Source organism: Paenibacillus sinopodophylli (assembly GCF_005930355.1).
GTDB lineage: Bacteria > Bacillota > Bacilli > Paenibacillales > Paenibacillaceae > Pristimantibacillus > Pristimantibacillus sinopodophylli.
In genome coordinates, this window is the sequence record NZ_VDBO01000016.1 from 57672 (window position 1) to 103101 (window position 45430).

Consider the following 45430-nt stretch of genomic DNA (forward strand, 5'->3'; position numbering starts at 1 on the left):
AAGCCCGTCTCTGCCAACGACTTCGTTACCGCGCTAAGCCGAAACGTCTTGATTTCGAATGCATTGAAATGTATATCTTGCTCTATCCCGAATAAAGGAATCTGGAGCACCGTAGTCCGGCTCCTCCCCGTAGGCTCGAACAAACGGATGATATAATCGTCGCCAAACTCTACTTTTTTGAAAGCCGCCAATTGAATGGCTTGGTCGCCTAGAATAACAAGAGGTTGTGCGGGTACTCCGGCCCCGGAGGGAAATACCGAGAGCGCAACCGGTTTTTCATTATGGATCAATGCTTCTCTATCCACACGATCAAGAGACTCATCGTATCGTCCACCATCAAACCAGAAATTGAAATTACGCTCGCCAATGTCTATCCGAGGAGAATAGCGATCCTGAAGCATAATGGTTTTGCTTCTATCAAACCCAGAATCATCGAAGGCGGAATGCCCCGTGTAACCTGGCGATCGCAGCAAGGAAATTCTGACTTCCCCATTCTGGTAGTCCGATCCATATACCCCGTCATTAATACATGTAAACATCGCATCGTCCTCTTGCGAGGCAACTGCCGACCACTTCTGCGACACAGCCTCTGAGCCGTCATCAGGCAGTGTGTCTATGCCATATGCGGTTTGACCCAAATAATGGGCTTCTGGAAATGGAGTGGGGATGGACAGCTTCAGCATCTTGCTCTTCTCATTCCAATGCACGACCATTTGAACCTGAATCTTAGTTCCACGCTTGGGCAGCTTGTACGTTTGGCATATCGCTGAGCTGCCATATTGCAAGAGCACTTCGACGACAGTCCGAACTTCGCCGTCCTCAATGACTCTTACCGATGAAACAGCGGTTTCAGTCGTACCGGAGAACTTCGCTCCAGCTTCCGGCGTCATCAGCTCAAATTGCCCTAACACGTCTGAAAAACGATATACCGCCATTCCCCAAGCATCGTCGTCATCGTCTATGACCAGAGGCAGGAAAGCGTTGCTTTTCAGAAAATCTCTTCCATTCACACAATACTTATCCATCAGTCCGGTGCTAGCATTGATTACAACTTCCAGCTCTTCCGTAACAAACGTAAATTTCCCATCCTGCTCCTGAAGCTGCACCTTGGGCTTCTCCGGTATGAATTGTGTGCTGCAATCAAACCTATTCATTTGCGAGGGCTCTAGAACTGCATAGAAGGATACTCTTTTTCTCCAATCGAAAAAGTTTAAATTGCTCAGTTGCTTTTCAACCTGGCTGGCAATGAGATTTCCGTTCTGGCGAATAACAGGCCAAGCAAAATCGGGTCCCCAGTTCTGATCAGCAAGAACAAATTCGCATTCAAAAATACCTGCAACGCGGAATGGATGCGGATTGTATACCATGATCGGTATTTCCCCCTCCAGAGCAGCGGACTGACCGTTCATGAGTGCAAAGAAGGCTCTCGCTCTCAGTCTGGAGACGATTTCTAAACCATGATCCATAATTCGCAGGGATGATTGTTCAACGGGCTCAACGGAGGAGCCTGGCAATATATCGTGAAATTGTGCCGTTGCCAAATCAAGGTGGACTTCGTGTATTTCCGACGCCGGATATGTCATGTAGCCCTGAATAGAAGCGCTTGATAACATTTTCTCAAGCAAGTAGGTTTCGTTCTCCAGCAATCGGTGCTTCTGCTTAATTCTGATCTGGGACGTATAGCAACCTACCTGGTTGGGATTTAGACTCCTCTCAAACTTAGGAAGGACCGTATTGTGTTCCCTTAGTTCTTGGAAATACGCCTCCGGGTTAGAATGAATGAGCACATCTTCCTTCAAGCTGCTCATCATTTCGCCAATCCTGTCGAGATCTAGTCTAGATGGCCCTCCACCATGATTGCCGACTCCCCATGCAATTAATCCAACCTGCTTGTCCTTATGGGCATCCATCCACTTGTCGATTTTCTCTGCCGCTTTGCCCATGGCTGAATTGTATCCTGGATAGATGCGATGAACAGCAATTTCTGATCCGTCGAATCCTACCCAAGTAAAATCCTCTGCCGGCAAGCTTAGCTCACGACTATCCGGTCTCATGAAAATATAAGAATCAAATCCGCTTTTTTTAAGAATTTGTACCAAGCCGCGACTATGTCCGAACGTATCGAAATTAACAGCCGTTGTCGGTTCCGCATCGAATTTTTGTTTAAAATAACTTCTGCCGAGCAGAATCTGTCTGACGATCGACTCTCCTGATGGCATATTGCAGTCCGGCTGTAAATACCAACCACCAATGATATTCCATTTCCCTTGCTTTACAAGCTTCTGAATTCGAACAAACAGCTCTGGCTCGTACTCTTCAATCCATTTATATAAGATAACCTCATTATGGTTGAAGACGAAGCCCTCGTACTCTTCGCACAGCTGCGCTGCCGAACGGAAAGTAGATACGGCAGCGGCAGCGCCCTCCTCCCACTCCCATTGCCATACGGGATCAAGGTGTGCATTGCAAAGTAAGTGTATGTGTCTCAAATGACCCAATCCTTCCTTTTTCCTGATTTAACTTTTGACTGCGCCGGCGGTTAGCCCCGAAATAATGTACCTCTGCATGAATAAATAAAGAATAATGACCGGAAACGAGACGATAACAATATTGGCAAAGACCAGATTCCAGTCGCTTGAATGCTGCCCCATGAAAAAATAGATCGTAACGCTGAGCGTATACCTGCTCGCTGTATTCAGGAAATAAAACGGAGTAAAGAAGTCGTTCCAGATGGACATGAAAGCCACGATTACCGCGGTAGCCGTAGCCGGCTTAAGCAATGGAAAAATGATTTTGAAGAACAGGCTGATTCGACCAATCCCATCAATCATGGCCGCTTCATCTAGTTCTCTGGGAATGCCTTTAATAAAAGAAATGTACAGGTAAGTTGTGAAAGCAAAATTTCCAGATACATATAAGAGAATGACACCCATGTAGGTTCGGACAAGTCCAAGAGAATCCATTAAATAAAACGTGGTTATCACTGTAATCGGCAAAATAATTCCCGTAATAATAAGCATCTCTGTGATTCTGGTTGTTGCACTATTTCGTCTCTGAATAATAAAGGCAGTCAATGAACATAGAATAATGAGCACAATGATTGAGCCTACTGTCACAACGGAGGTGTTCCAAAATGCTTGCGGGATTTTGGCCGCCTTCAGCACTTCCTCATAGTTCTTCAACACGTTCCAAACTTTGGGTAAGGATAGGCTCATCTCTGCAGCATCAGCTTTTGTCTTGAAAGAATTTATGACGACCAGATACAACGGTATCGCTACAAAACCGCTTATGAGGATCGCAATAAACTCGGCGATGTATCTCTTCCATTTCTTCAATAGAATCACCTTTCAGTAGGTCTGTTTAAAATTCGGTTAACCAGCAGAACGACAACAAGCACGATGACGAACAGCAATAGATTCGCAGCTGTCGCCTCTCCATTGCGGCCATTGGAGAATGCCCGGTAGACCAGCGTGTTCAATACACTCGAAGCACTTCCCGGCCCGCCTCCTGTCAAAGCGTACACAATATCAAATACTTTCAATCCCCCAATTAAATTGAGGATAACGGTCGTATTCAAGACAGGCATAATCATTGGGACCGTTATGTCCTTAATCATGCGCCACGAGGAAGCTCCATCAATTCGTGCTGATTCAATCACATCCTGCGATATGGTCTGCAATGCGGCAAGGAACAACATCATCGAAAAACCGGTCCATTTCCATATCTCTACAAGGCTAATCGAATAAATAACGATTGAAGGATCGGTTAGCCAAGAGCGCTTAAGCGCATCAAGGTGAACAAACTCTAAAAAACCATTAAGCAATCCATTACTCGGGTGCATGAACGAAACAAAAGCTGTTGCTACGCCTACCGTACTCAATATGGCAGGAAAAAAGATTACGGAGCGAAGAAACAAAACCGATTTCAGCTTTTGATTGGCGAAGATGGCCAGAAAGAAACCAAGCAATACTTTAAACACCGTAGTTATCGCTGCAAATATAAAGGTATTCTTGAAAGCAAGAATCGCATCATCATCTTCGAACAGAATCCTGAAGTTGTCGAATCCAACCCATCGCGTAACTTGAAAGGCAGCATCCATATTCGTAAAGGCAAAATAGAAAGCCGCCAACGAGGGTACAATGAAAAACACACCAAACAGAATGAGACCCGGGACTAGCAGCAAATGAGAGTAGTAATATCGTTGAAGCATAGGACACCTCGAGAGAAAGAAGGGGGCGTCTGCTTACGCAGAATCCAGCCCCTTCTCCGCTTTATTTGAAATTCGGATCTTCTTTGGCTTTTGCATTTTTCTCAAAATCTTTCTGTATGCCTTCCATAACTTGAGCCGGAGTTCTTCTATCCTTCACAAGAACTTCTTGCAGGTAGCTTGGGAAATTAGAATCATAAGCATATTTCATCTTGTACGGATCTCCAGCGAAAACTTTGCCTGCATCGGAGAACGCCTTGGCCTCTATCTCAGCAGGTGTTAATGTGAGTTTCGTTACACCTTTAATCGTTGGAATGCCGCCTTCATTGCTAAAGTAGACATCTTGCGTCGCGACAGATTCAAAATAATTGATGAATTTTTGCGCTGCCTCCTGATTTTTCCCTTTTGGAACAAATATGGCATTAGGAGCGAATGCCGTGGCATATGAAGCATCGCCGTCGAACGGCATAATAAAGGAACCAATATCGTTAACTTGATCCGGGAACTTGGTGACGATATCGTTCATTACCCAAGTAGCCATGAAATACATAGCGGCATCCCCATTAGTCAATGCTTGCTGCGCGTTGTCATACGTGTCGGAGAGAACATCCTTATTCGTATACCCTTTCTCGAATATATCCTTAAGGAATGTGATGCCCGTCTCTTTATTTTTCCAATCTGTCAGTTTTGCCTCGTTCTTCTCTATTTTCTTCAACAAATCCGCATCCGCTGGACGTGCGCCGGATTGGAGCGGAGCAAGCTGCAATGTCCATGAATCCTTGCCGGATAAATAGACGGGAATTTTCCCTGCATCTTTGATAACGTCCGCCGTCGCCCAGAATTCATCCATAGTAGTAGGAATTTCCAAATCTAAGCTCTCAAACACCTGCTTATTGTAGAGCACTACCCCGATATTAGCTCCACCGTAAGGAGCAGCATACACATGCTGATCACTGGTTAAGTAGTTCCATGCACTGCTGTCGAAATTCGCGATCCATTCTTGATCATCCTGTGGCACGAACACATCCGACAGCTTGCCGAGACCTGAATTATCGTTCGTATCCGGGTAGTAGAATAGGAGATCCGGAACGTCCTTGGTCGCGAATTTCGTCTTGATCAGATTATCGCCATCCGTACCTTCCGGAACCTTCTCAATTTCTAACGATATTCCCACCTTATCCGCTGCGTCCTTCAGAACAGCATCAATGCCTGTTTTGAACCAGCTCGCATGACCGATAGCCTTCAAGGTGATTTTCTCAGCAGGCTGCTCAGAAGGAGCCTGTTCCGTGCTGTTGCTTGCCTGAGGCGTTTGATTGTTCGGAGCAGCGTTATTGTTGTTTCCGCAACCCGCTACGATTAAAATGCTTGCGAGCAAAAGCAATGGTGAATACTTTCTCTTTTTCGATGAATTCAACATTTTTTGACCTCCGTTTTTGTGGGTAATGTTGCTTACACTCTTATCTTAAGGACATATCCCTTTATAATAAATAGAGATTCCTACACGTGGTATGTGGATTATTGTTCATGAGAAAGTGAATGTTATGAAGCTAAGTTTCCAGCATGTATAACGTGGGGGACGAAACACTCCATCGAAATTTTAGCTGCATACAAAACGGCAGATACCGTTTGACCAGTATCTGCCGAATTCCAGAGGCTCTATTCTTATATTCTAATACTAGCGAATGATTAAAACTGGCGGAATTGTCCCCAATTAAGATGATGCCTTTGTAGGGGCTAACCGCCGCTATTCCGCCGGTTAGCCCTCATCTTGCGCTGGCGGAATAAGCCGCCAGCGCTGCAACCGGGCGGCCAATACGCCGCCGCCCGGCAACGCGCGCAATTCGCGCGCGCTTACAGCGCCGCCGCGCAAAGCCGCGGCGCCGAAGGCGCAAGCGCCGACGGCAACGCACGTCAGCGCAAGCGCAGCTGCTGCCGCCCTAGGCGGCAGTCCGCCAAGCGCGGCGCTAAGCGCTCGCTCGGCGACAACAAGCGCCGCGGCCATGACCGCGAGCGCAAAGCCCGTGCCTGCGGCCGCGCTGCCGAGCAGCGGCCTCCGCCCTTCACCCGCGCCGCGCCGCTTCCCCCAGCTGCCGGCGAGCGAAGCTCCCGCTTCAGCTGCCTTGAAGCGGACCGCAAGCGTACCAAGCAGCGCCGCGGCTGTCAGCGCTGCAATGCCTGCCGCGGCGGCGCCTTCCATGCCGAAGCGCGGTACCAGCGCCGCGTTCAGCACGCCTTTGAGCAGCGCTGCAATAAGCAGCAGCACGGCCGGAACGCGTACCGCTCCAAGCCCCTGCAGCACGGACGCCGTAATCGCGTTCACGCAGCCGGCAAGCGCTGTGCAACCGATAAGCGCGAAAGTGCGCGTACCTGCCGAATCCTGATACAGCATGACATTAAGCGGCTCCGCAAGCATGACAAGTCCAATCGTCGCTGCCGCGCCGAGCGCCCATGCCGCCCTTTCCGTGAACGAGAGCTGTGTCCGCAGCTGGCTGTAAGAGCCGCGCATTCTAGCGAGTGCAATTGCCGGTACAAGCGCTGCCGCCGCAGCTCCAGCAACCATGACAACTAGCTGCACAAGCGGCTGCGCACGGCTGTATATGCCAAACAGCGACATCGATTCCGCTGGCGACGAACCTCCAGCTTGAAGCAAGCGTGGTACCATGAAAGCATCTACGACGCCAAGCACCGGCACAACCACCGCTCCCAGCGCGACAGGCAGTGCAAGCACTGCAAGCTTCTTCATCTCAGCGCGCAGCATCCCTGGCTGAGAAGCCAGCCGCTCCCGTCTGCGTCCGCGCCAAGATTGCAAAGCAAGCACCACAAGCGCGGCGCATGCTCCGAATGCCGACCCACTCATAACGCCAGAAGCCACTGTAGACTCCGGCCAGCCCGCAGACCAGCTTAACGTAAGCACAAGCAGCATAACCGCTACTCGAATCAGTTGTTCTACTACTTGTGACGCAGCTGATAATCCCATTCTTCCCAAGCCCTGCGCATATCCCCTGAGGGCAGCGACAAAGGGAGTCAAAAGCAGCGCGAAGGATACCGCCCTTATAGCACCTGCCGTCTCCGTATCACCAATCCAGCGAGCTGCTGTCTCCGCACCCGACCACATGAAGCCGAATGCCAAAATGCCCGTTACGCCAAGCAGCAGCAAGGCCGCATACAGCGTTCGCCTGACCCCTTCCGGATCATTTCCTTTGCGCAGCCTCTCCGCAATCAACAGCGACACAGCTGTTGGTAAGCCTGCTGTAGCAAGAACCGCTACAAGCTGATAGAAAGGATATACCGCGTTATAAATGCCGAACACGCGGTCGCCGGCCAAATTTTGCAGCGGAATTTTCTGAAAAACACCAATTAGCTTAGACAGCAGTGCAGCGCCCGCCATCAGTACAACCCCGCTTGTCAGGAGCCGCCTTGCTCCATGGGCTGTTCTAACCGCTCCTTCAGCCAGCAAGCCTTCCGCGTCTCCTTCTTCATGCCCCGCTGCCGACTGCTTATGACTGGCGGACGCTTGTATGTCTCCCAGCTGTACCACTACCTTGTCGTCTTCAACCGCTGATTGCCTATTTGCAGGCTCGAGCGTATCCCTCACTCGCCCTATTTGATCTTGCCTGCGTTTCATTTCCCACACCCCTGCCATCCGGCGATTGATATTGGTATCTATTATACCTCACAATTCCAAACGTTGAAAAAGCTTCCCCAATCGAAATTTCTCTCGATTAAAGAAGCTGTCATTTGCTGAGGCTTTGCGGTTTTCTTGTCCTTCTTCCTTCAGACAATGCTGTCTACTGTTCCATCTGCTTCGCCAAAAAGCCTGCAGCTGTCTCGGCCATTTTCGTTTCCATGTTCGCCATTTTGACCGATTCATCCTTGCTGAGCAGTACAACCGTTCCAATCGGATCGCCGCCTGCGATAATTGGAGCAATCACGAATGAAGTATAGTTCTCCTGAATATCCTTCACAATTTCGAAAGCTCCGCCATTCGTTTCAGCCAGCGTTTTACGGTTCTCCATGCAGTTCTCCAGCACAGCGCCTACCTGCTTATCAAGCAGCTCTTTCTTGGAAGCTCCTGCAACAGCGATTATGGTATCCCGGTCCGTAATTAATGTAATGTGGTTCGTGCCCTCGAATAACGACTCCGCGTACTCCTTTGCGAAATCGCCAAGCTCGCCGATAGGAGAATATTTTTTTAGAATAACTTCGCCATCACGATCTACAAATATTTCTAGAGGGTCACCCTCGCGAATACGCAGTGTACGGCGGATCTCCTTCGGAATCACCACACGCCCGAGATCATCGATGCGACGTACAATTCCAGTTGCTTTCATTTCTTGTTGCCCCGCTTTCCTAGAGGATTTTGAATCGACTGGACTCATTCAATATATAAGGATTTATATGTTTTAGCATATAAATGTGCTTATATATCTCCGCGAAACGACTGCTTTTGCCTCAGAGGATGGCGACAGCCGTTTACGCTTGACTTGTTTATAACGAAGAAGAAACATCCTTCAAAGATTTTGAATCTGACCATAGTATTCATCCGCTCCCAAATTCTTATGCACGGATTAAAGTTCCAGCCAAACGTTCCATCTCTTTTTGATAAGGGGATCAACGATCACGCCAGCCCCGCGTTTCCGCTTCCTTATTATCCTTTCTCAGCATTCCCCACTTCTCCCTTTTGCTTGCATGCAATCATGAATCATTTGGAGATTCAATCACCCGCGGCATTTGCCCCATCAAAGTGAAGCGGCTGTCGCCGTGCTTTGACGGCGCGTTTACTTCAGAGAAATAAAGAGAAAGAATGGCGAAATTATACCCTTTCCTATGTTTTGAACAAAAAACATCCTGCCGCTCCGGAGAGAGCTGCAGGATGTCTGAAGAACATGGCAATCACAATGATGCCCAGTACCTTAAGGAGGCGCGGCCGCGCCTTTGGCCCAGGAGATAACAAAACTTCTTGATCTCGATTTACACTTTCTACACTATCTGTTCCAGACGCTTTCGCCATCCTCATACCTCCTATGATTAACCGCTGAATATTCGAATGATCGAGATGAGCTAATGCTTCAACAATTGCCCAAGCTCTCGCTTCAAAGCAAGGAAATCAGGATGCTCGCGCACCTCCGGCGTACGAGCCTCTGGCAGCTCTACACGGAATTCCTTTAGAATTCGACCAGGTCCCGCAGCCATTACCACAATTCGCTGAGATAGGAATATAGCCTCATCAATATCATGCGTAATGAACAGCACTGTCGTCTTTTCCTTCTCCCACACTTCGAGCAGCATTTCCTGCATTTCCAGCTTCGTCTGAGCGTCGAGCGCTCCGAACGGTTCATCCATCAGCAGTACCTTCGGCCGATTCGCAAGCGCACGCGCTATGGCCACTCGCTGCTTCATGCCGCCTGACAACTGCTTCGGGTACGCTTTGTCGAAGGATTCAAGGCGTATCACCTTCAAGAAGTAATTGGATATGCTGCGGCGCTCCATAATGGATACCCCTTTAAGCTTCAGCCCGTATTCAATATTTTCGCGTACAGTCAGCCACGGGAATAGCGTATACCCTTGAAATACCATCCCGCGGTCGGAGCCCGGCCCGATAATTTCCTCTCCATCTACCTGAAGTGATCCGCCGCTTGGCTCATCAAGACCAGCCACCATGCGAAGCAGCGTCGACTTTCCGCAGCCGGATGGTCCCAAAATAGTCAAAAATTCATTTTCTCCGATTGTCAGATCAATGTCTCGCAGCGCTTCGAACCGACTTTTTTTCGACTCGTATACTTTCTGCAATCCCTTCATTTCAATCGTGCCGTTACTCGATGCTGCAGCCAGCATAGGATCACTCCTTTATTTATTTAGGAATAAAGAAAAACCCAGGAGTATGTCTCCCAGGCTTTTATCCTTCCGTGTTATACAGCTTGGAGCCTATACGGCAACTTGCTATACGCCGTCTCTCGGACCAGAACTTAAACCATTTCCTTGCCGCTTCATGCGAAGCACAGCAAACGATTCAAACGGAACCCTAGACAACTTATTGCTCCCACACTAACTTGCTTATGAAAGCCTTTATTTAATTGTAATAAAACTTAACGTTAATTCGTAGTATAGAGCGAAACATACGGAATTGTCAATTAATATGTTAGGTTTTATTACATTATGCTGAGTTACACTCTTTTTTGCATCCAAAAAGCGGTCATCAGTCAAACCCTGATAACCGCTCTTCATACTCTCACAAGCGAAGCTTATTTACTCTTCCTCTTTGACCGGCCGCTTCAGCCTGCCAGCCTTGCCCAGCGCTTCTCTCAGCAAAAACTCAATGTGCCCATTGACGCTCCGGAATTCATCGGCAGCCCACTGCTCAAGCGCACGATGAATATCCGGATCCAATCGAAGCGGAAATGCTTTCTTTTCTTTTGCCATATCGTTCGCCTCTAGCCGTACAACGTTCCTGTATTGATAACCGGAGTCGCGGCACGATCGGACACGATCGCCACCATTAAGTTGTTCACCATTGCAGCCCGTCGTTCATCATCGAGCTTAATGCCGTTCTCTTCAAGCTGGCGCAGCGCCATATCCACCATGCCGACTGCTCCCTCCACAATCTTCGAGCGAGCCGATACAATCGCAATCGCCTGCTGTCTCTGAAGCATTGCACTTGCGATTTCCTGAGCATATGCCAGGTGGGTAAGCCGAGTTTCTATCACTTTCACACCTGCTGCCGATAGTCGGATTTGCAATTCACGGTTAAGCTCTGCTGCCACTTCATCTGCATTCCCTCTAAGCGACACTGCTGCATCATCAGAAAACACATCGTACGGATATTGCGCCGCAATATGACGAACAGCCGTCTCGCTTTGAATCTCGACAAATCGCTCATAATTGTCTACATCAAAGCTCGCTCTTGCCGTATCCATCACTTTAAACACGACGACGGCGCCAATTTCAACCGGATTTCCTTCCGCATCATTCACTTTAAGCGTCTGGCTGTTGAAATTGCGTACCTTCAACGAAATATTCGTTTTGCTCGTAAGAGGGAGCACCATCCACAAGCCGCTCTCCAGCACCGAGCCCATATACGTACCGAAGAAGGTGACAACCTTCGCTTCATTCGGCTGGACGATCATAAGTGATGACAAACAGATTGCTGCAAGCAGAAGCAGTACGATGCCAACAACAATAAACAATGGCGACACATTATCCTTAGAAGCCTCATTAATGATTAAGAATGCACCGCCCGCTATTGTCACAACCGATAGTAGCAGCGCCAAATATCCACTTACGTACCATGCTTTTTTTTCATTCATAGATTCTCGCCCCTTCGTTTTCTTTATATTGTTTTGATATAAAAATGATATCACTTTTTACATAAATAAGCAATTACTAAAAAGGCCTACATTTATTTTTCTTTCGTTCAAAAGAAACAGTTGACCCTGACACTGATGTCAACGTTTATACTAAATTTAAACCATTTCACAACCTCGGGGGCCCCGCTATGAGAATCGGTGAATTATCGCAATTAACAGGTATTAGCGTACGATCTTTGCGCCATTACGAGAAACAAGGACTAATCACCTCTATCCGTTTGCCTAATGGTTACCGCAACTATTCTCCGCTCGCGGTGGATACCGCCGCAACCATTAAGCTTTATTTGAATCTCGGTTTAACAACGGAGCAAATTTCTAGTTTCCTTACCTGCGTGCTAAAAAATAAAGAAGCGTTCTGCACCGAGGTCATGCCTGTTTATGAGCAAAAACTTGCCGAAATCGAAAGACAGCTCGCTCAACTTACTCAAATTAAAGCTAATTTAGTCGATCGAATGACCTCGTTGCAGCAAGGTGCTTCCACTAAAAAATGAGGAGGACTACGGTGACAATTAGGAATGCAGAATCAGATCAAATGCTCGTATCGATAGTAAGCAGCGGTGTCGTGCTTGTGGACTACGGAACGCCTTGGTGCCCGCCCTGCAAGACGCTGTTTGGCATTTTGGATGAGCTGGATCATGATTTGAATGGAAGACTTGATATCGTAAAGGTCAACTGTGAGAACCTACCGGCTTCCGCCTCAGCAGCAGGCGTGCTGGGCATGCCCACGGTTATCGTCTATCAGGACGGAATACCAATGGATAAGCTTGTTGGACTACGCCCTAAGGCGGTTTATCAAGCAATCGTCGAGAAATATTTATACTAAAAAGAAGCGCATCTGCTCATTCGGCAGATGCGCTTCTTTTCACAATACACAAGAAATGACTTCATTTCTCTACACCGTCAAATATTTGCGGATAACCTCATCATCGAGTGATTCCAGACCACCCTCCCAAGCAATCGCACCTTTCTCAAGCACGTAGAAATAATCGCCCACGCTTTTAACAAATTCAAGACTCTGCTCGACAAGCAGAACCGCCGTCTGCCCATCCGCCTTAATGGAGCGGATAACATCGCGAATATCATCAACAATCGAGGGCTGTATACCTTCGCATGGCTCATCGAGCAGCAGCACCTCCGGCTTGGAGGCAAGCGCCCTCGCGAACGCAAGCTGCTGCTGCTGTCCGCCGCTTAGATCACCGCCGCGCCGCTCATACATGGTTGGCAGCACAGGAAACTTCGCGAGTGCTTCTTCCGGCACAGCGGAAACCTTTACCTTCGACGCTTCCAAGCCAAGCAGCAAATTTTCATAAACGGATAGCTGTGCGAATATTTCTCGTCCCTGCGGCACATAGCCAATACCACTTCTCGCTCTCAGCCCTGGCGCTTTCTTCGTCAGATCCGATCCATTATAAGAAACAGAGCCCACGCGCGCTTTCAGCAGCCCCATGATACTCTTCATAAGTGTTGTCTTGCCTACGCCATTGCGTCCTAACAGGCATACGACCTGCCCCTTCTCCACCTTCAAAGACACATCACGCAGAATGACACTCTCACCATAACCTGCCTCAAGCTGTTGAACGGCTAACATCAGCATCCCGCCTTTTCCCCAAATACACTTCAGCCACGCGATCGTCTCGCTGAACCTCATCCATCGAGCCTTCTTTCAGCAATTTCCCCTCATGCATGACCGTAACCTTGCTCGCAAAGTTTCGCACAAATTCCATGTCATGCTCTACAACGACAATAGACCGCTTGCGGGCAATCTCATGAAGGAGCTCGCCCGTTTTATCCGTCTCCTTGTCCGTCATCCCTGCTACGGGCTCATCGAGCAGCAAAATTTCTGGTTCCTGAAGCAGCATCATGCCAATCTCCAGCCACTGCTTCTCCCCATGCGACAAGCCCCCTGCCCGCCATTCCGCCTTCTTCTGCAAACCGATCATCGTAAGCTGTCCATCAATACGCGAACGTTCCTCCTCCGCCATTCTAGCAAACAGAGTAGCAAACACAGTACGCTTCTGACGCATTGCAATTTCCAAGTTTTCAAATACGGTCATGGATGGAAAAATCGAAGGAGCCTGAAACTTTCGTCCGATGCCAAGCTCCGCGATCTGATGCTCCTTCTTCCTCGTTATATCGACTTTGCCGAAGGTTACACGCCCCGTGGTAGGCCTTACCTTGCCGCAGATCACGTCTAGAATGGTCGTTTTGCCCGCTCCATTCGGTCCGATAAGAAAACGAAGCTCTCCCTTATCCAGCTTCAAGTTCATCCCTTGAACAGCCTTGAAGCCATCGAATTCAACCGTTACATCATCACACAGCAGGATTGCGGATTCCTTCATGATTCGGCTCTCTCCTTTTTTTGCGAAACTTGATTTGGCTGACCAGACCTGCAACGCCCTTAGGCAGGAACACCACAACAACCACGAACAGTAATCCCATAAAAAATAACCAGCCCTGCGGATACGCTGTACTGAACTCACTTTTAGCCCAGTTCATTAATATCGCACCAAGCGCAGCTCCAACCAACGTCCCGCGTCCTCCGATAGCGACCCACAATACCATTTCAATTGATGGCACGATGCCTAGCATAGACGGTGAAATAATGCCGACATGGAGCACAAACAGCATACCTGCAACGCCTGCAATCCCTGCGGAAATGGTGAACACGACCATTTGATAAATCGCAGGGTTGTAGCCGATGAACCTAGCCCTGTTCTCCCCGTCACGAATAGCGCGGAGCACCTTGCCGAACCGACTTCCAATGACATAACGGCAGAAGATAAAAATAGCGATAAGCGCAACAACCGTAATGTAATACAATACACGTTTCGTTTCGGGCGAACCGATTGCATAGCCGAGTACGGTCGAATATCCTGTAATGCCATTCGTGCCGCCAGTGAATGCTTGCTGGCCAATGAGAAGCGTTGTCGTAATAATGACGAGCGCCTGCGTTAATATTGTGAAATACACGCCCCTAATCCGATTGCGGAAAGTGAAATATCCAAGCACCAGCGCGAGCAGAGCCGGTATCGCAATGCCCATAGCCACAGCAAACCAGAAGCTTTGGAACGGCTGCCAGAACAAGGGAAGCTCCTTTAGCCCGCTCCACCCCATGAAATCAGGCGGCTTGCCTCCGCTTGCCTCGAGCTTCAAATACATAGCCATCGCGTACGCACCAAGTCCAAAGAAGATGCCATGCCCTAAGCTCAGAATTCCAGTGTAGCCCCATATGAGGTCAAGCCCGAGCGCCACGATAGCAAAGGCTAGAAATTTCGCAAGCAGATTGAGCCTGAAATCACTTACGAACAGCGGTGCCGAGAATAAAGCTGCCGCTGCTGCTGCATAACCAATCAATATCCAAATACGCTGTGGCGTAAATTTTTGCAATCGCATGAGCATCCACCCTCCTTATCCTAATCCAGCGACCTCGAACGCATGGCAACAAGCCCCATAGGCTTCCATTGCAGGAAGGCAACGATACAAACAAACACGAGCACTTTACCAAGCGACGCATTCGTCCAATACTCGAACAGTGTATTGAACATACCGATTCCTGTTGCACCGAGCACAGTTCCAACTAGCTTCCCAACCCCGCCAAGCACAACCACCATAAAGGCATCAACGATATAATACGTCCCGAGCGAAGGACCAATAGGACCTAATAGCGTCAACGCGCAGCCAGCAATTCCCGCAATACCTGAGCCAATGGCGAAGGTCATCGCATCCACCCGCCTTGTTGACACGCCAAGACATGAGGCCATATCACGATTTTGCATCACTGCTCGCATCCGTCTTCCCTCATGGCTGCGATAAATGTAGAAGTACATCGCTACTAAGCAAGCAATCACAAGAGCGATAATGAATATGCGTTTATAAGGAAGCAGCGTACCATCCATAATTTTCAGACCGCCATTCAGCCATGCCGGGCTCGTTACTGCTACGTTAGGAGCACCGAATATGGACCTAGCCAACTGCTGCAATACTAGGCCTACTCCCCATGTCGCAAGCAAGCTGTCAAGCGGCCGGCCATATAAGAAGCGAATGAGCGACATTTCAAGAATAAGACCAAAAAGAAAAGCGATCACAAAGCTAACTGGCACCGCCAATACGAAATACCAATCAAACATTGATTTGGGCAAATAATCATGAAACAAATTTTGTGTAAGGTACGTCGAGTAAGCACCAATCATAATCAACTCGCCGTGCGCCATATTGATTACCTTCATGAGGCCGAACGTAATCGCTAGACCCAAAGCAACAAGCAACAAGATAGAGCTGATGCTCAATCCATTGAATATCTGCAGCAGAAACACTTCCATATGACCGCTCCCCTCTAACGTAAACCGCCGTTGCTGTTCACCTTTGCCAAACAGAAGGGGGAGCATTCGAAGCTACTCGAATACTCCCCCTTTTATGGCTGCGTATTAGACCATAGCTTGCTTATGAACTATTCTGTCGGTTGAATGCTAGCCGCCCATTCGTAGCCCTTCAAATAAGGATCAGGCTTAACAGCTTCACCCGAATTCCACAATTCCTTGAATTGACCATCAGCCTGCACCTCGCCGATTCGAACCGTTTTGTAGATATGCTGAGTCGCACCATCAATTTTCACTTTACCCTCCGGAGCGTCCCACTCCAGCTCTTTGGCCGCTTCTTTCACCTTATCCACTTCAACCGATCCAGCCTTCTCGACCGCCGCAGCCCATAAATACACTGCCGTATAGCCCGCTTCAATCGGATCGGCCGTTACACGCTCATCTCCGAATTTTTTCTTATAATTCTCAACGAATGTTTTGTTAGCCGGCGTATCTGTCGTTTGATAGTAATTCCACGCTGCAAGGTGACCTTCCAGCACATCGACACCAATGCCGCGAATCTCTTCCTCTGCAACCGATACGGACAAGGTCGTCAAATCTTTAGCTGTAATTCCCGCATCCTTCAACTGCTTGAAGAAGGCAACGTTACTGTCACCATTCAATGTATTGTACACAACATCCGGTTTCGCTTGTTTGATCTTGCTGATCAAAGTACTGTAATCGGTATGGCCGAGCGGTGTATATTCTTCACCAACGAGCTCGCCGCCCTCCGCTTTCAACTGCTCTTTAATAACGAGGTTTGCGGTGCGAGGGAACACATAGTCTGAGCCAAGCAAATAAAATTTCTTACCGCGGTTTTCAAGCAGCCACGAGACCGAAGGAACGATCTGTTGGTTCGTCGTAGCTCCTGTGTAGAAGATATTAGGGGATGATTCCAGTCCTTCGTACTGCACTGGGTACCAGAGTAAGCCGTTTAGCTCCTCGAATACCGGTTTCATTGCTTTCCGGCTAGCAGAGGTCCACCCGCCGAATACGGTAGCTACCTTATCTTCAGAAATGAGCTTACGAGCTTTCTCAGCAAAGGTCGGCCAATCAGAAGCACCATCCTCTAGCACAGGCACGATTTTTTTGCCTAATACCCCGCCTGCTGCATTAATCTCATCAATAGCCATCATCTCAGCATCAATAACTGAAACCTCACTAATTGCCATCGTGCCACTCTGCGAGTGCAGGATGCCTACTTTAATTTCCCCCTCTGTGCTTGCTCCCGAATTCGCTGTGTTTGTTGCTTTATCTGTCTCTCCATTCGTAGATGCCGTTTTGTTGTCATTTGCTCCGCAGCCTGCCAATACGATCGTTACTGCAACTAGCAACACACTGAATTGATAAAACATTCTCTTTTTCATCTTCCCACTCCCCAGTTCTGTATATTTCCCTCTATTTCCGAACGTTCTCTAAGAAACATTTTGTATCGTTCGTGGTTTCATTATAGAATGACCATAATATGTATGTCAATATACTTTACACCAAAATTTTAAATGGATAGAATTTTACTTAAAAATAGACTTTTAGGGGTGTTTTTATTCAATTTTACGTCATTAATTATAACACTGTAATTTCAACACTCTTTGTGATATGCTTTTTCCAATTCATTTATGACATATTTCCTGACATTATAAATAACAAAAAACTCACCCTAGGTAAACCCAAGGTGAGTACTGGCAACCATTTATTTTCTTTAACCCGCCGCTTTACGAGCTTAATCACAATGGCAGGTTGGAGCATCACGATACATTTGTCTTATCCTACCATCCATCCTTAGCGTCATATTGCATGAAAAAGACCCCTTAACCACGGCATGGTTAAAGGGTCCGGTAAGCATTCTGATTATTTTGTTGCAGGCGCTTCGGTTGGAGCATCTGTTGCCGCAGCATCGTCGCCAGCAGGCGCATCGCTTGCAGGCGTCTCTTCTTCAGCCTTAGGAAGCTTGCTTACGATTTCTTGCTTAGGAAGCTCGTCCGTCATGTATTTATTCATCAGCGTATACGCTACTGCGCTTTTCACGTCTTCTTTGGCTGCATCAGCCAATGTATCGAAGGCAGGCGTATCGCGTTTCTCTACAAGAATAACATGGTAGCCGAACTCTGTTTCCACAGGCTCTCCAACAATACCAATTTCTTGTTTGAACGCTGCCTGTTTAAACTCTTCTACCCAATTACCATTTTTTTGGTTCTCGTAAAGGCCGCCTTTTTCCTTAGAGCCTGGATCATCGGAATACTCTTTGGCAAGTACTGCCCAGTCTCCGCCTGCATCAAGCTTCTGTTTCACTTCTTTGGCGCGAGCTAGAGCTTCTTCAGCTGTGCGAAGCTCCTTCTCTTCCTGCGAAGATTGATCCTTAGTAGCTACTAGAATATGACGCACCGTAACCGTAGCATAATTAATTAGATTCGTTTCATATTCCGTTTTCATTTGCTCTTCTGTCACTTGGGAGTTCATGTGTGCAACGACCTTCGAACTGAGCAGCAAATAATTTTCCATATCTTTGTTTTTCAATTTCTTCGCATCTAAAGCAGCTTTTAGCTCCGTATTTGTTTTGAGCTGAGACTTAAACTCCGTCATTTGCTCGGCTACTTCTTTCTCGGCTGTTTTAACAGATTCGTCAGAAGCCTGACTGCCAAGAATTTTGTATGAAATATACTGCTGGAGCAACTGCTCCTTAAATTGCGGTATTTCAACAAGCTGTGCGTAGGTAGGCTGAATCACAGTGAATACATCCAAATACTTGTTAAATTCCTTATCTGTTACGTTGCCGCCTTTGTACGTTGCAACTTCGGTTTCTTTCGCGCCGCATGCCGCCAATGTCATGACGAGCAATGCTGCCACGATAAGCAGCGCGCTCTTGCGCCATGCCAATTTGCGTGAATTGTGTAACATGTTGAATCCCCTTTCATCTATTAAGCTTGATCATATTGTATCAGAAAAGCATCATATAAAGCGAATATTGTCTACGGCATTGCCTTTTGCAATTGTTCCTGATCCAGCAGCGTATCCTTGTACCCTTGCAGAAATTGTTCGATCACATGAATCTTCTGCTCCATGCTCAGACCCTTGCCCCGCAGCAGAATACTTGGATTCGGTTCCTGATCACTTCCTTGCTTGAAGCGGTTCTCATGCTTCAGGCAAAGCTGATCCACTTTTTTACGGTCAATTCGGCGTTTCTCACCTGTAGCAAACCTTAGAAGAATGTCATCGCCCTTGCCGCCAACCTGCTCGATTCCATATAAAGTGCCATATACTTTCATTCTCGCAACCGCTAGTAGATTGCTTACCGCCTGCGGCAAATCTCCAAACCGGTCTACGAGCTCATCGATAACATCATCCGATTCCTCGAAAGTACGTATGGCAGCAACTTTTTTGTAAATTTCGATTTTTTGAATGCTGTCATAAATGTAATCAGAAGGCAGGTACGCATCGATGCTAACATCGATTACTGTGCTAACCGGCTTCTCTACCTTGACTTCCTCGCCGCTCATCTCCGCCTTGCGCTTGGCAATCTCATCCGCAAGCATTTGCGAGTACATATCGAAGCCTACAGAAGCAATGAAGCCATGCTGCTCAGCTCCTAGCAAATTGCCCGCTCCGCGTATCGATAAATCTCGCATAGCGATTTTGAACCCGGAGCCGAGCTCCGTGAACTCCTTGATTGACTGAAGTCGTTTTTCAGCCACCTCTGTAAGTACTTTGTCGCGTTGGTATGTGAAATAGGCATACGCGATACGGTTTGACCTGCCTACTCGTCCACGCAGCTGGTAGAGTTGCGAGAGTCCCATTTTGTCCGCGTCGTGCACGATCAGCGTATTTACGTTCGGAATGTCAACGCCTGTTTCGATAATGCTTGTACTGACCAGTACATCTGATTCGCCGTCTAGGAAGTCGAGAATCGTCTTCTCCAGCTCCTGCTCCGACATTTGACCATGCCCGACTGCAACTCTAGCACCTGGCACCAATGCATTTATCTGCTCGGCCATTTGATAGATGCCTTGTACCCTATTATACAAGTAGTAGACTTGGCCGCCGCGTGCAAGCTCCCGCTCAATGGACTCTCGTACGAGGGACGGGCTGTATTCCACCACATAGGTTTGTACGGGGAAACGATTCTCCGGCGGCGTCTCAATAACCGACAAATCCCTCACGCCAAGCATCGACATATGCAGCGTTCTTGGAATCGGCGTCGCTGTCAACGTAAGCACATCAACGTTTGTTTTCAGCTTCTTCAGCTTCTCCTTATGCGAGACGCCAAAGCGCTGCTCTTCATCGACAATTAGCAGCCCGAGCGATTTGAATATAATATCCTGAGACAACAAGCGGTGAGTGCCGATAACGACGTCAACGGTTCCGGCCTTCAGCCCCTTCATCGTATCATTCTGCTCTTTGCGTGAGCGGAAGCGGCTGAGTACCTGAACATTAATCGGATAACCGGCGAAACGCTCCTTAAAGGTTTCATAATGCTGCTGTGCCAGAATCGTTGTCGGTACAAGAACAGCTACCTGCTTGCTATCCATCGCTGACTTGAATGCCGCACGGATCGCAACCTCTGTTTTCCCATACCCTACGTCACCACATAACAGCCGATCCATAGGCTGTGTTTTCTCCATGTCCTTCTTAATTTCTTCAATTGCCCTAAGCTGATCCCGAGTTTCATCATAAGGGAACATAGCCTCGAATTCATTCTGATAAGAGGTATCTTGTCCGAAGGCATAGCCTGGTGCGGTCTGCCGTTCAGCATAGAGCTTGATCAAATCATCGGCGATATCCTGCACAGATGCTTTCACTTTACTCTTCGCCCGCGTCCATTCACTGCCGCCCAGCTTATTGACCTTAGGCTCTTTCTCCTCATTGCCTACATATTTCTGAATCATATCTACTTGCTCGATAGGAACGGACAACTTGTCGCCGCCCGCGTATAGAATATGCAAATAGTCCTTATGAATGCCTGCGATTTCAAGCGTTCCAATGCCTACGTATTTACCAATGCCGTGATTGTGATGTACGACATAGTCGCCGACTTTCAGCTCCGTATAGCTCTTGATACGCTCTGCATTGTCTACCTTCTTATCCAACCGCCTTGCTTTGCGCTGCTTCTGCGAGAACATCTCGCCTTCCGTAATGATGACGAGATGAGACGAGGGAAGCTCAAACCCCGATTGCAGATTGCCTTCAAGAATCGTCGGTATTTCAATACTGTAATCATCTAGAACTCGGCGCATCCGCTCCATACGCTCGGCGTTGCCGGCAAGCATCATGACCGTTGCACCCGTCTTACGCCAGCGCTCCATTTCGGTTTTTAGTACATTCATTTGCCCGTGGAAGTTCTGCATCGAACGGCTGGTCATGTTTAATATGTTTTGCGGCTGTGAATGTGGAATTTGTCTGAGAAACAGCGAAAGGAACAAGGTTGGAAAAGGACGGCGATGCAGAATCTCCTCTGTTTCGCGCGCCAGTACAAAGCCCGGCAGCGATTTGCCGTTCTGCAGCAGATGCATCGACCACTCCGCCTCATCCCGCTCCAATTGTTTGGAGGTCTCGATCAAACGCGTCGGCTCGTCTAATATAAGCAGCGTATCACTTGGCATATAATCAAGGATCGTCTGCCGCTCTGGGTACAATAAAGAAACATATTTATAAATTTCAGGGAAATACATATGCTCGCGCAATCGTTCAATCTCGCCGCCAAGCTCCGTACGAAGACGATCCTTCGCTGTACGATCTGTCATCTTGTCGAGCTGCTTCTCAAGCAGCTGCTGCGCATGATTTGCCGCAATCTCCATCCGCTGTCCATCAGAGAGAAGCTCCTGACATGGCGGAACGACAAAGGACTCAAGACGGTCCAAGGAACGCTGATCCGCCGGATCGAATGTACGAATAGAATCAACATCGTCTCCAAACCACTCAATGCGGTACGCATTGGCATCGGATATTGGATAAAAGTCGACAATACCACCACGCACGCTCAGCTCGCCACGCAGCTCTACGCGGTCAGCTCTCGTATAGCCGAGCGCCGTCATTTGGCGTAAGAATTGGTCAATCGGCAAAGAGTCTCCTACTTGAATAGCAATATGCGCTTCAGCCATGACGCTGCTGATAGGAAGATAGCGCCTTACGCCAGAGAAAGGCACGACAACAATCCCGCGATAGCCTTTGGACAGCTTGATCAGCACATCCATTCGCTGCGCCAGCGTCTCGGGACTCGAGATCGCCGCTTCGGCAGCAACAAGCTCATTCGCGGGATATAGCAATACGTTATCTGGAGAGAGGCATTCCTGCAAATCCTCTGCGATTTTCTGCGCCGAGAACATATTATGGGTAACCACGAGCATTGGACGCTCTACATCCTCCTGCAATGCTGCAATAAGCACTTGCCTGGAGGAGCCTGCGAGCCCAGATATCATCTGTTCACGCATGCCTTTACGAATACCGGATATGACAGACTGAACGTCCGCATCCGCGGCAAAAGCATTAATTAACGCTTTCAACTGTTGGATCGCCTCGTTTCTATACACAATCGGAGAGTGATATGATCACTCCCTGTACATTGAAAAGAAGCCTCAGCCAAACCGCTAAGGCTCACATTATTCACTTGCCATCATTGAAGTGGATTAGCTACCAAATGAAGCTCCGGATTCGTGTCTATCGCCTCGCGGCAATAATCACAAACCACCTTTACCGTCACATCTCCATTCGGGTCATACGCTATTATATCGCTGCGTTCTTCGGGGGTCAAGAAATGGAAACCGAGCTGCTGCTCCGTAATATCTGACCCGCTAAGCGACCCAATTGACGTTCTGCAATGTCTACAAATATAGTTTACAGCCATATGTATGCCTCCTGAAGAGTCGTTATACCCTTCAGTATGCCCGCATTGTTGTCATTTAACAGATTAACGGTTAAACTTTGCCATCGTTTCCTCAAATGGTGCCTTTAATCTGAATTCAATGGCATCGCAAGCGTCTGAGATCATTGCAGCCAGTTTCTCATGTTCATTCTTTGGAAAAGACGAAAGCACATAATCTGCTATGTTCATTCCCGGCTGCGGACGTGATATGCCCATGCGAACACGGTCGAACGTCTGTGTACCCAGATGCTGAATAAGCGACTTGATGCCGTTATGGCCGCCTGCGCTGCCTTGATAACGAAGCCTAAGCTTGCCAATCTCCGTATCCAAATCATCATACACAATGAGTCCGTCTTCTACATCAGCTTTGAAATAATCAAGAAAGGAACGAACGGACTCCCCAGATAGATTCATATATGTCATCGGTTTAATAAGAATGACCTTCGTGCCCTGCACGTTGCCCTCACCGATTAATGCCTTACATTTGTTTTGCGTCACGCTAATGCCCCAGCGCTTTGCCAGCTCATCAATAACCATAAATCCGACATTATGCCTAGTCCCTTGATAAGCGCCGCCAGGATTACCTAATCCTGCAATCCACCTCATCGCTTGCTCCACTCCTTTACGGACAAATGTAACATAATCTGTTGCAAGCGTAAACATCCAAGACTGGATAATCATGCTGATATTTAACCGCGTTGCCATCCAGCTCACATCACAAACAACGCCGCCCTGTATAAGGACGGCGCCGAGCAGACCATGCTTCTATGCGAAGAAAAGGAACCTCTACAGGCTCTTAACGCCTTCAAGCTGCTCTTCCTTGGAACGCGCTTCTGCCTCTGCAGCCTCCACAGCAGCATTCTCTGCCTCTTCCTCGGTAAGCTCCTTCTGCGGCGCAAGTATCGTAACGACAACCTGCTCTTGATCAGCCAGCGCCTCTATGCCCTTAGGCAGCAACAAATCGCTAACTAATAAGCTTTCGCCGACTTCGAGTGTCGATATATCAACACTTACCGAATCAGGAATGTTTCCTGGCAAGCACTGAACCTCCAGCTCATGCAGAATCATTTGGAGAATTCCACCTTCGCGTACGCCTTGGGAGTCACCTTCGGCATGTATGCGAACATTCGCACGGACATTTTCATTCATATTTATTTGGTGGAAATCAACATGTATCACCTGACGGCTCAATGAATCCCGCTGTATTTCAGAGATCATGACAGACGTCTTGCCATGAGAAGGAATATTCACTTCAAGCACCGCATTCGGTTGCGTGCGCAGCAACGCCTGCAGCTCTTTGCCGTCAACGGCTACTTGTGCAGTATCCTGTAACTGTTTTCCGTAAATAACGCCAGGTATTTTTCCTTGGAGCCGCAATTGGCGCAACTCACCTTTCGTCGTGACTGTTCGTTGATCCGCCTTCATAGCAATACTCATATGGATTACCTCCTAGTGTTTGCTTAGTTTTGAATAACTGAACTAAGCATCATAAATCATGTCCCTATAACTTACCCACTCTCCGCTCAAATTAAACTTTTGACAAAAAATAAACAGGCAGTGGTGAATTCAGTTTTGAATTCGTCCCTGCCTGTTTGATATAGGAGTAATGAAGTTATGGCTGCTTCTTGTCTTTCTTTGCTTTCGCTCGTCCACGGATTTTATCCGCATAACCCGCTTTATTGACCTGGCGCTCGCGCGCGATTGCCAAATCACCGGCAGGTACATCATGTGTAACGGTTGAGCCAGCTACAACATAAGCGCCATCACCAATTTTAACCGGTGCAATCAAGTTGACGTTGCTTCCTACGAATGCATGGTCACCGATTTCAGTTACAAACTTATTAAAGCCATCATAGTTGACTGTGATTGCTCCACAGCCGATATTAACGTCTTTGCCTACCTTAGCATCGCCAACATAGCTTAGATGAGAAACTTTGCTGCCATCATCAAGCGAAGCGTTTTTGAGCTCTACGAAATCCCCGATTTTGCAGCCTTTGCCAAGCTTGGAGCCTGGACGTAGATTTGCATATGGTCCTACGGAGCTTGTATCGCCTACGACAGACTCGGCAACCACTGAGTATTTGATCGTTACGCCATTGCCGATAACACTGTCTGCAATGTCCGCTTGCGGTCCAATCACGCAATCCTCGCCAATAACGGTTGAACCACGCAGCACAGTACCTGGGTAAATAACGGTGTCTGAACCGATTTGCACACCAGCTTCGATATACGTAGATGAAGCATCAATGAGAGTTACACCTGCAAGCAGATGCTTGCGGTTAATTCGCTCACGCATATAGCCTTCTGCCTCAGCAAGTGCTACACGATCATTGACACCAATCGCCTCGGCTAGATCAGTTGTACAGTAGCCCTGCACGGATTCGCCTGATTCACGGAAAATACCAATAACGTCTGGCAAATAGTATTCGCCCTGTGCATTGTTGTTCGTAACCTGTCCGAGCGCTGCGAACAGCTTCTGATTATCGAAGCAGTATGTGCCTGTATTAATCTCCAAGACAGCTGCTTCCTCTGGGGAGCAGTCCTTCTGCTCCACAATTCGCTGAACGGTACCATCTACTCCACGAATAATACGGCCATATCCTGTCGGATCAGCAAAGGCTGCCGTAAGAACGGTCGCTGCCGCCCCGCTGGAATGATGAAGCTCTAGCATCGCGTTAATCGTTGATGCTTGCACAAGCGGCGTATCACCGCAAATAACGATCGTCGTGCCCACTTCTCCTCCAAGCAATGCTTCAGCCTGACGTACGGCGTGGCCTGTACCTAGCTGCTGCTCTTGAAGGATATACTCTGCGCTGTCGCCCAAATACGATTTGACCATTTCTGCACCGTGTCCAACAATAACAACCGAACGCTCCGCAGCTGCCTCCTTCACCACATCGACCACATGACCAACCATCGGTTTGCCGCATACGGGATGAAGCACTTTATATAACTTCGATTTCATTCGCTTGCCCTGTCCAGCAGCAAGCACAATCGCCATTACTTTCAATTAAAAGACCCCCTAGATCATCTATGAATAAGCCTTGCGGCATTTCGCCATTTACTAGCTATATTATATTCCATTATACGAAGATGTTCTTCAATTTCCAAGCGTTAATGGCCTATGTTCCTCTTTACCTGAATGGATAATCACTTTCTCCTTTTTAGTAGCCCTCACACCTGCCCACCTGCTACAACCGCAAAAAAAAGAAAAGAGAGCCATGGCTCTCTTCTCCAATCAACCCCAACCTCGAAAAAAAAACTTTGTTTACGCGCCTTCTTCAATAACAATTTCTTCTGTTTCTGCAGCTCGCTCGTATTCAGCGAGAACAGCAGCCTGGATTTTCTCCCGAGTTGTTGAAGAGATCGGATGAGCGATATCCCGAAATTCTCCATCCGGAGTACGTTTGCTTGGCATTGCAACGAACATACCATTGTTTCCATCGATGACACGAATATCGTGAACAACGAATTCATTATCAATAGTAATGGATGCGATTGCCTTCATACGCCCTTCGGAATTTACGCGGCGGAGTCTGACATCAGTAATTTGCACTTGTGTTCACCACCTTTGTCTATCAGAGACTTGGTGTATACTTCCACGTTTTTGTGCCAATTCCTTCTACATTTTTGGTAAAATCATGCTCTATTTAAAATATTTTTTTTAATTTGAATCTTTTTCGTTTTCATTCGACAATTGTCGATGCAATGACCTCTATTTCGACAAAAACATCCTTTGGCAGTCTTGCGACCTCAACGGTCGAACGAGCTGGTTTATGCTCTCCGAAGTAGGAAGCGTATATGCTGTTTACCGTTGCGAATTGATTCATATCTTTCATAAAAACAGTCGCTTTAACGACATCCTGAAAGCTCGCACCGGCTGCTGCAAGTACAGCCTCCAAGTTGCGGAATACTTGATGAGTCTGCTCCTCGATACCACCCTCAACAAGCTGCCCGGATGCATCAAGAGGAATCTGTCCGGAAGTAAATAATAAACCTCCGATATGAATTGCCTGTGAATAAGGTCCGATTGCTGCAGGCGCTTGGTCTGTTGCAATCACTTGCAATGGTTGTTTTGCCGTCATAATGGTCCCAGCTTTCTATGAAAGATATTGGAAGCATAGCGATTTACACCTCTATGCTTTGAAATAGTTGCCCGGAATTACCGTCGTCTGCTTCGTCTTCATATCAACGGCAGTTAGCTTTGCGAGTGATACATAATCCTCAAGCAGTCTCTCTTCCAGCTCTACCTCACCGGATTCAACAAATACGCCGACACCCGCTACAGTCGCTTTGAATTCAAACAGCAAATCCATCATGCCCTGAATGGTTCCTCCCGCTTTCATGAAATCGTCGATAATAAGGACGCGAGATTGCTCCTTAAGCGCTCTGCGCGCCAAAGACATCGTCTGAATGCGTTTGGTTGACCCTGATACGTAGTTAATACTAACTGCAGAGCCCTCCGTTACCTTATTGTCGCGACGAACCATGACAACGGGGATATTCAAACAGGCAGCCGTCGCATAGGCAAGCGGTATGCCTTTGGTTTCAACTGTCATAATGACATCAATCTTCCGGTCCGCGAATGCAGTTGCGAACATTCTCCCGACATCTGCAAGCAGCTCCGGCTGGCCTAACATATCCGTTATATACAAATAGCCGCCGGGAAGAACCCTCTCAGGCTGCTCTAGCTGGCGGCATATGCTCGTCATAATCGTAAGAGCCGTCGCTTCTTGCATTTTTGGCGTATATTTTACCCCGCCCGCAGCTCCTGCATGGGTGTGAAGCTCGCCAATGCCTTCTTCCTCGAACACTTCTTTAATAATCGCCAGGTCCTCGCTTATCGAAGACTTTGCCGATTGATATCGATCAGCAAATGCTGTCAGTGAAATTAACGTGTGGGGACGACTTAACAGGTATTGAGTCATTTCTACCAACCGCGAGCTCCGTTTCAACTTTTTCAAGCACATCTCCCCCCACTAAATCCGAATAATATAATGTCAATATAACATTTTTATACGGATTTAATCAAGAAGAACGTCAGTCCTATGTCAGCATTCTTACCACATAGACCTCTTTGCAGAAACCGCGGAGACCGTTATAAATGCGAGGAAGCTTAGCTTCCTTAGATACGAGTCCGAATACCGTCGGTCCGCTTCCGGACATCAGTACGCCGTCGGCACCTAGTCGAATCATGCTTTCCTTGAGCTGCATAACCTCTGGGTAGAGACTCAGCGTCACATTCTCGAGCACATTGCCGAGCCCCTCACATATATCTGTGAAGGAGCCTCGCTCAAGCGCACTAACCATATTAGGAATCGATGGATGCTCTTTGAGCTCATTCGCACGGAATCGTCCATACACATCTGCCGTCGATACGTTGATCGGCGGCTTCGCAAGTACGACCCAGCATTGCGGTGGCTTCTCGATATGCTCCAGCTTCTCGCCGCGACCGCGAGCGATTGCCGTTCCGCCAGTCACACAGAATGGCACATCAGAGCCTAGCTCTGCGCCAAGGCGGCACAGCTCGTCCTCTGGAATTTGCAGCTTCCACAGTCGATTAAGACCACGAAGCGCGGCAGCAGCGTCACTGCTGCCTCCTGCAAGACCTGCAGCAACCGGAATCTGTTTGTCCAAATGAATATATACGCCTTGCTTCACATCATATCGCTCTTTAATAAGCCTGGCCGCTTGGAAAGCGAGGTTCTTCTCGTCTAGCGGTATGTAGCCAACTTGGCTTGAAATAATGATCGTATCTCGAGGCAGTTCTTCCATTTCAAGTCGGTCTGCTAAGTCTACCATCGTCATAATCATTTCGACTTCATGGTAGCCGTCATCTCGCTTGCGGAGTACGTCGAGCAATAAGTTAATTTTGGCTGGCGCTTTTTCATAAATTTTCATCTGATGAGTTCACCCGTTCGTCCATAAGCTTTATGCAATATTATATCAAACGAACGCAATAAAAGCTAAGAGATGACAATCCGCAATTTTCCGGATGTCTTCCGCTTAGCTTTTTCATGCTTAATGTACCAATTCCTTTAAGGCTGATTGGACTTCGCTGCGGCTTGTTCTGCAAGCTGTATCGCGCGTTTAACCATATTTCCGGCATCCTTCGCACGTATGCTTCCCCAGCCCTCTTGCTGTACCGTATCGTAGAACCCAAGATCCTTGGCAAGCTCATACTTCAATTGCTCAGACATTACACTACGTCTTCTTCGACCCATTCGCCTAACCTCCGTTTCTGAATGAACAGGACTCCTTGTATACCTTCGTCACAACTGCACAGGTAGTATGTCCATTCAAGGGCGACAATACGCCGAGGCAGGCAGGGTGTACGCGGAGCAGGCTTAATTCAACACAAAAAAAGAGCACAGATACAATCTGTGCTCACATGCCTCACTGGGCGATATATATTCTATTGTTGCAAATGGGCGATACGGACTTGACCTTCATCATTGCATACGGTCACTTCCACCGACTCAGTCAGTATGTCCGCATAACTGTATGAGACACGCTTGAACGCATGTTGTTCTTCATCCAGCTTGACAATGAAAACAGAAGGGTAGGTTTCTTCCAACGTACCGGTACGTTCGATGGTCTTTCGTCGGCCACCGTTCGCTCGAAGACGTATTTTGGAGCCAACATGAGATTCCAAGCTGCGTTTAATATCCAATAGCGCATTTTTAGCCATTGTCCACTACCACCTCTTTCCTTGTTCATTATAACCAAAAAGAGAGGGCTTGTCAAACAAAGCAAAATATTATATCAGTAGGAATATTTACTTGTCAACGGTGATTTCACCCATTTTTTAAAAAATGATGCATAGCTATGCAAAAAAATATACATATTAAGAAGTTGATTGCCCTTCCATATGTATATTTGCGCTTTGCAGCGGCTATTTTGCACCCTGCTCGTATGAAATTGAGTTGGCTAAGTAGCATCTTTACTGACAGCTACTGCTTTAAAACCGAGTTGGAAGCCGTTATTTGAGGCTTAGGCAAGCCTACGCGGAAGCGCCCCATCGTCTCAATACCGCCTACGCCATCGATGCCGCTAATCGTGCCATGAATGACATCCGATAAGTTTATCGTGTCTTTAATTGAGGTGTAGCTCGCCTTGATTGCGATATACACCGGATCTAGCGCGTGTATCAATATGCGGCCAGGTGAGCTTGCGAAGTTGGAGCCCACCTGCAACAACGCCTCGAAATGCGACTGACAGGCTCCAGCGATGACGATCAACCCATCACGGTTCTTCTCATACTCGCGAGCCACCCGCACAGCATTAACGAAATGCTGTGAGTTTTTGTAGCTGCTCAAGCTATACAGATCCATTGGAGCACGGTTTTTCAGAACGCCGTCATGACCTGTAATGACGACAATATCAGGTTGTATTTGCGGCAGTAGTCGGTACAGCACATCAGCCATTTGCGATTCATGTACGTGAAGTCCATGCGAAGGGACATGCATCGTATTATACAATTGCATGCTCTTCTTTAAATAGTTACCGTCGCCGTCGAGATGAAGCACCTTTCCAGGCACCTCAAAAAATGGCTGGCTCTGCTGCATCGCATGCCGGATATGATCCTCATTCTCCATCGTTTGACGCTCTCGTTCGGAATGCATCCGTTTTAAAGAGTCGTTAACTTTAATACGTACTTCTTGAACCGCGCTTGTCGTTTCTGGATCGCGTATGACCGACAAATCAGGAATCGGAGCATCCGCAAGCAATCGGTAATCCGTGCCTTTCAGAACCGCGGTATGTGTACGAACAGCCTCAACTTTGAATAGCACGTCACCGCCATACGATTTGCGGACGACCAGGTCCCCTTGCTTCATGGGTAAATCACCTCTTCGTCTATCCTATGGGCAGACAGGGCGAATGGTGAGTATTTTTATGACGAAACGCTTTGGCTGCCCCAGCCCGCTTCGAGCATGCTCCTGCTAATTCGCGCAAACTCTTCAAGAGACAGTGTCTCTCCGCGCCTAATAGGGTCGATATCATTCTTCAGAAGCATCTCAGTCAATGCTTCACGCCGCTCTTTGCCAACGAACGCGGTCAAATTATTAGCAAGCGTCTTCCGGCGCTGTGCGAAGCTGGCTTGTACAACGCGGAAGAAATGATCCTCATCAGGAACATCGACAGCCGGTTTCTCTCGCAAGGACAGCTTGATGACGGCTGAGTCTACATTAGGCTGCGGTATAAACACCGTATGCGGTACCATACAAACAACCTTAGGTACACAATAGTACTGCACAGCGACGCTCAGACTGCCGTACTCCTTGCCGCCTGGCTTTGCAGCCATGCGCTCCGCTACTTCTTTCTGAATCATAACGACGATATGTTCCAGAGGCAGCTTCTCCTCCAGCAGCTTCATCAGAATGGGTGTTGTGACGTAGTACGGCAAATTCGCTACGACGCTCACACCAGAGACATCCGCGAATTGCTCTGCGAACAGCTGCTTCAAATCAATTTTAAGCACATCGCCATGGATGACGGTCGTATGCGCCTCTTCAGAGAGCACATCCTTCAATATGGGGATTAGTCGATTATCGATCTCTACAGCTGTGACCTTGCCTGCTGCCTGTGCAAGCCGCTGCGTAAGGGCGCCGATTCCCGGTCCGATCTCAAGCGCACCCTTCGTTTCGTCCAGCTCAGCAGCTGCAACAATGTTATTTAAAATATTTTGGTCAATTAGAAAATTTTGCCCTAGGCTTTTCTTGAAGGAGAAGCCGTACTTAGCAATAATCTCCTTAGTCCGCTTAGGCGTGGCTACTTCAATAGAGGCTTGTTTAACCGCCGATTTAACGCTCTCATCATTTTTATCTTGGCCGCTCATTGCATCTACCCCTCCAATTGTTCTTCCATTTTGCGATAGGCTTCAATAAACTCTGTTTTTGTTATTTGGAAGCTTGTACAGCGCTTATAGAACTGTTTGCCGTTTGCATACCCGATGCCAAGCAGCTTCCCGATGATTAGACGCCGATTAGAGGCATCCGGATGCACAATTAATCCCGCTTCCATTAAGTCCTCGAAGGTCACTTCTCCTGCGGAATCTGCCGTCTCTGTACGAAGCTCGGAGAGTGCCATACGAATTGCATCCGGGCTTGCATTCTCTATTCCGATATCTCCCTTGTAATAGGCTTTCTCCTGCGGTAAGAAAGCATGCTTGCAGCCAGGCACTTGCCGCGCAACGATTTTACGAATTCGCTCTCCTGCATGGTCTGGATCAGTGAAGATGATGACTCCACGACGTTCATTCGCAAGTGCGATTCTTCTGAGAACATCCTCGCCAATTGCCGAACCGTTCGTTTCTATTGTATCAGCTTCTACCGCCCGTTTGATGGCTACGGTGTCGCTCTTGCCTTCAACGACAATAATCTCTTTGATCATCAAACACATTCCTCTCCACATCAAAAATCAAATACTCCGAAACATGCAAAAAGAAGAGGCAGTGCCTCTCCTTATGATGGCATATTTAATTAATAATGGCGATAAGATGATGGTAACGCTGCTTATTAGCTTGCAGTAGGTTTATTCGGCCCCAGCACATACACGGTTATGCCTTTCTTTCTGCCGAACTTATTAGCGACCTTCGTACTATCAAAGTATACGTCAATTTTGTTTCCTTTAATCGCGCTGCCCTTATCCTCGGCACGACGGAAACCTATTCCTTCTATATATACCCACCAGCCGATTGGAATGACTTTAGGATCCACGGCAATCGTACGTCCCTCTTGGACGCGCGCTCCTGAAGCCGTAATGCCATATTGCGGGTGGCTAGAGTCCTTGCCTGTGGAAGCTACACCTGCAGAATAAGCTGTAAGCGTAACATTCTTCAACACACTTTTGGCTTTGAACGATACTCCGCTTTTCGTTAGTGAGGCAACGCTTGGGCTCTTGCTTGAGAGAACCGTTACTTTCGGCTCTTCCTTCTTCGTTCCGATCGCGACGACCTGATCAACTGCGGCTGTCTGGACAACCTTGCTGACCATTTTCTTCGAAATCAGAATACCGTCCTCGTACTGCTTCTCGATACTCTCTACAATTAGGCCTTCCTTACCGGTTTGCACAAGCTTTTCTTTGCCTGCAGCAAGTGTAGGATCTGCCTTCTTCACGATAGAGAATGGCATCGAACGCTCCGTCTCAGCCACCTTCGTGTCAATACGAACGACCGTTACCGTCAGCTCTTTATCGAGTGTCGTATGAAGAGGAGGCACTACTTTATCTTGATCACGAACTGGAATATGTAATTCCTCGATCGCTGCCTGCACTGTTCTCTCTGTCGTGTACACAGTAGAGGTCTTGCCATCAGCCTTCACAATTACCGGTATCGCATGAGTTACCTCAATACGATCTCCGTCCTTTATTGCCGCATTAAGCGGTATGGACACCTCATCATGTGGTCCAATTGCGATAGCTTGTTCATCCAGTAGGCGTTGCAGGACCCATTGCTTCGTTTCTACAATGGTTTCTTGTCCGTTCACTACTACGGAGACGCTTTTGACAGCCGTTCCGTACAACAACACCAAAAACATGAAAGTCATAGCGATTGAGATAGTAGCACTCAAAAGAATCAAACGCAAGTTTTCACGCTTCCATCGCAATGCGAAAGACATGCTGGATGATCGTTTCCCATGGGTGTCCTTAACCTGGATTATTCCCACTTCATCGGTCCTCCTTCATAGCCCCGCCGCCAAGTGTTACGCATGATACAACTGACGCGACTATAGTATATTGGCGTGCAAGCACGCAATCCAGTACTGCTATATCGATCTCAGCACCCCCATCTTTTATCCCTATGTCGACAAATTCTCGATTATTCGAAAATAAAAAGAAGCCGTCGACAGAGGATCTGTTTCGTGGCTTCCCGAGTAATTGATTACACTGGGATACAGAAAAATGGATGCACGAGGTTGATCACTCTCTATTAACGCTTACGAGGTTAGCTGACGGATTCGGGCAAGAGAGTCGCCCTATTCGCAAAACAATGCTCATGGCAATGGCTGCAAAATTCACCCCTGAAGAATTCAAAATACGGAACGCTTTCCCGTATCTGGTTCCCCCGCTCTCCAACTTGGAGATTAAGCGCAAACTGGAAATCCAATACAAAATTTTAAAGCTCTGAGATGAATCATACCCTCATACGAGGTCAATTGTAAAGATACGATAAAAGACGATTTAAGCGAAAAAGGTGGGTAAAGACGGAAAAATTAAGCGATATTCGCTATAAAAATTAGTTTTTACGCGATAAAGGTCTCTCATTCTCTTCATTTCTCTCGTTTTTATACAATACCAAAACATTTTTTACCGTTTTGGGTCGTAATTAAGGCTATTTCTTCTACTGATTTGCCCAATAATTCGGCTGCTGTCTCTGCTACTCTCAGCACGTAAGCAGACTCATTTCGCTTCCCTCGGAACGGATGGGGAGACAAATATGGAGCATCGGTTTCGATCAAAATTCGGTCGAGTGGAACCTGCTTGAGCACCTCTTTTGGTACCCTTGCATTTTGGAAAGTAACCGGTCCTCCGAATGAAATATAGAAGTTCATATCCAGACATTGCTTGGCCGTCTCCCAGCTTCCTGAGAAGCAGTGCATGACCCCTCCAACCTCAGCAGCTTTCTCCTCCTGAAGGATTCGAATAACATCCTCATGCGCATCTCGATTATGTATGACAATCGGTTTTCCAATCTTGCGAGCTAGCCTTATTTGCTCACGAAAAATTCGCTCCTGAACATCCTTGGGCGAGGTGTCCCAGTGATAGTCGAGCCCGATTTCACCAATTGCAACCACCTTCTCATGTGAGCAAAGTCGTTCAATCCATTCTAGATCCTCAGGACGCATATCGATACTGTCTACAGGGTGCCAGCCAACCGCTGCATAAATAAAATCATATTTCTCAGCAAGTGCCATCGTTGTCGGTATGGTCTCGCGGTTGAACCCAATATTAACGAGCAGATGCACGCCTGCATCCTTCGCACGCTGTATGACTTCGTCACGATCCTCATCGAATTTACTTGAATCTAAATGGGTATGTGTATCAAATAATAATGTCATGTTTATGTCAGGCTCCTTTAATCTAGTTTAAATAATTTTTTCAGCGAATCAGGTATTGCGCCCTTATTTTTTATGAGCGGCTCCTCTGGATAATACAGATGGTACTCCCCTTGATGAAGCCCCGTAATCGAGCGAACAATGTCGGATTTGGCAGATATTTCACTTAATTCGTCTTCACTATCCAGCAACAAAATCGGCGCTTTTTCTTTCTTTTCTCCTTCTTTCTTATCCGGCCTGTAAACGTCATATGGCAGGTCGAAGGGGAAGTCGATTTCCATATGATAATCCGGATTCATTCCTATAGAAGAGAAGCAATCGCTTATTTCATTTAATAGCGCTTCATCGGGGTTCTCAATGGTTATGTACTTATATAATTGACGGTTCATAAATCGGCAGCAAAGATCGCTTAATAGCGGATCTGGTTCCTCAGACCACTGCATAAAGGACGTTTGTACGAGCGCCTCGTCCAGCTTCAAATAATCCTGCACCGTCATGGTATTCTGAATGAGGCCTTTAATCGGCTTAGGCATCCACTCGAAGGCGTACCCACCCACATAAAGCTCCTTCGCTCTGCGAAATATTTGACGTAATATGATTTCCGAGCTTCTTGTAACGGGATGAAAATAAATTTGCCAGTACATTTGATAACGGGACATCAAATAGTGCTCGACAGCGTGCATGCCGCTTTCTTTCACTACAATTTTCCCTTTATAGGGCCGCAATACACGCAATATCCGCTCCAAATCAAAGGTTCCGTAATTAACGCCGGTGAAATACGCATCTCTAAGCAAATAATCCATTCTATCCGCGTCCATTTGACTGGATATTAAACTGACGACAATGGGCTTAGGATAGTTTTTTTGGATGACAGCCGCTACCTTTTCAGGGAAATCACTCGACACAGCGCGCAAAATCTGGTTAATCTCGGTATCTTCCAATACGATCTTGCAAGTCCATTCTTCATGGTCCGTGTCGAATACCTCTTCTAAGGAGTGTGAGAACGGGCCGTGGCCAACGTCGTGAAGCAGAGCAGCGCATAGAGAAACCAGTCTTTCCTCAGCAGGCCAATCTGGATAACCATTACGTTCAAATTGGGATATGATTTTGCGCGTAATTTCGTATACTCCGAGGGAGTGGGAAAACCGGCTGTGCTCAGCCCCATGGAAGGTCAAATAGGACGTACCTAATTGCCGAATCCGACGCAGCCTTTGGAACTCCTTTGTATTGATTAAATCCCAAATCGTTTGATCCTGAACATAAATATAATTGTGAACCGGATCCTTAAAAACTTTCTCTTCTGTCAACTGTGACTTCATCATCTCTCATCTCCTTTGTTCATATTTTCGACACAATAATTGAATTTCATGTCGAATAGTGTCGTAATTTAGTTTCCAAAATGTCGAAGCTGTTGTATTCTATTACAGAGTAATATGACCTCTATATCTAGTCAAATACTTGCTACAACGGCACTTACAAGCAATATTCCTAGTTGACTATTCTGGTAATCGTTGGTATTATAGTAATCATAAAAGTAAAAACAATGTCGAACGATGGCGAATCGTATTTTGAGAGGGGCAATGATAGATTATGATGAAATCTACTGGTATTGTTCGTAAGGTTGATGAACTTGGACGGGTCGTTATACCAATCGAACTTCGTCGTACACTCGGTATAGGCGAGAAGGATGCACTTGAGATTTATGTAGACGGCGAGCGCATCATGCTTAAGAAATATGAGCCTGCTTGTATCTTCTGTGGCAATGCAGAAAACGTTTCTTACTTCAAAGGAAAAATTGTTTGTCATATTTGTTTGTCAGAGATGCCAACACCTGTGACAAAATAAAAAAAATAGGTTATACTATATCTATCAACTTGTTAATTCTAACCTTTTTAATACTCCTTGATGCCTTCCTGTGCTTGAACCCGGCCAGGAAGGTCTTTTTTTGTCTCTTTTTCTATTTTTTAACTGATTTTCATCTATTTATCTCATTGTATACATCTCGCTTCGGCAATCCACGATCAAGCGCTGTTCTTTTTATCGCTTCCTTGCGGTCATGCTGCTCTTCATAATGAGCGACATGTGCAGCTAGGTCTAGCTCTGACCACCAAATCTCCGAAATAGGCTGTTCATTTGCCCCTACTCCTCCTGCTCCCTCAACTACAACACAGAATTCTCCCTGCGGCGGCTTGGCATCGAACCATTCCATACATTCTGAGATGCTTCCACGTACCGCTTCCTCGTGGCGTTTCGTGAGTTCCCTTACACATGCAATCTGACGATCACCAAGTACCTCACGCAGGATAACGAGCGTTTTACTAATTCGATGCGGAGATTCGTAGAAAAGAAGGGTTCCTGCTTGACCCTGCAGCTCTTGCAGCCACTTGGTCAATGATTTTTTTTCGCGTGGAGGAAAACCTGCGAATAAGAAGCGATCAGTGGGCAAACCGGAGATAATAAGAGCAGACAACGCCGCATTCGCGCCAGGGATAGGTATGACCGGAATGTTATTCTGGGTAGCTTCTTTTACTAGATCAGCTCCAGGATCGGATATGGCCGGCAAGCCCGCATCACTTACAAGTGCAATTGATTGGCCCTCCAGCAGCAGCCGGATCAGCTCTGGTCCACTCGCTCGCTTATTATGCTCATGATAACTTACGATTCTTGTCGGTATTTCGAAATGGGTAAGCAGCTTTCGGGTTTGCCTCGTATCCTCCGCAGCAATAAGCTGTACTTCCTTCAGCGTACGAATCGCACGAAAAGTCATATCTTCTAGGTTACCGATAGGTGTAGCAACAAGATAAAGGCTTCCTATTCCATTTGATTCCGCAAAGCTTTTTTGTACATTCATACGATCTGCACCCCATTCTCATAAACCATAATTGGTGGAAGAAGCTTAATATCAGGCTTCCCGTCACGCATTGCTTCTATTAACACCATATTGGCCTCGGCATTGGCATGTGGGTGAACAAATTGGATGCGCTTAGGCTCAAGTCTCCACTTCCGCATCGTTTCTACAATATCGAGCAATCTAGACGGTCGATGAACCATTGATACTTTTCCCCCTGGGCGAACGAGACGCGAGCAGGCTTCTGCTACATCCTCAAGCGTACAGTGTATCTCATGTCTTGCAATCGCATAATGCTCATTTTCATTCTGTTCACCTGCGGTAATCGGCATATAAGGCGGATTAACGGTTACAGCATCATATACCCCGTTGCCAGCAAGCTTCGGGTATAATCTAAGATCCTGCTCAATAACTGTAATCTGCTCCGTCAACTGATTGAGCTCCACGCTTCTTCTTGCCATATCAGCAAGTCTCGGCTGAATCTCAACCGCATCGATCTTCGCATTGGTTCTCGTTGTTAATAGCATCGGAATAACACCGTTTCCCGTACATAAATCAGCAATTCGACCATGCTTAGGTATACTTGCGAACCGTGATAGAAGTACCGCATCCAGCGAGAAGCTGAATACTTCCCTGCTTTGTATAATTTTCAAGCCTGATTCTGTCATCAGATCATCAAGCCGCTCATTTGCTGCTAATGTTATTTGTTCAGACACGATGTAAGCCGCTCCTCTGCGTTAATGGTTACTATTAATTGTTAGGACTCTATATGAATAAAAATACCGCCCTTTGCGGCAAGGGCGGCATGTCGATACGGATTCCATTATTTATTTAGAAAGGACAGACAGAATAAACAGTCGCCCTCCGTCCGCAAATGCCCGTAATATACGTTACATATGTGGAATCCTTCATGGTACAGCCGGGTCAAATTATCATGGCCTTCGCCAATCGCTACACTCGCTTCAACGAATGCAGGATCATGCTGAGCAAGACTCTCTTGCACCGGTCCTGATTTCTTACCTTTGGCTGGCGGCTTGACTGCTTTATGCTCCAGCTCTGCTTCTCTCTTAAACAACTGACGCAGCTGGTTGTTCTCCTCACTTAGACGCTTATTATCCTCTAGCAGCTCTTTTACTTTCTGCTTCAAATCAGTAAGCTCTTTGTGGAACACGCCAACTTGGCTATCCAGCTCGTCCATTTTCGCAAAAATCTTATTCTTCTCCAAGTTCCCACCCCAGAGCTTCAAGCGTGAGTGTAACCTCACCCGTGAGAATCGCATTCTGCCGCTTATTTGATGACGACATCATCCATGGACAGTTCTTTCGGTTTACCTGGTGTATCAAATAATTGCACATACACGCTTTTGGTGGATGTGTTAATACCTGTTACTTTACCTTCACCATATGAAGTAACTACGAACTTCCCTATAGCAGGAAGCTCCTCGCGGATGCTCTCGTAGTTGTCATGCTCATATTTCAGGCAGCACATAAGCCGTCCGCATAACCCCGATATTTTGGTCGGATTAAGTGATAAATTCTGATCCTTAGCCATCTTTATTGATACGGGCTCGAAGTCACCCAGCCAAGAGGAACAGCATAACACCCGTCCACATGGACCAATCCCACCAAGCATCTTTGCTTCGTCCCGTACCCCAATTTGCCTGAGCTCAATACGAGTACGAAACACGCTGGCCAAATCCTTAACTAACTCACGGAAGTCGACTCTGCCTTCTGCCGTAAAGTAAAAAATAATTTTGTTGCGATCAAACGTAAATTCGACATCAACCAGCTTCATGCGCAGCTGATGACCTTTAATCTTTTCAAGACAAGTAGAAAACGCATTTTTGGCTGCTGTGCGATTTTCTTCAACTACTTTCGCATCCACATCGCTTGCTATGCGTATCACTTTCTTAAGAGGAAGAACAACATCCGATTCACCGACTTGCTTCTGTCCCACCACCACTTTACCGTATTCGATTCCGCGTGCTGTTTCAACAATTACATGTTGCTCCTTATCCACGGGATGCTCAACCGGATCAAAGTAATAGATCTTGCCCGCTTTCTTGAAGCGGACACCGATGACATTATACAAGAATTAGCCCTCCTGTAAGTTTACCAATAGTTGCTCAAATGCGAGCTGAGGCGTAACATTCGCGCGCATACGCTTGCTCGCTTCGAGCGTATGCTCGATGCAGGACACCCAACCTGCGAATGAACGATTGAAGGCATGCTTGCTTATCCAATCCAACTGATCTATAAAAACGATGTTGTCCTGCCTTCCGGCCTGGAACTGTATCAAATCTTTAAACCATATAACTAATAACGACAGCAGCAATTGTGTATGTTCCACTAAATCTGTTTTGAATAGCTGTTGTCCAGCAGTGATCATCGCCGCGGTGAATCGGGTCAAACTCTCCTTGCCTAATTGTATCACTAGGGTTCTAATTTCTGCAAACTGATTCTGCTGGAGAAATTGTCTTGCTCCGTCCAATCCGGCTGTTAAATGTACGGCCGTTCGCGCCAGTATGGACGGGGCACCCTCTGCTATTAACGTTTGCAGCATACTCTCAGGCGACATAGGGAGAAAAGGAACCCATTGTGTACGTGATCGAATGGTAGGCAGGACAGCCTGTCCATTATCCGTTATTAATATGGCAACAACTGGTGATAATGGCTCTTCCAAAAACTTAAGCAAACTGTTGGCAGCCTGTATCGTCATCTTGTCAGCCTGCTCGATCATATAGATCTTGCGCTGCGTACCGCTGTTGCGATAGGAGAAATCACGCTGCAGCTCTCGTATTTGATCGATTTTGATGGATTGCCCGTCAGGCGCAATTGTCGTTAAATCCGTTTGGTTTCCATGCTCAAACTTTCTGCACGCCAGACATTCTCCGCAAGAGTCCGCTCCTTCTGCCGTACAGAACAGCGCCTTTGCGAATTCCCGGGCCATTGCCATTCGTCCAGTACCCGAAGGTCCGTTAAATAAATATGCATGCGATATCTTTCCGCTTTGCAGTGCGTGCGAGAGAATGCGCTGGGCTTTCCATTGCCCTGTAATTTGTTCAAGGCTCATAGCCGTTCCTTACCTTTCCTTGCGAACTTCTTATCAAAATAACAGATTGATAAGAAGACCTCTTATCTCGCCGATTTTACTCAGCAAGTCAATTCTTCCTTGCTCACTGTCGAGCAGATCCTCCGCCATAGCGACAAGGGTCGCATCAATTTCATCAAGCAGCTTGTAGCGCTTAATACGGCCTCTACGATCAAAGCCTTTAACTTCCTTCAGAACGACACCGCGTCTTACCGTGTCCTCCAGAAATTGCTTAATCATTTGGCGGTATAATTTCAGTTCTCGTACCGTCATGATTCGGCTTAGGCGCTCGCCCTGCTTGTGGATATCCTGCAGCTTCATTTGAAGCTGCTCCTGTGTACGATCAGCATCCTGCTGCACCATGACGTCGGCAAAGCTTCTTGGCTGAACCTGCTTCATTGACGCGTCATTACTTGCGCGGTTTTGTCCTAATGGTCTGAAGCCTTGGTCAATTTTCATCGCTCTTCACACCCATTCAGAAATGCTCGAATCGTTCGACCGGTATGACGAATACGGCTGCGCCCCCTACCTGTACTTCGACAGGGAAAGGGATATAAGAATCTGTTGACCCACCCATAGGCGATACTGGGGTAACCAATTGATCGCGTACCTTGCAGTTCGCGTTTATGACCTGCAGCACCTCGTGTACTCTTTCGTCCTCGATCCCAATCATAAAGGTCGTATTCCCTGCTCGCAAGAATCCGCCTGTACTCGCAAGCTTTGTTGCTCTGAAGCCTTCACGGACTAATGCATTCGACAGTCGGTTACTGTCCTTATCTTGAATAACCGCAATTACTAATTTCATCTTCATTCCCCCTTGACTACTTTTAGAACAGGTTATTAATGAATATTATCTTATATCTTGTCCTACTTGCACAGTTTCCTCGAACTCTAGACAACCATTACTTCATCATTCAAAAATGTCCATCCTTTTCAATTTGACATCGGTTGCAAAAATTCCTGCAAAGCGACTGTCAATTGCCTTTAAAACGTCATTAAACACCAATTCCGGACGTTGTTCAGCATTAATTAACACGATTCGATCAGGATTCTGCTCTACTAGCCGCAAATATCCCTCTCTTACTTTTTCATGAAATGAACGCTTCTCCAAGTCTAGACGGTTTACCTCCCGCTCAGAAGCTTCAGCAATTCGCCTTAGCCCTACTTCCGGCGATACATCCATATAAATAGTCATATCAGGCATGAGGTCTAGTATCGCAAATTTATTAATTGCCCATACCTCATCCATCCCAAGTCCCCTGGCATGTCCCTGATACGCTAAGCTGCTGTCTACAAATCGATCGCAAATCACGATCTGTCCTTCTTGCAGCGCTGGAGCAACCTTCTCCACCAAATGCTGTCTTCGTGCCGCTGCATAGAGCAGAGCCTCTGTTCTTCCATCCATGGCTGTATGCTCGCGATCCAGAATAACATGGCGGATCTGCTCCGCAATCGGTATGCCTCCAGGCTCACGCGTTGTTGTAATCTTCATGCCGCTATTCAGCATCTTATTCGAGAGCTGTTCAATGAGTGTCGATTTGCCGGCTCCTTCGCCGCCCTCTATGGTGATGAAAATACCTTTTCTCAAGCTAAGGCTTCTCCTAACGTTTGTGTAAACTATACTTTCTTCTATATTAACAAAGCAGTATGTCATGCACAATGAAGAAATGCTTCATTTTTCAAAACACATGATCCATTCCTCTTTATTGAAGATATACGCTGATCGTTGCCATTTGTCCATCCAACGAACCTTGAAATTTGGCACCCACTGAGGCTAACTCCTTAATACGACTGATAGCAGCCGCAGTTATCGTTTCACCTGGATAAAGGATAGCAATACCTGGAGGATATGGTACAACCAATTCAGCCGAAACGTGATGCTCTGACTCGTGCAACGGTATTCGCTTGCTTGCCTCGTATTTAAACCTTCCTCTGGCGAATGAAACGGGCTCTGACAAGATCATCTGCTCAAACTTCTTAACGCTGAGCTCTTGGTCATCATTAATGAAAGATAATCGTTCCTCTGTCATTACACTAATCTGCTCAAGTGTATATTGGAGCTTCTGTATATCCGCCAAAGAAGCTTGAATACCGAGTACAAGCACCACATAGCGCGGATCTGCCATCTCTACATAACATCCCCGCGACTCCAACTGCTGCTGCAGCTCATAACCGGTCAACTTCCCCCTCTTGTCGTAAAGCACAACTCGCAAGGGATCGTTACACAGATCATGCCATTCACTGCTTTCAGCTTTCATTTCGCAAATGCCTGTGCTTTGTTTATCCAACCACGCTCGAAAAATATTTGCTGAGTCCAAACTTTGCTGAAACAACTTAGCTCCTAAAGCATCAATCATTGCTCGGGAAATATCGATAGACGCCATAATAGGAAACGAAGGACTTGAGCTTTGAATCATTGCAAGTGATTCGCTTAGCTGTTGCCTTGAGATTCGTTCTCCTTGTACATGCAGCATCGCTCCCATCGTCAGCGTAGGCAGCGTTTTATGAGCTGACTGTACGACAGCATCTGCCCCCTCTGACACAGCCGAAGGCGGCAATTCACCATGCATACTATAATGGGCGCCGTGCGCTTCATCAATTAATATTGGAAGATTATATTGATGTACAAGCTCCACATACGGGGTAAGCCTAACATTCATTCCATAATAATTAGGATTCGATAAAAAGACGGCTTTAGCCTCAGGATATTTAACGAGCGCTTCTTCCACTTGCTGAACGGAAGGAATCGTTGCCAATCCCGATTGGACTTCTACTTGAGGAGATAGAAATACGGCTCTAGCACCCGCCAGCCTCAAGCCGTTTAGCACAGATTTATGTACGTTGCGCTGCACGATAATCAAATCATTCGGCTCGCATATAGTAAGCAGCAATGCAATATTTCCGGATGTACTGCCCCCAACCAGAAAATACGTGTCCTCTGATCCAAAAGTTCGGGCTGCTAATCTTTGTGCTTCCATTATAGAAGCCTCAGGATGATGCAGATCATCGGTCGATGAGAGCTCAGTCACATCAATCCTCATAACGGTTTGAAAATACGTATTGGCTTCCAAGTAAGCTTGATCCGACCATTCTGGCTGGTTGAGTGCTTCTCCGCCACGATGACCGGGAACATGAAACCCAATCTCAGCTGTACGGGTATGTCTAAGCAATGCATCAAATAGCGGGGCAACAAATGGCTTCATTATATAATGACAATCCCTTCAAATATACATTCAACATATGTTTTATCTTATTGTACCTTAATCGCATACAAAAAAAGAGCAGCTTCTGTAATCAGAAACCGCTCAAGCATTTTCACTCAAAAATATTTGCTTCATTTGATGGATAAAGAATGGATATTTAGCATCTTTAACGTCTGTTTTGACCATTTCTGCTTCGCAGCTCTCACATATAAACCCTGTTACAATACGAATACCTTGACCTTCTTCTCTTTGTTCGTTACAAATATTGCATTGATACTCGCGATTATCGTTCATAACAATCCCCGCTTTCTGCTTGATTCTATATAGCTACTATTATGACACATAGTCTATCTATTTATACTTGTTTCATAGCGCATTTCAAATATTTATATATCGTATGCCCCATCTGGGCTATTGGTTCCGAATCCCCAAAAAATGTTTCGCTAAAGCTATGGATAGTTGGCCAAAAAATACCGATATAGTTAACGAGAGTCCGTGCAATTGACATAGAAAGGGCGCCAAACCATGATTCAAAAATTATCTGAGCAAAAAAATGCTACCATTTATCAATATCAGCTTGTGAAAAGAATCATTATCCGCCCCGAGCTTATACAAAGCCATTTGCTTATTGCAGCCATTTTCCTTGCTTTTCAAATGCTAGTGTATCAAATGGACGGTTTATTCGCTTGGTTATTCGGATTTACTGTCGTTCAAATTATTCATATTGCCATTATTCTGGTCACGTTTATTGGAGTAGATGAGGCCGCTGATCGTAAATGGGTTTGGCGAATTACGCCTCCATGGATTGGATTTAAGCCTGCCAATGATATTAAGCTGCTGCTGTTTCGCCGAGTACATCGCCATATGTTCTGGATAGGCTTATGTACAATCGCTATGCTCTATCCCTGGATTAAAGAATCTTTGATGATAAGCATCGTTAGTTGGCACTTTTGGCTGCTCATGCCACGTTTCCTTCTTTCCTTCTCTTTCCGTAAAGAGCAGAAGGATGGCGTGCTTCGACTTGAATCACGAGAAGCCTCCTATTACAGGCGGTAATCAAAAAGCCTTAGATGCTCTCCTAGAGCTTCCTAAGGCTTTTGTTTATAACGGTCAGGGGATTCAAGTGAATACAAACAAAAAACCTATCGCATCACATGCGATAGGTCTCTCGTGCTTGGCGACGTCCTACTCTCCCAAGACCCTGCGGTCTAAGTACCATTGGCGCTGGAGGGCTTAACGGTCGTGTTCGGTATGGGAACGCGTGGTTCCCCTCCGCCATCGCCACCAAACGTAGCGTGTTTACACGCTGAAAACTGGATACGAAAGATTAGGTTTGCTGAACCTTATAAAGCTGCTGTCTACCGGATGTATGGGTCGCGGTAAACGTGTTTAGGATAAGCCCTCGACCGATTAGTATTCGTCAGCTACACACATTGCTGTGCTTCCACCCCGAA

At 47.0% G+C, this 45430-nt stretch carries 47 protein-coding genes, 1 rRNA gene and 2 riboswitches (1 of these 50 running past the window's edge); of the genes, 4 read left to right on the forward strand and 44 right to left on the reverse strand.

The window, feature by feature from the left end; genetic code table 11:
• The 10 genes from FGT79_RS27465 to FGT79_RS27505 all read right to left on the reverse strand — a co-directional run.
• On the reverse strand, window positions 1-2489 hold the 5' portion of the coding sequence (locus FGT79_RS27465; RefSeq protein ID WP_138756038.1) for a glycoside hydrolase family 38 N-terminal domain-containing protein. 13 nt of this gene lie to the left of the window's left edge; 2489 of the gene's 2502 nt are visible here — the first part of the coding sequence; the start codon lies at window positions 2487-2489; the stop codon falls past the left edge of the window.
• 27 nt (window positions 2490-2516) lie between these two features.
• Window positions 2517-3335 carry a carbohydrate ABC transporter permease gene (locus FGT79_RS27470; RefSeq protein ID WP_138756039.1) on the reverse strand — a complete coding sequence of 273 codons (819 nt, stop codon included), beginning with the start codon at window positions 3333-3335 and terminating at the stop codon, window positions 2517-2519.
• 5 nt (window positions 3336-3340) lie between these two features.
• On the reverse strand, window positions 3341-4210 hold the full coding sequence (locus FGT79_RS27475; RefSeq protein ID WP_138756040.1) for a carbohydrate ABC transporter permease: 870 nt from the start codon (window positions 4208-4210) through the stop codon (window positions 3341-3343).
• Between the two features lie 61 nt (window positions 4211-4271).
• A complete protein-coding gene (locus FGT79_RS27480) occupies window positions 4272-5624 on the reverse strand; it encodes an ABC transporter substrate-binding protein (protein ID WP_138756041.1) in 1353 nt (450 codons plus the stop codon).
• A gap of 339 nt (window positions 5625-5963) precedes the next feature.
• Window positions 5964-7832 carry a polysaccharide biosynthesis protein gene (locus FGT79_RS27485; RefSeq protein WP_171056479.1) on the reverse strand — a complete coding sequence of 623 codons (1869 nt, stop codon included), beginning with the start codon at window positions 7830-7832 and terminating at the stop codon, window positions 5964-5966.
• A 163-nt stretch (window positions 7833-7995) separates the two neighbouring features.
• Complete coding sequence (gene spoVT / locus FGT79_RS27490; RefSeq protein WP_138756043.1) at window positions 7996-8538, reverse strand: stage V sporulation protein T; 543 nt, start codon at window positions 8536-8538, stop codon at window positions 7996-7998.
• Between the two features lie 494 nt (window positions 8539-9032).
• Window positions 9033-9218, reverse strand: coding sequence for a hypothetical protein (locus FGT79_RS27495; protein WP_138756044.1), 186 nt, complete (start codon window positions 9216-9218; stop codon window positions 9033-9035).
• A gap of 50 nt (window positions 9219-9268) precedes the next feature.
• Window positions 9269-10042, reverse strand: coding sequence for an ABC transporter ATP-binding protein (locus tag FGT79_RS27500; RefSeq protein WP_138756045.1), 774 nt, complete (start codon window positions 10040-10042; stop codon window positions 9269-9271).
• Between the two features lie 48 nt (window positions 10043-10090).
• Window positions 10091-10244: riboswitch (guanidine-I (ykkC/yxkD leader) on the reverse strand.
• 209 nt (window positions 10245-10453) lie between these two features.
• Entirely contained in the window at window positions 10454-10627 is a 174-nt protein-coding gene (locus tag FGT79_RS31405; protein WP_171056480.1) for a type II toxin-antitoxin system antitoxin, read from the reverse strand.
• A gap of 11 nt (window positions 10628-10638) precedes the next feature.
• Window positions 10639-11511 carry an SPFH domain-containing protein gene (locus FGT79_RS27505; protein ID WP_138756046.1) on the reverse strand — a complete coding sequence of 291 codons (873 nt, stop codon included), beginning with the start codon at window positions 11509-11511 and terminating at the stop codon, window positions 10639-10641.
• A 188-nt stretch (window positions 11512-11699) separates the two neighbouring features.
• On the opposite strand from FGT79_RS27505, the gene FGT79_RS27510 reads away from it, so the two are divergent.
• Both FGT79_RS27510 and FGT79_RS27515 read left to right on the forward strand, forming a co-directional pair.
• Entirely contained in the window at window positions 11700-12062 is a 363-nt protein-coding gene (locus FGT79_RS27510) for a MerR family transcriptional regulator (RefSeq protein WP_138756047.1), read from the forward strand.
• Between the two features lie 11 nt (window positions 12063-12073).
• Window positions 12074-12394: a thioredoxin family protein gene (locus FGT79_RS27515; protein WP_342778542.1), complete on the forward strand. Its 321-nt coding sequence runs from the start codon at window positions 12074-12076 to the stop codon at window positions 12392-12394.
• Window positions 12395-12463: 69 nt separating this feature from the next.
• On the opposite strand, the gene urtE is transcribed toward FGT79_RS27515, so the two are convergent.
• From urtE to FGT79_RS27630, 23 genes are all read right to left on the reverse strand, one after another.
• Window positions 12464-13159: an urea ABC transporter ATP-binding subunit UrtE gene (urtE, locus tag FGT79_RS27520; RefSeq protein ID WP_138756048.1), complete on the reverse strand. Its 696-nt coding sequence runs from the start codon at window positions 13157-13159 to the stop codon at window positions 12464-12466.
• Window positions 13137-13910 carry an urea ABC transporter ATP-binding protein UrtD gene (gene urtD, locus FGT79_RS27525; protein ID WP_138756049.1) on the reverse strand — a complete coding sequence of 258 codons (774 nt, stop codon included), beginning with the start codon at window positions 13908-13910 and terminating at the stop codon, window positions 13137-13139. The genes urtE and urtD overlap by 23 nt, the downstream gene beginning before the upstream one ends.
• Window positions 13882-14964 carry an urea ABC transporter permease subunit UrtC gene (urtC, locus tag FGT79_RS27530; protein ID WP_138756050.1) on the reverse strand — a complete coding sequence of 361 codons (1083 nt, stop codon included), beginning with the start codon at window positions 14962-14964 and terminating at the stop codon, window positions 13882-13884. Before urtC ends, urtD begins: the two co-directional genes overlap by 29 nt.
• Window positions 14965-14984: 20 nt before the next feature.
• The gene (gene urtB / locus FGT79_RS27535) at window positions 14985-15890 is read right to left on the reverse strand and encodes an urea ABC transporter permease subunit UrtB (RefSeq protein WP_138756051.1); all 906 of its coding nucleotides are present in this window, start codon (window positions 15888-15890) and stop codon (window positions 14985-14987) included.
• Between the two features lie 128 nt (window positions 15891-16018).
• Window positions 16019-17293 (reverse strand): urea ABC transporter substrate-binding protein, encoded by a 1275-nt coding sequence (urtA, locus tag FGT79_RS27540; protein WP_171056481.1) that lies wholly within the window; start codon window positions 17291-17293, stop codon window positions 16019-16021.
• 481 nt (window positions 17294-17774) lie between these two features.
• Window positions 17775-18821, reverse strand: coding sequence for a peptidylprolyl isomerase (locus tag FGT79_RS27545; RefSeq protein ID WP_138756052.1), 1047 nt, complete (start codon window positions 18819-18821; stop codon window positions 17775-17777).
• Between the two features lie 71 nt (window positions 18822-18892).
• On the reverse strand, window positions 18893-22420 hold the full coding sequence (mfd, locus tag FGT79_RS27550; RefSeq protein ID WP_138756053.1) for a transcription-repair coupling factor: 3528 nt from the start codon (window positions 22418-22420) through the stop codon (window positions 18893-18895).
• 110 nt (window positions 22421-22530) lie between these two features.
• A complete protein-coding gene (gene fin / locus FGT79_RS27555) occupies window positions 22531-22761 on the reverse strand; it encodes an anti-sigma-F factor Fin (RefSeq protein ID WP_138756054.1) in 231 nt (76 codons plus the stop codon).
• Between the two features lie 63 nt (window positions 22762-22824).
• Window positions 22825-23385 carry an aminoacyl-tRNA hydrolase gene (gene pth / locus FGT79_RS27560; RefSeq protein ID WP_138756081.1) on the reverse strand — a complete coding sequence of 187 codons (561 nt, stop codon included), beginning with the start codon at window positions 23383-23385 and terminating at the stop codon, window positions 22825-22827.
• Window positions 23386-23565: 180 nt separating this feature from the next.
• Window positions 23566-24216 carry a 50S ribosomal protein L25/general stress protein Ctc gene (locus tag FGT79_RS27565; RefSeq protein ID WP_138756055.1) on the reverse strand — a complete coding sequence of 217 codons (651 nt, stop codon included), beginning with the start codon at window positions 24214-24216 and terminating at the stop codon, window positions 23566-23568.
• A 175-nt stretch (window positions 24217-24391) separates the two neighbouring features.
• Window positions 24392-25789: a bifunctional UDP-N-acetylglucosamine diphosphorylase/glucosamine-1-phosphate N-acetyltransferase GlmU gene (gene glmU / locus FGT79_RS27570; RefSeq protein ID WP_138756056.1), complete on the reverse strand. Its 1398-nt coding sequence runs from the start codon at window positions 25787-25789 to the stop codon at window positions 24392-24394.
• 258 nt (window positions 25790-26047) lie between these two features.
• A complete protein-coding gene (spoVG, locus tag FGT79_RS27575) occupies window positions 26048-26335 on the reverse strand; it encodes a septation regulator SpoVG (RefSeq protein ID WP_138756057.1) in 288 nt (95 codons plus the stop codon).
• A gap of 130 nt (window positions 26336-26465) precedes the next feature.
• A complete protein-coding gene (locus tag FGT79_RS27580) occupies window positions 26466-26864 on the reverse strand; it encodes a RidA family protein (RefSeq protein WP_138756058.1) in 399 nt (132 codons plus the stop codon).
• Between the two features lie 51 nt (window positions 26865-26915).
• Window positions 26916-27743, reverse strand: a complete 828-nt coding sequence (gene purR, locus FGT79_RS27585; protein WP_138756059.1) for a pur operon repressor — start codon at window positions 27741-27743, stop codon at window positions 26916-26918.
• A gap of 82 nt (window positions 27744-27825) precedes the next feature.
• Window positions 27826-28680 carry a 4-(cytidine 5'-diphospho)-2-C-methyl-D-erythritol kinase gene (ispE, locus tag FGT79_RS27590; protein WP_138756060.1) on the reverse strand — a complete coding sequence of 285 codons (855 nt, stop codon included), beginning with the start codon at window positions 28678-28680 and terminating at the stop codon, window positions 27826-27828.
• Window positions 28681-28817: 137 nt separating this feature from the next.
• Window positions 28818-29003 carry a small, acid-soluble spore protein, alpha/beta type gene (locus FGT79_RS27595; RefSeq protein ID WP_138756061.1) on the reverse strand — a complete coding sequence of 62 codons (186 nt, stop codon included), beginning with the start codon at window positions 29001-29003 and terminating at the stop codon, window positions 28818-28820.
• Window positions 29004-29194: 191 nt separating this feature from the next.
• Window positions 29195-29470, reverse strand: coding sequence for a biofilm formation stimulator Veg (veg, locus tag FGT79_RS27600; RefSeq protein WP_138756062.1), 276 nt, complete (start codon window positions 29468-29470; stop codon window positions 29195-29197).
• A gap of 262 nt (window positions 29471-29732) precedes the next feature.
• Window positions 29733-30617, reverse strand: a complete 885-nt coding sequence (gene yabG, locus FGT79_RS27605) for a sporulation peptidase YabG (protein WP_138756063.1) — start codon at window positions 30615-30617, stop codon at window positions 29733-29735.
• 56 nt (window positions 30618-30673) lie between these two features.
• On the reverse strand, window positions 30674-31618 hold the full coding sequence (gene rsmA, locus FGT79_RS27610) for a 16S rRNA (adenine(1518)-N(6)/adenine(1519)-N(6))-dimethyltransferase RsmA (RefSeq protein ID WP_138756064.1): 945 nt from the start codon (window positions 31616-31618) through the stop codon (window positions 30674-30676).
• Window positions 31619-31623: 5 nt separating this feature from the next.
• Window positions 31624-32172, reverse strand: coding sequence for a ribonuclease M5 (gene rnmV / locus FGT79_RS27615; RefSeq protein WP_138756082.1), 549 nt, complete (start codon window positions 32170-32172; stop codon window positions 31624-31626).
• Between the two features lie 125 nt (window positions 32173-32297).
• Window positions 32298-33446: a resuscitation-promoting factor gene (locus FGT79_RS27620; protein WP_246096660.1), complete on the reverse strand. Its 1149-nt coding sequence runs from the start codon at window positions 33444-33446 to the stop codon at window positions 32298-32300.
• A gap of 251 nt (window positions 33447-33697) precedes the next feature.
• A riboswitch (cyclic di-AMP (ydaO/yuaA leader) is annotated at window positions 33698-33880 on the reverse strand.
• 184 nt (window positions 33881-34064) lie between these two features.
• Window positions 34065-34838, reverse strand: coding sequence for a TatD family hydrolase (locus FGT79_RS27625; RefSeq protein ID WP_138756065.1), 774 nt, complete (start codon window positions 34836-34838; stop codon window positions 34065-34067).
• A 17-nt stretch (window positions 34839-34855) separates the two neighbouring features.
• Entirely contained in the window at window positions 34856-36154 is a 1299-nt protein-coding gene (locus FGT79_RS27630) for an HD domain-containing protein (RefSeq protein WP_138756084.1), read from the reverse strand.
• 271 nt (window positions 36155-36425) lie between these two features.
• On the opposite strand from FGT79_RS27630, the gene FGT79_RS27635 reads away from it, so the two are divergent.
• Window positions 36426-36680, forward strand: a complete 255-nt coding sequence (locus FGT79_RS27635) for an AbrB/MazE/SpoVT family DNA-binding domain-containing protein (RefSeq protein ID WP_028609554.1) — start codon at window positions 36426-36428, stop codon at window positions 36678-36680.
• Between the two features lie 130 nt (window positions 36681-36810).
• On the opposite strand, the gene rsmI is transcribed toward FGT79_RS27635, so the two are convergent.
• The 10 genes from rsmI to FGT79_RS27685 form a co-directional block, all read right to left on the reverse strand.
• Entirely contained in the window at window positions 36811-37686 is an 876-nt protein-coding gene (rsmI, locus tag FGT79_RS27640) for a 16S rRNA (cytidine(1402)-2'-O)-methyltransferase (RefSeq protein WP_138756066.1), read from the reverse strand.
• Window positions 37683-38351, reverse strand: a complete 669-nt coding sequence (locus FGT79_RS27645) for a tRNA1(Val) (adenine(37)-N6)-methyltransferase (protein ID WP_138756085.1) — start codon at window positions 38349-38351, stop codon at window positions 37683-37685. Before FGT79_RS27645 ends, rsmI begins: the two co-directional genes overlap by 4 nt.
• 155 nt (window positions 38352-38506) lie before the next feature.
• Window positions 38507-38908 carry an initiation-control protein YabA gene (locus FGT79_RS27650; protein ID WP_138756067.1) on the reverse strand — a complete coding sequence of 134 codons (402 nt, stop codon included), beginning with the start codon at window positions 38906-38908 and terminating at the stop codon, window positions 38507-38509.
• A gap of 62 nt (window positions 38909-38970) precedes the next feature.
• Complete coding sequence (locus tag FGT79_RS27655) at window positions 38971-39774, reverse strand: PSP1 domain-containing protein (RefSeq protein ID WP_138756068.1); 804 nt, start codon at window positions 39772-39774, stop codon at window positions 38971-38973.
• A gap of 3 nt (window positions 39775-39777) precedes the next feature.
• Window positions 39778-40755: a DNA polymerase III subunit delta' gene (gene holB, locus FGT79_RS27660; protein ID WP_138756069.1), complete on the reverse strand. Its 978-nt coding sequence runs from the start codon at window positions 40753-40755 to the stop codon at window positions 39778-39780.
• Between the two features lie 33 nt (window positions 40756-40788).
• Window positions 40789-41232, reverse strand: a complete 444-nt coding sequence (locus FGT79_RS27665; RefSeq protein ID WP_138756070.1) for a YaaR family protein — start codon at window positions 41230-41232, stop codon at window positions 40789-40791.
• A gap of 16 nt (window positions 41233-41248) precedes the next feature.
• Window positions 41249-41578, reverse strand: coding sequence for a cyclic-di-AMP receptor (locus FGT79_RS27670; RefSeq protein ID WP_137186827.1), 330 nt, complete (start codon window positions 41576-41578; stop codon window positions 41249-41251).
• Window positions 41579-41683: 105 nt separating this feature from the next.
• Window positions 41684-42361, reverse strand: coding sequence for a dTMP kinase (gene tmk, locus FGT79_RS27675; RefSeq protein WP_138756071.1), 678 nt, complete (start codon window positions 42359-42361; stop codon window positions 41684-41686).
• Window positions 42362-42476: 115 nt separating this feature from the next.
• Window positions 42477-43976, reverse strand: coding sequence for an aminotransferase class I/II-fold pyridoxal phosphate-dependent enzyme (locus FGT79_RS27680; protein ID WP_138756072.1), 1500 nt, complete (start codon window positions 43974-43976; stop codon window positions 42477-42479).
• A gap of 102 nt (window positions 43977-44078) precedes the next feature.
• Window positions 44079-44270 carry a sigma factor G inhibitor Gin gene (locus FGT79_RS27685; RefSeq protein WP_138756073.1) on the reverse strand — a complete coding sequence of 64 codons (192 nt, stop codon included), beginning with the start codon at window positions 44268-44270 and terminating at the stop codon, window positions 44079-44081.
• A 231-nt stretch (window positions 44271-44501) separates the two neighbouring features.
• On the opposite strand from FGT79_RS27685, the gene FGT79_RS27690 reads away from it, so the two are divergent.
• Complete coding sequence (locus FGT79_RS27690; RefSeq protein WP_138756074.1) at window positions 44502-45032, forward strand: transposase; 531 nt, start codon at window positions 44502-44504, stop codon at window positions 45030-45032.
• Between the two features lie 116 nt (window positions 45033-45148).
• Here FGT79_RS27690 and rrf read toward each other — a convergent pair.
• Window positions 45149-45265 (reverse strand): 5S ribosomal RNA (gene rrf / locus FGT79_RS27695).
• Window positions 45266-45430 lie beyond the last annotated feature (165 nt).

Excerpts from the sequence above, each read along its gene's own strand:
- FGT79_RS27475 (WP_138756040.1), bottom strand. The coding sequence starts at position 4,210 with ATGCTTCAACGATATTACTACTCTCATTTGCTGCTAGTCCCGGGTCTC.
- rsmA (WP_138756064.1), bottom strand. The coding sequence starts at position 31,618 with ATGAGCGGCCAAGATAAAAATGATGAGAGCGTTAAATCGGCGGTTAAA.
- FGT79_RS27545 (WP_138756052.1), bottom strand. The coding sequence starts at position 18,821 with ATGTTACACAATTCACGCAAATTGGCATGGCGCAAGAGCGCGCTGCTT.
- FGT79_RS27685 (WP_138756073.1), bottom strand. The coding sequence starts at position 44,270 with ATGAACGATAATCGCGAGTATCAATGCAATATTTGTAACGAACAAAGA.
- FGT79_RS27665 (WP_138756070.1), bottom strand. The coding sequence starts at position 41,232 with ATGAAAATTGACCAAGGCTTCAGACCATTAGGACAAAACCGCGCAAGT.
- ispE (WP_138756060.1), bottom strand. The coding sequence starts at position 28,680 with ATGAAAATTTATGAAAAAGCGCCAGCCAAAATTAACTTATTGCTCGAC.
- urtC (WP_138756050.1), bottom strand. The coding sequence starts at position 14,964 with ATGCGATTGCAAAAATTTACGCCACAGCGTATTTGGATATTGATTGGT.
- pth (WP_138756081.1), bottom strand. The coding sequence starts at position 23,385 with ATGAGGTGGATTGCAGGATTAGGTAATCCTGGCGGCGCTTATCAAGGG.
- yabG (WP_138756063.1), bottom strand. The coding sequence starts at position 30,617 with ATGAAGCAAGGGGACCTGGTCGTCCGCAAATCGTATGGCGGTGACGTG.
- FGT79_RS27635 (WP_028609554.1), top strand. The coding sequence starts at position 36,426 with ATGATGAAATCTACTGGTATTGTTCGTAAGGTTGATGAACTTGGACGG.
- FGT79_RS27580 (WP_138756058.1), bottom strand. The coding sequence starts at position 26,864 with ATGACGGCAAAACAACCATTGCAAGTGATTGCAACAGACCAAGCGCCT.
- FGT79_RS27670 (WP_137186827.1), bottom strand. The coding sequence starts at position 41,578 with ATGAAATTAGTAATTGCGGTTATTCAAGATAAGGACAGTAACCGACTG.
- urtD (WP_138756049.1), bottom strand. The coding sequence starts at position 13,910 with ATGAAGGAATCCGCAATCCTGCTGTGTGATGATGTAACGGTTGAATTC.
- FGT79_RS27645 (WP_138756085.1), bottom strand. The coding sequence starts at position 38,351 with ATGACAGAATCAGGCTTGAAAATTATACAAAGCAGGGAAGTATTCAGC.
- FGT79_RS31405 (WP_171056480.1), bottom strand. The coding sequence starts at position 10,627 with ATGGCAAAAGAAAAGAAAGCATTTCCGCTTCGATTGGATCCGGATATT.
- urtA (WP_171056481.1), bottom strand. The coding sequence starts at position 17,293 with ATGAAAAAGAGAATGTTTTATCAATTCAGTGTGTTGCTAGTTGCAGTA.
- spoVT (WP_138756043.1), bottom strand. The coding sequence starts at position 8,538 with ATGAAAGCAACTGGAATTGTACGTCGCATCGATGATCTCGGGCGTGTG.
- FGT79_RS27495 (WP_138756044.1), bottom strand. The coding sequence starts at position 9,218 with ATGGCGAAAGCGTCTGGAACAGATAGTGTAGAAAGTGTAAATCGAGAT.
- FGT79_RS27625 (WP_138756065.1), bottom strand. The coding sequence starts at position 34,838 with ATGACATTATTATTTGATACACATACCCATTTAGATTCAAGTAAATTC.
- FGT79_RS27595 (WP_138756061.1), bottom strand. The coding sequence starts at position 29,003 with ATGGGTCGAAGAAGACGTAGTGTAATGTCTGAGCAATTGAAGTATGAG.
- rsmI (WP_138756066.1), bottom strand. The coding sequence starts at position 37,686 with ATGAATGTACAAAAAAGCTTTGCGGAATCAAATGGAATAGGAAGCCTT.
- FGT79_RS27485 (WP_171056479.1), bottom strand. The coding sequence starts at position 7,832 with ATGAAACGCAGGCAAGATCAAATAGGGCGAGTGAGGGATACGCTCGAG.
- FGT79_RS27565 (WP_138756055.1), bottom strand. The coding sequence starts at position 24,216 with ATGAGTATTGCTATGAAGGCGGATCAACGAACAGTCACGACGAAAGGT.
- FGT79_RS27500 (WP_138756045.1), bottom strand. The coding sequence starts at position 10,042 with ATGCTGGCTGCAGCATCGAGTAACGGCACGATTGAAATGAAGGGATTG.
- FGT79_RS27510 (WP_138756047.1), top strand. The coding sequence starts at position 11,700 with ATGAGAATCGGTGAATTATCGCAATTAACAGGTATTAGCGTACGATCT.
- rnmV (WP_138756082.1), bottom strand. The coding sequence starts at position 32,172 with ATGATCAAAGAGATTATTGTCGTTGAAGGCAAGAGCGACACCGTAGCC.
- FGT79_RS27630 (WP_138756084.1), bottom strand. The coding sequence starts at position 36,154 with ATGAAGTCACAGTTGACAGAAGAGAAAGTTTTTAAGGATCCGGTTCAC.
- holB (WP_138756069.1), bottom strand. The coding sequence starts at position 40,755 with ATGAGCCTTGAACAAATTACAGGGCAATGGAAAGCCCAGCGCATTCTC.
- FGT79_RS27505 (WP_138756046.1), bottom strand. The coding sequence starts at position 11,511 with ATGAATGAAAAAAAAGCATGGTACGTAAGTGGATATTTGGCGCTGCTA.
- FGT79_RS27690 (WP_138756074.1), top strand. The coding sequence starts at position 44,502 with ATGATTCAAAAATTATCTGAGCAAAAAAATGCTACCATTTATCAATAT.
- FGT79_RS27480 (WP_138756041.1), bottom strand. The coding sequence starts at position 5,624 with ATGTTGAATTCATCGAAAAAGAGAAAGTATTCACCATTGCTTTTGCTC.
- urtB (WP_138756051.1), bottom strand. The coding sequence starts at position 15,890 with ATGGAAGTGTTTCTGCTGCAGATATTCAATGGATTGAGCATCAGCTCT.
- FGT79_RS27680 (WP_138756072.1), bottom strand. The coding sequence starts at position 43,976 with ATGAAGCCATTTGTTGCCCCGCTATTTGATGCATTGCTTAGACATACC.
- urtE (WP_138756048.1), bottom strand. The coding sequence starts at position 13,159 with ATGTTAGCCGTTCAACAGCTTGAGGCAGGTTATGGTGAGAGTGTCATT.
- fin (WP_138756054.1), bottom strand. The coding sequence starts at position 22,761 with ATGGCTGTAAACTATATTTGTAGACATTGCAGAACGTCAATTGGGTCG.
- veg (WP_138756062.1), bottom strand. The coding sequence starts at position 29,470 with ATGGCTAAAAATGCGCTATTGGATATTAAACGCAGCTTGGAATCTCAT.